The organism is Oceanisphaera avium (assembly GCF_002157875.1).
GTDB classification, from domain to species: Bacteria; Pseudomonadota; Gammaproteobacteria; order Enterobacterales; family Aeromonadaceae; genus Oceanimonas; species Oceanimonas avium.
Map to the genome: position 1 here is coordinate 1,153,429 of NZ_CP021376.1, position 57,671 is coordinate 1,211,099.

Consider the following 57,671-nt stretch of genomic DNA (forward strand, 5'->3'; position numbering starts at 1 on the left):
CCATCAGCGCCCCTACCCTTGGCCCTTACAGCGCCATGCCTGGTTAGCAGTATGCTATTGGCAAAGTCACACTGTTAACCAGCCCTATATTTGGTTTTTAAAACTCCCCTTAGATGAGCGAGGCTTATTAAATAATGGCGCTATTAAATATTTTTTGGCCAGTTTAGTAGAACAATTAGGGCAAGAGCTCAGTGCGCCCTTAACCCAAGAACAACAACAAAAATTAGCCCAAACGCCCTTTACCTTTGCGCCTTCTCAAGAAAAGCTAGCCGCTTTTCATGCTCGCTTAGGGCTTACGCTAAAAACTCCTCCTTCTCCTTATTATCAAGGGGCGCTAAATTATTTAGTTAACCCGAGTCAACAAGATTGGCAACAACTAGGACTACAAGGCTTAGCGGAGGTAGCGGCCCGACTGCATCAAGAGCCAGCGCTGAGCCAGCAGTTAGTCGCACAGTGGCCACATTTAGCTGCTGCAGTACAAACTGCGCTATGCCAGCAGTGTGAGCACCAACCTCTACCAAGGGCGGTGGAGGAGTTATTTATGAATGAAATAAGCCACCAGCTCGAGCGCCAAGAGATTGACGATGAACGTCTATCTTTATTATTACGTGCCTGTGCGGCTAATCCTACCTCCCCCCAGCGCCAGCAAAAAATAGCCACCTTGCTTAAAGTGGCCCCCAGCCAAGCGCTGATCTTATGTTTAGTGGCACGCCTTTGGCAGGACTTGACCGATGAAATGCTGTTGTTAAGTTATTTAAACCAGCTTGCTCAGCATCACGGTGATATTTTTAATAGTGTATTTAACGAGTTAGTCACCACCCCAGCACTGCGCCCGCTCATCTTAAGTAACTTGCACCACCCTCAGCTGTCAGTGGCGGCTCAGCGCGCCTTAGGACAACTTTTTTCGAGCTCCTCATGACGGAATTACTGGGGCTGGTCGGCTTATTTTTATTCGGCGCAATATATTGGCAATTTAGGCGCCAAAGCGAATTTGCGCAGCTGTGGCTGACACGGTATTGTCAACAGCAAGACTTTCAATTGCTTAGCGTTTATCGCTATCGTTTTATGTGGAAAAAAGGACGGGTACTAACGCAGTTTCGTTTTGAGTTTAGCCACGATGGCTTACAACATAACGAAGGTAAATTGTGGTTACATCATTTGCGCGTGCTTAAGGTTGAGCTGCCCATTTTACGAGAACCTGCTAACCCGTCTTTATAACACGCCAGCATTTTGCTACTGATAACGTAAAGGAGTATTTATCATGGAACATACCCATCACCCACTGAGTGAATTATTTGAACAGCTTGGCTTAGAGTCCGGTCACGATGCCATAGAACATTTTATTAGTAGTCATAGCTTGCCGGAAAATATTGAACTCGCTAATGCCCCCTTTTGGAGCCAGCCCCAAGCCAGCTTTTTAAAAGAAGAATGGCACGCCGACTCCGATTGGGCCGAAGTGATTGATCAATTAAATATTCGCCTTCGATAATGTCTCACCCGCCTATTCTAGCGGCGATAAGCCAGCTACACCGTGAAGGGAAAGCCATTACTACCGCTGCGGTGAAAGCAAAATTGACCACGGCGGTAGCACTTAGCGAGTTACTGCCCTTAATTGCGCGTTACAAATCCCAACCTGAATTATTAATAGCAGACACGCTTAAGCAGCCGCCCTCCTCATTAGCAAAAGAAGCGCTGACGCTTGATGAGCGCGTCAGCGCACTAGAAAAAGTGGTCGCTGAGCAAGCCTTAACCATACGCCAACTTGAGGCGCAGCTGCTTGGCGCAACCACACAACCCCTTTCTTTTACTGGCGTGCGGGAGTGATGGTGTAATGTGGCTATGTGAACTGCATTTTGATTGTTACCAAGAAACTGAACTGGCGGCCATAGAGCCCGCGCTTCAGCAATTTATTGATGCACTGCGCTATAACGGGCAAATTATTGGTCGTGAATTCCCCTGTGCATTGCTCACAGATGGTGTAACGACGCGCGTCGTTTGCCCCGAACCAGACAGCTTGCATGCGCGCTACCATAGCCGCCAAGTGGAACAAGCGCTGGGTGTCTTGCATCAAGCAGGCTTAACTAGCCCTAAAGTCAGCACTAAAGGCCAAGATCTTAATTCAGATACCACAGATGCCTGTAGCACCCGAGCTTGGCAAGTGCTCTACACCACTTACTTGCATTCTTGCTCGCCCGTACGCTGTGGTGAGCATCTCGCGCCTGTGCCTTTATATCAGCTGCCGGCAATAAGTAATGGCGATAATAAACAGATAATAAAATGGCAAGAAGACTGGGAGGCCTGTGATCAGTTGCAAATGAATGGCTCTATCTTAGAGCATGGCGCCCTTAGCGAATTAGGCGATACCCACAGCCGCCTTAGCCAGCGCGGTAGAAAACTGGCGCGCCAACTGGAAGCAAACAGCAAGATCCCCACTTATTATTATTTATATCGAGTGGGCGGAGAAACCGAGTTGAGTGAGCGCCAGCGCCCTTGCCCCAGCTGTGGCGGGGCTTGGCAATTACCCGCGCCGTTACATGACATCTTTGATTTTAAATGTGAGCCTTGTCGATTAGTGTCTAATGTATCTTGGGATTTTAAAAACTAGCTTGGCGCATCTGCGAGTGTAGGCGTGATATTAGCAAGGCTCCACTTGTTCTAAAAAGGCCGCTAAGCTTGGCGCTAATATGCCCACACTACCTTTTCCTAACCGCTCAAGCTGAACTGCGCCACTGGCATTATCAAGGGTGATTAGCTTTTGTTCATCTCGACAGCTGGCTAAAAACCAGCTAGCGGGTAATTTAAGTTTTTCCATCATTAACTGATGGCCAATTTGATTTTGCTGCAAGCGATCAAAATCTTGCTCATTCCAAGGCTGTAATAAGGTAAAAAATAATCCTTTAAAACAGCCGTCAATGTTACCTGCAAAGTAGTGGCCAAAAAATGCACTCACATCTTCATGTACTGCCAGCTCAAGCGCCTCACCCACATTTAAAAAAGAACTCGCTTGGGGTTTTCGCCACGCCTGCCAGCCCACTTGGCCATTAAGGGCGGGCAATAAGGTGGCGGGTGAAGGATCCTCTGCATCATAAGCAATAAGCGGTATTCCTATTATTCGCCGTTGGCGGGCAAATAACTCGCTCAATGCGCTCACTACTTGATCTTGCATGCTAAAGTCTCACAATAAAGGACGAACCTCTTATTCTACTCATTGGATCTTGAAATGACACCCGAGCAAAAATATCAAGCCAGTCAGGCATTGGACGGCCTCTCTCTGGGCAAGCAAAGCAGTTATGTATGTGAATACGACGCCAGTTTATTACAAGGCGTCCCGCGCAGCCTCAATCGTGAAGACCTAGGCTTAACGTGCGACTCCCTGCCTTTTGCCGGAGAAGATGTATGGAATTTATATGAGTTATCTTGGCTTAATCAAAAAGGGAAACCGGTTGTGGCCATGGGTGAGATCCGCGTCCCCATTACCAGTGTTAATCTTATCGAGTCAAAGTCATTTAAATTATATCTAAATAGCTTCAATCAAAGCCGCTTTGATAATTTAGAAGAAGTGAGTGCCATATTAAGCCGAGATTTAACGCTCTGCGCTCAGGCACCGGTTAAAGTGAGCTTATATGACTTAAAAAATGCCCCTAGCCAATTTGGCATGTTATCCGGTGATTGCATTGATGAGCTTGATATTACAGTCGAGCATTACCAACCTCACCAAGCATTATTAACCAATATGACCGAACAGGCATGGGTAAGCGAAACGCTGCATTCTCATTTATTAAAGTCTAACTGCTTAGTGACTGAGCAACCGGACTGGGGCAGTATTATGATCCGTTACCAAGGGCCGCTGATTAAGCGCGAAGCACTTTTGCGCTATATCGTGTCTTTTCGCCAACACAATGAATTTCATGAACAATGCGTAGAGCGCATTTTTATGGACTTGCTCACCCATTGTCAGCCGAAAGAATTAACCGTCTATGCCCGCTATACTCGCCGCGGTGGTTTAGATATTAACCCCTATCGCAGTAATGTGGCCGGTAAAGCGGCTAATGTGCGATTACAGCGCCAATAAACTTTCTTACTTAATAACCCGCAGTATCGACACTCCCCCTTAACGAGACCTTAGCTGCTGCGGGCGATAACTGATTTAGCGCTGAGTTACCCGACACTTAGCGCGGGTAAATTTTAGCGACTCGCCGCTCACGCAATTCTTCAATCGCCTCACCTTTATGCTAGACTCTCAAGCTTTTCGTCTCTTGTATCGGCGTATGTAATTGTGATCTTATCTGTTGCCGTTTTGGTGTCACATTTGGCAGGTGCACCTGTATTATCGCCTCAGCAAACTGACTCTAGTGTATTACAACAAGCACAACAGCTGATGCTTAGTGAGCCTCAAGCGTGTGTGGCACTCACTCAGCGTTTTTTACAGCGCAAAGAAATAGATCCCGCACAGCTGGTGAATTCTCGACAAGAATTTGATCACCAAGCCATGAACAAACACTACCGCTCGCGCGAGCAAAGTTTAACGGCTTGGCAAATTCAAACCTTGTGTCTTGCCAATCAAGGTCTGTTAGACACGGCGCTTACTAGCCTTGATCAAGGTATTAAACTGGCTAAGCGCTACCGCCATCTTGATAGCCAAGCCGCCAGTTTCATGATCAAAGCCAAACTGGCCCTAGAAAAGCACCAAGGCGCTGCAGCCAAGCAGTGGCTTGATAAAGCAAAAAAATTAATCAGCCCCGATTCAGATTTTTTATTACACAACGCTTGGCTACTGCTAAAGGCCAGCAGCTTGTTACAACAGCACAAATTAGAAGAGGCGCGCCAACTCTTTGAACAAGCGCGCATGCAAGCCCAAAAACAGCCACACCCTCAGCAGCAAGCTTGGGCTAATTATTTATTAGCTGACTATTATCAATTACTACAACAAGATGAATTAGCGGTATCTCACTATATTGAGACTTTAAATTTACTGGGTCAGCAGCAACATTATTATTTAAAAGCCATAGCGGCAGAAAAAACCGCCACCCTAAAAGCTGAACTTGGCCAGCATCAACAAGCCATGGATTATGCTAATTTGGCCACCAGTGAATTTGAATTACTGGATAATCGTCAGTTACTGATTGGCTCTTTATTAAATTTAGGACGGGTCACGCGTACCAGTACTCAAGATGCCAGCTTAGCGTTAGTGTATTTTTTTAATGCCCTAGATTTAGCAAAAACTCGCGGTGACAGTGAGCTATTAGCCCAACTCTATTTAGAAATAGGTCATAGCTATCGCTTACTCGATAATCGCCAAGAAGCTCATCAATATCTTATTTATGCTAAAGAGCGCTTTAAGCATCATGGCAATACACCCCAACACATTGATGCGCTACACCAACTCGGTCAGCTTTATTTAGCACAACAAGAGCAAGGCTTAGCCTTACTACAATTTGAACAAGCGCTCACACTGGCAAAACGCAGCCAAGATAGTCCTCGTTTAATTGAAAGCCATCGTCTATTAGCTCATTTATATGAGCTAAGTCACAACCCGTCTCAAGCACTGATACACCATAAAGCTTTTCACGATTACTTTGCTAAAGACAGTCAGCTAAATCAGCTACTGACGCAAAGTCTGGTACAAGATAAAGAGCAACAATTACAGCAAGAGCGAGCCGTTGCTGCTTTACAAAATAAATCTCAAAGCTTGCGCCAAGATAGGCGCGCATTATCAGTGGTGACCGCTGGCTTAGCGATTTTATTGCCGCTATTTATGGTGATGTATTGGCGAAAACGCAAACACAGTCATCATCTGGTACAGCAAAACTTTGCTCTCAGCCGCTCGTTATTATTAGAGTCTAGAACCGGGCTGCCTAATTGGCGCCAGCTCATGGTGCGCTTACCTAAAGAGATGAGTAAGAGCCAGCTGCGCTCTGAGCAATGGTATTTAGATGAGGCACAAGCACAGCCTTTTAACGATAAAATCTATTATCTGTTAATCCATGTGCCTTTTATGGTGGACTTAAATGAGCGATTAGGGCTGATTGCTGCCAGTCAGCTGCAACAAGAGCTGGGCCTGTATTTACACGGGCGTATTCACCCCCAAGCACGTTTATATGACTTACGAGAGGGGCAATTCATGTATGTTATCTCTCAGCGTCAAGTTAGCTCTTTAAGCCAAACGTTAGCGAATATTGAGCATATGTTTTTGGAGTTTCCAAGCCACTATCACTTAAACAGGCGCCTCGCCATTGGTATTATTGGTCATCCTTTCTTGCCTAAAGCCCCCGAGCATTAGATGATATGCGCATGGGGGATATTTTATATTTAGCCATGGCTGCGGCTCATCAAATAAGCCAAGTAACACACGAGCGAGCCTGGGTTGAATTATTAGCATTGGATTGTCAGCAGGCCGCATTTTTTAATGGTGATATTCGCGAGTGCTGTATTCAAGCTATTCTCAAGGGGTTGGTCAAAGTAAACTGCTCTCATAAAAAGCACGCCATCGATTGGCAAGCATTAGCTCCAAAGCGAATTACACACCATTAATTTATCTGGCGACCTATATAGGCGCTAAGGGTAATACATGAAAAACCTAGATGATCAATTGATGTTAAAAGAATTAGCATCGGTGATCGCTCGTTTAGAAGCTGTTCTCACTGGCTTAAAAAACCCCGAAGCTCCGTCGACGCTTATCGATGAGCCCGCGACTAGCGGGCTCTTAAGCCAATGGCAAAAGTTATTTTACGCCTCTAGGGCAACGTCTGATAATTCAGTGCACTATGCAGCGCATCTAAGCGATGAATTTGAACAACAGCTACTGCGCTTACAAAATAGCCACCATAAATTAACCCGTTTATATCAACACCGCCACGACAAGCTGCGTGAGGCAGCAAGCACACTTTATGAGTCCGGTGCCTGCCCAACTCAAGGCCAAGAGCTGTGCCATGCCATTCAACAAGGGGGCGCGAGTCATCAAGAACAATTAGGTAAATTACTGGACTTATACCAAACCGCCCTCGATATTCTTATTACTGAAGATAAGCAGCATGAAGCACAGCAGCTGCAATTATGCTCTCGCTTACAACAACTTGTTCAAGAGTTACATTTTTCAGGACCGGTCGGCCAAGAGCTCACCAAGATCCGCCGCCAATTGCTACACACACTGCCTAGAGAAGAGCTCCCAAAATTATGTGTGCGCTTAATTGATCTCACCATCGAGGGCATACGCTATGAGCGAAAAAATACAAAGCAGTTTTTAGCCAAGCTAGACACTCGTTTAGAAAACGCCCATCACTATGCGAAACACACCCATGATGATGGCCATACGCTCTATGAAGCACACCGCCAGCAAAGTGGCCATATCAGCCATGAGCTCAGCAATATTGAGCAACATCTAGCGGGCCAACAAGATAAAAAGTTATTAGCCACAATCGCGCAGCACACCAACAATATTAAGCAAATTTTATCGCACAATGAGCACTTAGTGGCCAATGAGCAGCGACTAGTAAGCCGCATGGCAGAAATGGCGAAACAAATAGCCGATATAAAAAAAGAAGCCAACCATTTCCAACAACAACTTCATGCCCAAAATGATAAGCTGTTTATCGACAGTTTAACGCAAATTTATAACCGAGCCGGCATGGATCAACGGCTTGAACTCGAATATCGTCAATGGCTACGCGACGGACATCCGCTGTGCATCGCCCTCTTGGATATCGACTACTTTAAGGGAATAAATGATAAATATGGACATCTGGCAGGCGATAAAGCGCTGCGCATGATTGCGAGAACCTTACAAAAAACCTTACGTGAAAGTGACTTTGTCGCCCGTTTTGGCGGCGAAGAGTTCACTGTACTATTAAAAAATATCGACCGCGATAACCTAGATACGCCATTACAAAAACTACGCGAGCAGGTAAAAAGCATCCCTTTTCGCTTTAAAGAACAAGCCGTCACTATCACTATTTCCGTGGGCGCAACGCTATTTTTAACAGGCGATAGCATTAACTCTGCCTTTGAGCGCGCCGATCAGGCGCTTTATCAAGCAAAACATGCGGGTCGCGATCAAATAGTGATAAATTGATCTTACTAACATTTAGAGAACGCTAATGATTACTCATATAAATCCGGTTGGCAGTATGAATTTACTGTCTCAAATTGAAGTGGATAACCTTAAAAAATCGGCCCGGGGCAACTTATATCAATTATTTCGTAATTGTGCGTTAGCCGTTTTAAACTCTGGCAGCCTTACCGATGACTCTAAAGAAATCCTCGACCGCTATACCGACTTTGATATTAATGTCATCCGCCGTGAGCGCGGCGTAAAGCTTGAGTTATTTAATCCACCCGGCCATGCCTTTGTGGACGGTGAAATAATTCGTGGTATTCAAGACCACCTGTTCTCTGTGCTACGCGATATTATTTATGTCGATAGCAAGCTGCAATTTGAAGCCCATTGCGATCTTAATTCTGCCCAACTAACTGACTTAGTGTTCTCCATTTTACGTAACGCGGCTACCGTTCACCCCGGTGCCGAGCCTAACTTAGCGGTGTGCTGGGGCGGGCATTCAATCTCGGCCGTTGAATATCAATATACCCGTCAAGTAGGCAATGAGCTGGGTCTTCGCGATATGAACATTTGCACTGGCTGTGGGCCAGGCGCCATGGAAGGCCCAATGAAAGGGGCAGCGGTGGGCCATGCAAAACAAAGAGCCACTGGCAGCCGTTATATTGGCTTAACCGAGCCCTCCATTATTGCCGCCGAGCCGCCGAATCCGATTGTTAATGAGCTGGTGATCTTGCCCGATATTGAAAAACGTTTAGAAGCCTTTGTGCGCATCGGCCACGGCATTATTGTGTTTCCAGGCGGCGTGGGCACGGCCGAAGAAATTTTATATATCTTAGGCATTATGTTACATCCTGAAAATCGTAATCAGCCAATGCCTATTATTTTTACTGGCCCTAAAGAAAGTGAAGATTACTTTCGAAGCTTAGATGATTTTATTGGCAGCACCTTAGGCGTCGATGCCCAGGCTTTGTATCAAATTATTATCGATAACCCCGCCGAAGTGGCGCGGCGAGTCAAAAGTGCCATGCCGCTGGTTCGGGATTATCGCAAGTCCATAGGTGATGCTTACTCTTTTAACTGGTCTTTACATATTGAGCCCGAGTTTCAACTGCCGTTTGTGCCTGATCACACTAATATGGCCAACCTTAATCTAAACCGTGAGCAACCTCCCCAGCAATTAGCCGCCAATTTACGCCGTGCTTTTTCTGGCATAGTGGCAGGTAACGTAAAAGAAAGTGGCGTTAAGGCGATTGAACAGTTTGGTCCTTTCTTGCTCAATGGTGAGCCAGAAATGATGCACATGATGGATAAATTGCTCCAACAGTTTGTTGAGCAAGGGCGCATGAAGTTACCCGGCACCACTTACGTACCTTGCTATCGCATTAATCGCTAAGCCCGCGTGCCATGCAACTGTTGATTTTAGATGCGCTCAATTTAATTCGCCGCCTGTATGCGGTACATGAGCAACGCCATACCGATAGTCAAGCCGCCCTGGCCGCCACCAGTGCGTCCTTAATTCATGCGGCTCGCCGTTTGTTACACCAGTTTAAACCCAGCCATGTAGTGGCGGTATTTGATGGGGCACCGCAAGGGTTTAGGCATCATCTTTATCCCGAATACAAAGCCAACCGTAGCCCCATGCCCGAGCCTCTTGCGAATTATTTAACGCAACTGCAGCAGGATTTATGGGGCTTAGGAATTGATGCCCTACTTTCGGATACCGATGAAGCAGACGATCTGATTGCCACCTTAGCCTATACCTTAAGCCAACATAATAAACCCAGTGTGATCGTCTCCACTGACCAAGGGTTTTGCCAATTACTTAACACCAATATTCAGTTATGGGATCACTTTAAACAGCAAGCGCTCACTCAGCCTTTAGCAGAGCAGCGTTTTCAGTTATCGGTATCTCAGTTAGTAGACTACTGGGCGCTCACGGGCGTGTCGGGCAGTAATATTAAAGGCGTACCCGGTATTGGTGCCAAGCGCGCCTTAGCGCTATTACACCAAGCAGGCAGCCTAGATGCCCTACTTAGCGCTCATCCGGCCTCGTTAAGCAAAGCGCACCAAGCGGTTCTTGTCCATCGCGAGCAAGCTTTGCTAGCAAGACAATTAGTAAAACTTGCCACTGACGTTGAGCTGGGTTTTAACTTACAAGATCTGCGCTATCACACTTCGACTAACCGCTCATAGCTCAGCCTTAACTAAGCTGCTATAACAACTGCGTATTTACCTTACTCTCTCAGACGGAGCTCTCACATGACGCAACGCAGCATTACCGTGCTACCTGGGGATGGTATTGGCCCCAGCATAGTCGCGGCCGCCATTAAAATTTTAGATGCCGCAGGCTGCCAGTTTCAATATGACTACGCCGATGCTGGCTTAAGCGCCCTAGAAAAATACGGCGAGTTACTTCCTCAAACAACGCTAGATTTAATTGCTAAAAATAAAGTCGCCCTAAAAGGCCCGCTCACCACCCCTATCGGTGGCGGTTTTACTTCAATTAATGTGACGTTGCGCAAGCACTTTAACCTATATGCCAATCTGCGCCCTGTGGTGTCTTTTGCTGGCACACAAAGTCGTTTTGAAAATATCGACATTATCACCATTCGCGAGAATACCGAGGGCATGTACTCTGGTGCCGGCCAAACGCGCGCCCTTGATAACAGCAGCGCCGAAGCCATGAGTATCATTACCCATGAAGGGGCTGAGCGCATTAGCGAATTTGCTTATCAGTTAGCAGTAAAAGAGGGACGAAAAAAAGTCACTATCGTTCACAAAGCCAACATCCTAAAGTCCACTTCGGGTCTATTTTTAGAAGTGGCGCGCGAAGTTGCGCTACGTTATCCCCAGATTGAAACCAATGAGATGATAGTGGATGCAGTGTGCATGAACTTGGTCATGTATCCAGAGCGCTTTGATATTATTGTGACCACCAACTTATTTGGCGATATTATCTCCGACTTATGTGCCGGCTTAATTGGCGGTTTAGGCATGGCGCCAGGCGCCAATATTGGTAAAGAAGTGGCTATTTTTGAAGCCGTACACGGCTCGGCACCCGATATTGCCGGACAAAATATTGCCAATCCTTGCTCGGTAATTTTAGCCGCTATCCAACTGCTTGAGCATCTTAATATGCAAGACCAAGCCGAGCTTATTCGCGCTGCTATTAAAAAAACACTGGCTCAGGGTAAAACCATAACTCAAGACTTAAGCGGCAGTGCCAGTACTACTGAGTTTACCGACGCCATTATTGCCAATCTTTAGCGCCTAATGGCTTATTTTATGAGGGTCGAAAGGCCCTTTTGCCTATAAAAAATACTGCTTAGTTCAGCCTTTACTTCTTTCAAGCCCGACTATAGTTAGTGAGCAATGTCATGGCGATGTTTGTCATCTGCAAGCGACTCACATTAAAGAGGTAGGCTATGGACAGTCGAAAGGTTGGGCAAGTATTAATACTATTAAGCAGTGTGAGTAGCGCAAGCTATGGCTTTGAAGAGTCTGTCCAAACTAATAGCCATCTATCGGAGCCGGCGCGCTCAGTTTCCAGCCCGCCAGCTGACACACCAGCTTTAAGTCGCCCTGCTTTTTGGTCATTTACGCCAAAAAGCCTCACCTTCACCCACAGCAACTTACTGACTCGCTTATCTGATCGCTATCAACTTAATCTAGAATTTAGCCCCAGCGAAGTAAACGCCAAGCCTAATTTTAACGCCTATCCAAGTTACCAACTAAGTAGCCAAAGCTCGCTAGGCTTTTCGTTTAATCATTTTCGCCCGCGCTTTAATTTTGAGCGCGCAGGCCTACAAACCTCGCTCCACTTTCGCGGTGATGGCGTTAAACTAAATTTTCGCCCCACCGCTATTAGCAAACAATTAGAGTTTGATGTAAAAATTAGCGATGACGAATCACGACTAGATTTAACCTATCGTTACTAAAGCGACGCGCTATCACTTAAAAAAGCACCGAGCCTATTAACAGCTCGGTGCTTGAGTGACCACTGAATACGGCGAAACTAGTCCTTAGGGATCAGTTTCGCTACTTTAAAGGGGCGATAGACATGGACGGTAATTTCTTCGCGGTCGTGATACAGCTGCTTAGCTTGAATATGAAAACCACCCAGCACGGCTAACTTAGTTTTGAGTTGTTCCAAATTGTGCAAGGCTTCGGCGTAGCGTTTTTTCATTGGCAATTTAAGATTAAAAATAGCCTCTTGGCAATTTTCTTCTACTAACCATGCCGCCATAATGGACACCACCCGAGCGGGTTTTTCTACCATGTCCGACACCAGCCAGTAAGTGTTTTGTCGCGCCGGACGCCAGCTAAAGGCATCATCTTTATAATGTTTCACTTGGCCGGTATCCATTAATTTGGCATCCATGGCATTGTGATCTACGGCCGTTACCATCATATCGCGACTCACTAGCTGATGGGTCCAGCCACCGGGAGCGGCGCATAAGTCCACGGCGCGCATGCCAGAGGTTAAGCGTAATTCCCATTCATGGCGCGGAATAAACACATGAAAAGCCTCTTCTAACTTTAGGCTTGAGCGACTCGGTGAGTCAGAGGCAAAACGCAGTCGCGGTATCCCCATATGAAAGGGTGAATTATTAAAAGAATAAGAATAACCTAACAAGGCATGGTTATTAGCTAAGAAGAACAAATGCAGCACTGGGCGGTTATTCATTTCTTGGCGGGTTAACAAACCTTTAGCGCGCAGCGCTTGGCGCATAGGTACAGTAAATTTACGACAAAAACGAGACAGCTCTTTGCCATCATTAGTGTCTGGCGTTTCTACCCGAATATCTCCACATAACTCCATGCCCGCAGCCGCTTCTAATAAAGGAGCAATACGGTCATCGAGCGGTAAGTCTTGCACTTGTGCATGCACCACTAACATTTGGCGGGCAAAAATCAGCTCACGAAATAATAATTTTCGCGCTATCAGATCCGCATCGTCTTCGCCAAAACACTCATAGATCACATAGCCGCTATCGTCCTTGGCACGAGCAAAACCTGGGCAGCCCATTTGGCTCGCCTTGTCTTGAATTTCCGCTGCCGCCTCTTTTTCAAACCCAGGACGGCAATATATTAGTAACTGTTTCATCAAGACCTCAACCAAGTGCGACCGGCCAGCAATAGGCTAAACCATCCCGCCATAAAACACCCACCCCCAGTGGCGTGAGCCATGCTAATCCTTTAGTGCCCAATAACACCAAGGCATAAATACTGCCGCTAAATAACAGCGTACCCAGTATAAAAAATATCACTGTCCAGTGCAGTGCTGTTACCGGTTTAATTCGCAGCGCCAATACCACTACTAATAAGGCGAGAGCATGAATAAATTGGTATTGCACTCCAGTATTAAAAGCCGATACCAAGGCAGGCTCTACGCCGCTGGCACTGAGGCCATGAGCACCATAGGCTCCCAAAGCGGTGGCTGTTAAACCAAACAGCGCCGCCAGATAAAACGCAAAATTAGTGAGCAAGAATAAAATTCCTCATAGCGTGAATAATGGCATTTAAATTATTATCCAAGGTGGTACCCGATTTTTTACGCGGGTTAAAGCTGTGATCGCCATCGGTTACCCACAGCACTTCAATGGCAGGCGATAAAGGGTAATTGGCCACTGCTGCTTTATTACCAAAGGCATCTCGTTCGCCCTGAACCAACAAAGAAGGCGTGTTGAGATGAGCTAAATGCTCACCGCGAAATAGATGGGGCTTATTGGGCGGGCTAAAAGGAAAGCCCAACATAATCAGTCCTAAAGGGCTTAACTCATTCATTGTTAGCTCATCCACTAACAATGAAGCTATGCGCCCACCTAATGACTTACCCGCTAAGAATAAGCGCGGATGAGAAAATTCCTCTAGCATCTTGCGCCAACAAGCTAATAATGTCGGCGCTCTATCGGGTGGCCGCCGACGACCATCGAGTCGGGTTTTTTGCATAAAAGGAAATTCAAATCGCACCACTTGGATCTGCTCATCGCCTAAGCCTTGTGCCAAGTAAGCCATCACTTCATGTTCCATGCCGGCACCGGCTCCGTGGGCGAGCAGCACTCGATTAGGTGCCTCAGGCGCGCCATTGATTAATACCTGTGTCATCACAGCGAATTTCTTTTATTTAAGAGAAAGACATAATTGGCGCGATTATAAATAAGGCGGCGCTCACAAGCCAGCATCGCCCTGCTCTTTTAATTTAACTCACTGTGGCGAAGACGATGCTAAGTATTCAAATTTAGGCGATGGCTCTGCTACACTGCGCGCCAAGCTTTCTCTTATCGGTTAGGTGTAACATGATCACTTTCCCTCCCGTCTCCTTGCTCGACTGGCTTATTTTCTTAGTCGTCGCCGCAGGCTCATTAATGGTATTGATTAGCGTCTTAAAATTTATTTGGCGCCCTGCCCCAAGCCACCGTTTCAGCAAAAGCCGCTCTTTAGCGCCCAGCAATTATCAGCTTTAAAATTAATCGACGAAGCCATGGGGGGCCAAGTACGAGTGTTTGCCAATGTAAGCGTGGCACAGTTAATGACTCTAAACCCTAAGCTATCTAAGTCACAGCGTGAGCTCGCCTCCCAGCAACTCTATGGTGAGGCACTCGACTTTATCTTGTGCTCACCCCATGATTTAAAAGTGCGCGCCACTGTACTCCTAGCTGAGTCTGGCTTAAGTAAAAAAGAGCAGCGTAAGCAACAACAGTTTTGGCATGCCTTGCGCGCCGCCGGCTTGCCGGTAATTGAGCTCTGTGCTCGTAACTGGCCAAGCCCCAGCGAATTGCGTAGCGAAATTTTAACGGCTTGCAAAGCGCCAAGCCCAGCTCCCCAAGCCAGCACTCGATTAGGCACAGCTCGGGTAGAGCCGGTATTTAGCCCATTGGATAACGAGCCAAGCATTGAAGATAATGAGCCGGTAATTAAGATTTCTGCCAACGACTAACTTACTACTAAGCACTCACCGTCTTTACTAGATGAGTCATCGACCTTAATGTTTGATACCCATTAAGTAAGCCGTCGCTGCCTGAAAAGACTGGTGCATTTGTTGAGCATACAAGTAATTTGGCTCTATTATTTTTTGTCCTAGGGCGCGTTCAAATTCCAACTGGCTTTGGCTAATGCAGCGCATGGCTGTCTCTGTATCCAGTACTAAGCTATTCGCTCTATCTGATGGTGGAATAAAAGTGTGACTCGCTAAATTAGACTGAAAAATTCCCGCTGCACTGACCGGTAAAAAATCTTCATAAATAATAGGTGTAATACTTAACAGCCCTTCATTCACTAAGGTCTGTGCATCGGGTAGCGTATCTGGGGTATAGCGACCTTGGGCGGCTTGCCCTGTGGAAGTGAGGTGATAATAAAAAAAAGCTAATTGCTGAGCGTGTAATTGTTGCCAAGTATCAGGAAAAGCCGAAAACACTGCCCTTAAATGGTCTTGATATGCGTCAGTGCTCCTCTCTTGAATATCCTCACCCGCTTTCACTAACAAAGCATCATATAAAGCCCGTCCTTTGGTGGTGAGCGCCGCCCCTCGTTGTTCTATTTCGCCAAAGCGCGCACTATGAACACCTTCATGGCCATCGGCAAAACGAATGGTTTCTGCTTGTGCCTTAAAACTAGTTTGGCGCAATAATATAGGACAATGGCGTGTCGGCGGCCCCTCAATGTGCGCTTTAGTATCCATGCCCGACTTGATCATTTGCTGCTGCGCTGCGTCTATATCTAGGGTGCGTGGCGTTAAGTGATTAATGTGCGGTCCTTGAAAACACACCACATCGGCAATTAACGGATGCGCTTGGTGCAATGCCTGATAGGTTGCTAAATCTACATTGGCCAACGCGTGCCAGCGAAAGGTGTGCAGCGCCTCGCCCACAAAGTCGTGGGCCTGAGCGTGAGTGAGCCCGCTTTGTTGCTCACAAAGGGTAATTAGCTCTCGCAGTCGCTCCGTAAAAATATCCCGCTTCGCTAATATCTGTTTTGCTTGCTCGCGCAGCGCTACGTCGCTAATTAATTCTAGGCGTAATAATGAAGTAAATATGCGAAACGGATTACTAGCTAGCGCCGCCTCGCTAATGGGGCGAAATGCAGTGGAATGCACCGGTACTCCTGCGGTCGTTAAGTCATAATAGCCCACCGCTTGCATGCCCATTATCACAAATAAGCGCGTGAATAACGCCAACTCCTCTGGCGTACCTACTCGAATAGCCCCGTGGCGCTCCACACTTAAGCGTGCCTGTTCGCTAATATCAGTGAGTTGTTCCTTAGCCTTTTGTTCATTGATAGAGGCTACCAGCGTGAGTAAATCGCCATATAAAGGTACCTCGGCTTGATACATGCTCGACATGCCACGAGAGAACAAATCACGAATATGATCAGGATCCATATATTTATCATCTGCCACTGTTTTTACTCCCATTCATACACTGACCTCTTAACCATAATGCAAAATCGTGAGGGCGGGACCGGATTGGCATTCAAAAATAATTCACCATTATAAAAAACAAAAAGCCTCACTGAGTGAGGCTTTATTAACTTAGCTTAATCTGAATAGACTAGCCGTTACTGTGCTTAGCTAACACTGCATCAATATCTGTTGCACTGTGACGCTCGGCTAAACTTGGGCCCGCTTGGGCTTCGGTACGATTTACAATGCGCCCTCTTTGTACTGCGGGTCGCTGTGCTATTTTATTCGCCCAGCGCTGCACATGCTCATAAGAGTTAGCATCTAAAAATTCTGCTGCATCATAGGCTTGTCCTAAGACTAAGCAGCCATACCAAGTCCAAATGGCAATATCGACAATACTGTAGTCCTCACCACCAATATAGGGCTGCTTAGCTAACTGCTTATCTAGCACATCTAATTGGCGCTTCGCTTCCATGGTAAAGCGATTAATAGCGTACTCAATTTTCTCTGGCGCATAATGATAAAAGTGACCAAAACCGCCACCTAAATAAGGAGCAGAGCCTTGTAGCCAAAATAGCCAGTTTAATACTTCGGTGCGTTGTGCTAACTCTGTGGGTAACAGCTGGCCAAATTTTTCCGCCAAATACAGTAAAATATTTCCTGACTCAAAGACTCGCAGTGGTGTCTCAGTCGAATAATCCACTAAGGCAGGAATTTTAGAGTTGGGATTAATATCGACAAAGCCGCTAGAAAATTGCTCACCTTCCCCAATATTAATTAAATGCGCATCATACTCGGCGCCCTGCTCGCCTAGCGCAAGCAGCTCTTCCAGCATAATGCTCACTTTCATGCCATTAGGCGTGCCTAATGAATAGAGCTGTAGCGGATGTTGCCCTCGAGGGAGGGTTTGCTCGTAGCGTGCACCTGAGTCGGGGCGATTTATTTGCGACCATTTACCGGCATCTTTTTCGGGTAAGGTCCACACTTTAGGTACTTGATATTCCTTACTCATGTTCAAGGCTCCTTAGTAATGGCAAAGGGAGAAAACTCCCTAGGATTAAGGTTATCCAAGTGGGGCTTGGCTTGCTAGCGCACAACCCATTTTTGCTCTGGCTGTTATGGGTCTGCAGGCGGTGTCACTGGCTAATGGCTTAAGACGAAAGCCCTCTTTTCCTGTTAGCCGCACTTGATATAAATATTGGTATTCTTCTTCTTTTGCTCCATGGCGATAAGGCGCCATCGCTAATTTATTGGCTCCACAGCGTGCAATAAGCACTTTTGTATTGCGCTCTTCTAGCACACTAACCACAGTGGTGCGAATTCGCTCACACGCCGTTTGGCTCACTGCCTCCGTCACCGATAAGCGCGGCTCACCCGCACCATTTAGGCTAATAATCATTAACGCTATCTTTAACACCGCTCACCCCTTAACTTACCGCTACGGCCTGCAGCTAAAGCTTATCAGCGACATAAGCCAATATCTATAATCAACTTTGTTAATAGCGTTACTTTTGAATAATACAGATGCTAATCTATTAATAAAAAAGGAGCGCTAAGCACTCCTTTTTCTAATTAAATTACATCACAATGTCTTTATTGATATATTAAAATCATTAATGATTTTTTTGTCGCTCCTATTATTACTACCTAGCTTATCAAACACAGACAAGCTCACCGGATTTTTAGGATCTGCCACTATATGAAAGCCTTTTTCTTGTGAGAACCAAGTCCCTATTAATGCTGAACAGGCTTTTTTATAGTCGTTATATATCTCAGATATATTCTTTTCGCAATCAACTATCGCTACTTTAGAGCGCTCTATCGCTAGAGTTTTACGTTGTTTTTCCACATCTCCTTTTGAAGGCAATACTGGTAGGTTATAGCGCCCCTCTAATGTATTAATTCTTTCTAGATAACCCTGATCTTTAAACTTAACAGCTAGATACTTGACCTTAACCCTCTCAAAATTTTGTGCAGCTTGAGTATCATAGCGATCTCGTCCGCTAGACATATCGGGGATCATACTAAAAGTAGGATGCATATATTTTGCTTGAGATAAACTTGCTATATCAGCTACGTTTTCAAATTCGGCTTCAAACTCAGCGTCGGTGATATCAGGTGCATTGGCTTTAACACCAAACTTTAAGCTTTTATCTTTCGCCAAATAGTGCCAATGTAATTGTAAGTCATAAGGGGTAATAGCTTTTCCTTCATTGACGGCTTTCACCATGCCAAAAATTTCATTGTGGTAATACTGTCCAAACTCATTTTCGTCATCAATTGGCTGTATCTTACTGAGTAAAATGTTAGCGCTATTATTATGGTTATCGTCATTAAAATCTTTAATGACCACTTTATTAATCAGCAACTCGACAGGCAGTAAGTTCTCGTTCTCTACTTTCACTTTATTAATAGTGACAGTAGCGCCTAACGGGCTAGCAGACACCGACTTCCAGCTGATAGAGTCCTCCAAATTATTTTCAGTAATAAAAGTCGTTAATCGCTCCTCTGCCTGAGTGCTAGCGTAACTGGACAGTCCTAAGTAGCTAATGACTATTACGGCGAGCGTAGCGGGGACTATCACTTTAATATTCTTACTATTCTTAATGCTCATGGGTTGCCTCTTGCGCCGCGAGTACATCTTGCTCGGCTTGTTTTACTGTCCAATTGGGATCCTTAATCTCTAAGCGAACCAAGTTTAACGGCGTAAAAAAATCTTCACAGCCGGTATCACTACATTGGTATGCCGTATCGGCCACCACTGTAGTTAAATAAAACTTCTGTTCGTCTTTACGCTCAGTATCCAAGCTTTGTTTACCCGAGATAAAGTACCAACCTTTTTGTAATTCTGTATCCGCTTGGCCTTGTTTGATAGCCGCTTGATAAGGATAGTCAGTCCAAAACTCGCCATCTTTCTCTTTAGTAATATGTACCACTTGCTGATAACTCACATTGTCCCCGGCAATCACGGCTTGGTATTCACGAGTGTTAGCTTTACTAAACTCTAATCCCACCAGATAGGAGGACAAGACGCGGTCAAAGTCTCTATCCGCTTCCACATAAGACTGATATAAGTTTAACTGGTTGTTGGCCGTTCTGGCTTTGTTCTCTAGTTCGATTTTTTTCTCATAGGCCAAACGCTCAGCTGCTCTTTTTTCTTGCTGGTCTTTGAGTTGGGCTTGGCGCTGTTCTTCTTCGGCTTCACGCTGGGCTATGCGTTTTTGCTCTTCAGCCTGACGCGCTTCACGCTCAAATAAATAATTAGTCGCTCGATTAGGGTCAAAAGTCCAATTACCTTTCCGGTCTTTATTAACATGGGCTTTATATATAAAGTGATCTCTTTTTTCTTCAAAAACACCCTCTTTTATGCTGTCAACGGCGAGCACCTCAAAGCCAGTATTACGTTCATATAGTTTTACTATTTCGTTTATCGGTGTTTTTACTGCCCTGCGAATAATCTCAGCTTGACGAAAATCATCTTCATTTTCAGTTAATAAGTAAACTTTGTTTCTATTTAGAACCCAGTTAACTTTATCCCGCCCCATAGACCAAGTGCGGCTATAATTTCGACTAGCTTTAAGCAAGTAGTAATATTTATTTTTATGATCAGTATCGAGCAGGAATAATAATTCCCCCTCTTGATTACTGTCTACTAATGTAAGATCTTGCTCTTCATCAAAGGGCACTCCTTCTACAAAGAAGTACTCATTATTGTGTAATACTTTACCATCGGAGCGCACAAACTTTACTGTTGCCTTACCTTGGGCATAGCCTTGGTCATTACACTTGGCATCACTGGTAAATTCATAGGGCTGCAGGCCAAGATCAAAATGCTGACTAAAGCGAAATTTACAGCCATTACTGTCAGTTAATTCTTGAAATGCTTTTTCTGCCGCAAATACATCATCACTCGCTTTAGGCTGCCAGTCATTAACACTAAAGACGGCGTTAGCCTCAGTAACCACTTTATCCGCTTCAGCTTTAGCAGTAGCGGCTTGTTCAGCACTCACTTTATCCGCTTCAGCTTTAGCAGTAGCGGCTTGCTCAGCAGCCATTTTATCCGCTTCAGCTTTAGCAGTAGCGGCTTGCTCAGCAGCCATTTTATCCGCTTCAGCTTTAGCAGTAGCGGCTTGCTCAGCAGCCACTTTATCCGCTTCAGCTTTAGCAGCAGCGGCTTGTTCAGCAGCCACTTTATCCGCTTCAGCTTTAGCAGCAGCGGCTTGTTCAGCAGCCACTTTATCCGCTTCAGCTTTAGCAGTAGCGGCTTGTTCAGCAGCCACTTTATCCGCTTCAGCTTTAGCAACAGCGGCTTGTTCAGCAGCCACTTTATCGGCAGATTCGTTAACCAAGGCTTGTTTATCTGCAGCAGTTGTAGTCGCTTTCCCCTCTGCAGCTGGCTTATCAGCAGCTTTATCAGCAGCAGGGTTATTAACGACTGCTTGCCAAGCACCGGCTTTATCGGCCACGCCGGTGGCAGCTTGCTTAGCGTCGTTATTCACTGCTTGCCATTTAATACTCTCAGCAGCCGGACACTGAGAGTCCAATAATACGCCTAGCTTGGGTAATAAAGACCTCACTGCAGCTACGTCTGCTAACGGAGAACCAAAAGCAAAGCGCATCGTTAAAGATGGGCTGCACCATTGACTATCAAGGGCATGGTCTACAAACACTTCTACATTTTCTGCTTTAGAAAACGCCAAGCGATGACTTTGTGTTTCAGCTGCAACGACTTGGCTGACATAACTTTGACTTGCAATAGCAAGTAGCGATAAAGAAAATAAGGACGTTTTTTTCATAGTGGTTTCTTAGATAAGCTCCCATGCGCCATCAGCGGATTGGCAAGCTTCTACTTGCTCGCTATTACTCTTTCCTTTGGCGGTCACTTTATATTCCAGTGTTTTGCATGAGGTTTGCGCACTGATTTGGCTTTCTTGGATGCTATCTAAATCAAAACCTTGTTGCTTAGCCACCACATCATCCATAGCATCTAAGTCGGTAGCTACATCAGCAACCTGAGTCACTTGGGTAACGGCTGCAGGCTTAGGTCCCACTAACGGTGCGTAGACATAACCTACGGTAACGCCTTTTCTACCTACCATAATCCAATCATTATCGGTGCGCCCAATGGCAGTAAAAGAACTGCCTAAGGCTAAGCCACCCACTTTGCTAGCGGTATTATTAGGAGCATTACGCACATTTGCGGATTTTTTAGCGATGTAGGTTTGGTTAATCAGCTTCATATTTGCTACGGTTTGCACAGCTTCTGTACGCTGCACTTTTACCGTCTCATTTTTAATAGTGCTCTTAACGGGAGTAATGGTCGCTTGTGCGTCAGAATGATCAGATTGCCAAGAAACAGCGTGATTTGCGCCCTGATTTAACATTTGCTGGGTACGAAGGGCTAATGCTTGTTGGTCCCGCTCATCTAGATTTTTACCGATCATTTTACCCAAAGCCCCGCCTGCTACTCCCCCTAAGATCATAGCCACGGTACGGCCTGAGCCACCTCCAACTTGACTGCCGATAGCCACTCCCGCGACTGCGCCGAGTAAAGACCCCATATTTTCTTGATTAAAATACTGGTTTTCTGACATACCAGCACAACCCGTCGTGCTTAAAATAGCGGCAGTAATTGCGCCCACAGTAAAGCGTCTCATCCTTGTCATTGCTTCTTCCTCATCAAGTTATTTGTATAAAAGTAGTAGGCACACTGGAAATATATTGTTTCCATTATATTAATAAGCCAAGTTAAAACGGAAACATCTATTTTTCATTAAATAATATTTATATCAGATATTACTTAAAAAAATATGATTAATAAACTGTTTGGTTAATAAAATAGACACTAATTTTCAAGTTTATAAAAAGCAAGCCTATTCAATGAATGAGGCTCATAAAACTTATCATATAAAAAATTTTTATAAACATAAAAATCTTGTCGTTCGTATTTACCTCTCACTTCTTAGTTCACTAAAAACTAATGAGGGGAGTTAGTATATTTGTTTTTTAGGTGTTTAAACACACTTTTAGAGAGTCGTTTACTGGATTTAGCCACTCTATGGCCTTGCTCGCGAAAGCTCATTCTTTTATCAATGGCTCGCTTGCGCTTGCGATTAAGTTGTACGTTATAAGATTTCAATAATTGCTCATTAAGTAACAGCTTTAAATCTTCTACCCCAAAATGCGGCTTATTTTCGCTAATAGAAAGGGCCAATGTAAAATCCGGCGCTAATATTTCTTTGTTATATTCTAGCGCTTGGCTAATCGTTTGTGCTTTCGCGTTATGCGGGGCTTTTAAGTCATAAGGCGGCTGCCAGTCATTCACTGGATTTAACTTATCTACCTGATTCACAATGCAAATGACGGTTGGCGCTTGGCGTGACATGTTTTTGGCTTGCCCATAATAGGTATCGACGGCGTGTTTAAATTCTCGGTCTAGGGCGCGCGCCGGTTGATTCGCCCTAACTAGCCACAGCACTAAGTCAGAGTTTACATACTCATGAAGTAATAATTCTTGTGTAGCACTGCTGCCATCTAAGCCTGGCAAGTCAATAAACTTTACTGCTACCTCTCCTAACATGGCTTCACACACCGTCATCTCTGCGGTGGTTGGCAATACTCCCACTTCTACCGAAAATTGCTCTTTTAAGACATTGGTTAAGGACGACTTACCGGCACTCACTTGACCGATAATTGCAATGCGAATCGGCTCGAGTTCAGGCGCTAAATGTTCTTGGTCTGACAGTAAAGTAGGCGAGGCACTTAAGTCTTGCTCGGCTATGCTAAAGCGTTGGCTATAAAGATTAATGGCCACTGCTGCCACTTCATCCAATAAGGCTGCTTTCGCTTTTAGTTGTATTTCTGTAACGACATCTTGAGTTAAATTGTCAGAAAATTGCTGGCAAATAAAGTCAGAAGCCGCCTTACCCGGATTAATCACTAAGTTTTTGGCATAGTTTGCGCCTTTTAAGGCACGCCATAATACCGGACCTAACTCACCATACTGCTCATAAAACTCATACCCTGATTTAACATGCGATACCTTAATCAGCTCTATTGCAGGAATATGCTCTTTTAAGACCAAACGATAGCGATGGCTAATTTCTTCTAGCAGCTTTAATCCCTCATAAATTGAAAAATTAAGGGGCTTTTTATTATATTTCTGCGCAATGAACTCAAACAGTAATAAGGCATGTTGATCCATATGCGACCAATCACTGTCTTGCTCAAGTAACTCTCTTGAGTAGTGTTTTGCTTGCTGCCAAATATCCAACTCTTGCTGTGACCAATCTGAAGAAGCTGAAACCAGCTCGCTTTGGGCATTGATTAGTGCCGGTTCAGCGGCCTTTTGCTTAGCAGCCCAGTATTTAGCTAGCAGCAAGCTAATTACCACCACCGCCACACTGGCACTCATTACCAAAGAAAGGAGTAATAAGTAGCCATATTTAAACGCTAAGCCCACACCAAAACCCATCATGATGAGCACGGGTAAAATGCTCACTAGTACTAAGCTGGCCCCTTTATCACCCGCTAACAAAGCGAGAGTGTGATATAAACGCTTAGTTTTTTTCATGAGGGTAGGCCTCTTTACCTTTGTTAAGAGCCGCTTTATAAAGGGCTTGCATGTTTTGCGCAGACACTGGCTCATTTTTACTTTTCTGATAAAAATAATAACTTGCGGCGCGGCCTAAACCATAAGTAGTGCCAAAACTCATGGCCGCCGCTGCTAGTGCACCCACAGTTTGGCCATAGCCTGGTATAATTTTAACCACTTGCCGACTGGCTAATTTGACAGAATATTGCCAAGCAAAACTGCTACCTAAGGTACTCAATAAACTGGTAAAGGCTTTTTTATCCCATTGCACGCCATATTGGTTCGCTAAGCTGTGCAGCATTTTTGCTTGTACCCCTGGCACTGAGACTAAGCCCATCACCGGAATAAGATCGCAGGCCGCAGCGCTACCGGCATACCACAGCACTTCTTTTTCTACCGATTTAAAGTTTTGCTCTTCTCTATCACTATGCTCATTTTTTTGCGCCAGTAAGCCGATTACAGGTAATAAATCTGCAAGGGCATTAAGCAGTGGCTCAAAATGGTAAATGTCACCTTCTGGTGGAAAAAAATCTACGGCTACCGAGCGTATATTAGGCCCCCAAATTGCGGTTACTTTTTGCTCGTTAGCATATATCGCCTGCTCCCGATCTTTAGTGTCCAAGCTCAGCACAGCCGTGTGTACTAATAATAAGTGTTTAATATTGGACTGTTTACGAATCTTCTTTAAGGCCAACTCGAGTGCCGATTGTTCTTGTTCCTCCGCTTTCATTAATACCACCAAGCCATGCCCTACTTTCGCCAACTCTGCTAAGTCGGCACTGGGATCATAATCTGCTTCGCCTAAACCTCGAGTATCTAAAAAGCGGATTAAAGGTAAGTCATCAGGAAAGTCATAATGCATAGCGGTCAGCGTACAAGGTTGAAAACCGTTACCAATTTCAATGGCAGAATTACCGGTGAGTGTTTGCAGCAAACTCGACTTGCCCGCACCGGTTTTGCCAAGCAACCAAAGCGTGGGCAAATGCTGGCGCTGAAAGGATTCAAGGGGAGTCAGATCAGGGTTTTTACTGGGATTAATAAAGGCTTTTATTTTATCTAAATTAAATTTTGCCATAATTACTTATCCCTTAAATGTGGACTTCAGCTTGGCCAAAAGCTACAACAGATTAGAGCTTACATCGGCGTTTAACCGGTGAGTAAATTAAGTAATAATTACAGCTTAGCGTTTAATTAAGTTATTGTTCAAGGGCTTAGCTAGATCGCTGCTACATTGAGCTATAAAAAAGCGGCGTGTTAAATAAATAACACACCGCTTAGGTCAAATAAGGCTTAATTGTAAATTTAAAGCCACCAAGGGCTAGAAAGTGTAACTGGCAAAAACATTAACGTTACGCCCCGCGGCACGCATTTCTTCTTGAGCTGGGCGGTATTCTTTATTAAGTAAATTATTCAGCTCTAGCCCAAAGCGAAATTTATCAAGGTCTGTGACATTATAGCGCACATTAAATACGCCGTAGCCGGCACTGTATAAATCACCACGGCGATCATCAGTAATATCTTTACCGGCGCTGGCTGCGTGTACATGAAAGTCCACTTCGCCTTGCCAATTATGTAGGTCGTGTTGGTGCTTAATGCCTAGCTGACCAAACACGGTAGGCGTACCCGTGTCATAAGTAGTGTAATCAGAGGTAGTAATTTCTCGGCGCATCACAGTACCGTTAACATAAGGCGTCAGGCTCAGATCTGTTAACTCTTTTTCTAGCTGCAGCTCAAGCCCAAAGCTGTTGGCTCTGTCCATATTTTTATTAATTTCATTTCTGCTGCCCGCACTTTTAGGCACTGACTTAATATAATTTTTAGCGCGACTATAAAATAAATTGGCATCCAGCAGCCAGCCGGCATCTTGGTAGCGAGCACCAGTTTCATAAGTAGTGGAGGTTTCTGGCATCAGCTCAGGGTTACCCTCTACTTGAGTACCGCCTGAGATAGTATTTAAAAACAACTGGCCCAAGGTGGGGTAAACATAGCCTTGTGAAGCATTAGCGCGAAACACCCAAGCGTCGGCGGGTTGCCACACTAAGCTTGCCGCCCCCACCGTATGGCTATCCGAATTATCCAGCAAGGCATTGGCTTTGCCATCAGTAGAAGACTGTTGTTGTTTGGCTTTTACTCGATAATGGCGAGCCCCCAGCGTTGCCGTGACTTCTTCATTTAATGGAATAGCATGTTGCAAATACGCCGATTGGGTATCAATACTGGCTTCATCTAGATCCACATGGGGCATCACTCTTGGACCAAAACTAATAACGTTATCTTTTCTACTATTGAGCGTATCGTGCTCATACTCTAAGCCTAGCACTGTGTCGTGATCTTTAAGCAACTCCAGCTCAGATAATACATTAATACCGCGGGTACGCTGCTGATCATCCGAAGTAGCCACAATATTAAGCCCCGGCATAGGGGTAATATCATTGTAAAGCTCGCGATCAATATCTTGCTGGAAAAAATCGACTTTTACTTTTTTTACTTGCTCACTCAGATCATCTCCTTGGTAAAAAAAGGCCACTTTACTAAGCTCTCTTTTCGGTAAATCAATACTAATATCTAAGTCATAATCTTCAGTAAAAGGCTTAGCGGCAATATCATATTGCAGCGCCTTTACGGCAAAGCTGTGGTTGCCGCTGGTGTAACCCAAGTGGGCGGAATAGCTTTTATCATCACTGTTACTGGGTACTAAACGCTGATGGGCACTCTCTCGGTCGCCAAACTCGGCACGAGAAAAGCCAAAACGATAATCAAAGCCATTTTGGCTACCCGCTAGGCTGCTTGAGGTGCGATAACCGCGAGTCGCAGAAAAATAGCCTGCCGATGTGCTCACAGATAAAGGCGAGTCAGCCCCCTTTTTAGTAATAATATTCACCACACCACTGATGGCTCTGCTGCCAGAGATCACCGACGAGGAGCCGCGCAGTACTTCAATGCGCTCAATGCTTGCGGGATCGATCAGCAGCGGTTGACCATAGCCACTGTGATCCGATAATTTTTGACCATCAATAGCAATCGCCATACGGCTAGAGTCTTCTCCTCGAATGGAAATGCGCTCAACCCCTTGCTCATTAATTTGCACACCTGGAATGCTGCGCAAAAAGCTGGCCACTGATTGGGGAGCCACTTTTTGCATCTCTTCTTGGCTCACTACACTTACCGAAGCGGGGTTATAAAACACTTCCGCCTCTTTAGCACTACCCAGCACAGTCACTTGCTCAAATTGATACACACCTGGTTTATCTTTTTCCGCCGCTTGCACACTGCCCCAGGCACTTCCTAATAAACACCACATCAATAATTGAGCAGTACTGTGCTTAGTCATGTAACCATCCTAAGAGTAACGTTGAATTAAATACAATTTAACAAGCCGAGAATGATATAGCTTGTAATTAGGGCTAGCAACTTCGCAAGGATTAGCTGGGTGCTTGCTATTTAATTAAGCTGCCATTTAACGTTATTTTTATAGCGTTTAAACTAAAAAAACTCGCAAATAGCTGGCATAAAGCGCTGACGTAATCTTTTCATGAAGATACGCCGTGCATCATGTTTAAGCTTCAGTTTATCATTTCCGGTAACGCTAATAGTTATCAGTATTATTTGCAAGCTATTCGGTTAGTTTTATATTTGTTTGTGCCATACGCAGTGCTGCAGGGATAGAAGCAGAACGGACACTGCCATGATGGTGGGAAAAGTAGTCATGGTATTGCACATTGAGTTCAGGCAATGTGCTCAAACGCTTCGCAAGTTGTCGCAAGCTATCTTCCGCTAGCACACTGCCCTCTCGTCGTGAAGCACTGCTTTGCACTAACAAGTTAATGACAGGGCGTTGCTCTCGGTGAATAAAGGCAGACTCAGCCGTTAATATTTGCCCCTGCTGCCACCATAAAGAAGGATCGACAGCGATATAGTTTTTAAAACTTGTCGGATGATTAAATAAGGTGTGCAGTACAAACAAGCCACCAAAAGAGTGTCCCCATAAGGATTGGCGCTCTTTATCTATTTGCACTCGCTTGGCTACGTTGGGCTTTATCCTGTGCTCAATAAACTGCCAGAAAAGCTCAGCTCCCCCGTAGTTTGCACCGCCATAGCTTTTAGTTGCTAAGCGCTGTTCAGCCATAGACTCTCTACCACGGCCTGTAAATTGCGAAATGTCGGGCGCTGATGACGGGTTGAGTGGTGAGGGTGTGTAGTCATACACCCGCGCCACTTGTCGGTCTATTTCATAACTTAAGGTCACTATCACCGGCCAATCGCTGCCTTGAAGAGCAGCAAACATTTCATTTGTTAGCGCGGGCAAAACGGCATTGCCATCCAACATATATAACACCGGATAGCCATGCTTGGGTGCGGGTGCCTGAGGTGTCGCCACTGTTATTCGATAGTGGCGTTCTTGATCGATTGAGCTTAAGGAAAAGCTTTGAAAATCATAAAATTCTGCACCACCTTGAGTGGAAGATATCGGCTTAATTAACGATTTTTTAATCACATTTGAGTCTGCTACTACTTCGGTAGCGACCCAAAGGCAGCAACAGATAATAAAAATTTTTTTCATTTTTTCTCAGTATTTTCAAAAGCTTAAAATTAGCCAGTTGATTTGTATCAATTTTTTCTCAACTACATAACAAATAATAATGATAGCTAGTCTCATTTAGGATAGCATTCGTCTCTAAATTTAGTAGTAAGTTCATTAATTTTTAAAGGATTAGAGAAATGCAGAGATATTTATGGCTGCTCGGTAGCTGTGTCGTGGCGGTATCGGCTCACGCAAATGAGGTAAACGAACAGACCTATACGCTGGGTGAAGTAGTGGTAACAGCAGAAGAAATTCTTAAGCAGGCACCGGGTGTGTCTATTATTACCGCCGAAGACTTAGCCAAGCGACCGGTCAGCAATGATCTCTCTGAAGTGATCCGCACCATGCCCGGTGTTAACTTAACGGGCAACAGCACCAGTGGCCAGCGCGGTAATAATCGCCAAATTGATATTCGCGGCATGGGCCCAGAAAACACCCTGATATTAATTGATGGCAAGCCAGTAAATAGCCGCAAAGCGGTGCGTTATGGCTGGCGTGGCGAGCGTGATACCCGTGGCGATACCAACTGGGTCCCCGCAGACACGGTTGAGCGTATTGAAGTATTGCGTGGCCCTGCCGCCGCCCGTTATGGCAACGGCGCTGCGGGTGGCGTGGTTAATATTATTACTAAAGCCATTCCCGAGCAGTTTTCCGGCTCAGCCACGGTTTATACCGACCAACCCGAAGCTTCAAAAGACGGCGCCACTAAGCGCACCGACTTCAATTTAGCCGGCCCCTTATCCGATAAAGTAGGCTTGCGCATCTCCGGTAATATCGCCAAAACCGACTCCGATGCTTGGGATATCAACGAAGGCCACGCATCTTGGCGTGGGGTCGCTACTCACCCCAAAACGGGAGATGTTACTGCTGATTACCGCGGCACTTTTCCTGCGGGTCGTGAAGGCGTGCGCAATAAAGACTTAGCAATGCGCTTAACTATGCAGCCGGTTGATGCCCATCAATTTGATCTTGATGCCAGCTTTAGCCGTCAAGGCAATATCTATGCTGGTGACACTCAAAACACCAACAACAATACCGTCGATAAAAATGGTAAACCCGTTAAGACCTCCATTTTGGTCAATGATAACTTGGGTGCTGAAACCAATATTATCTACCGCAATAGCTATGCGCTTACTCATAAGGGGGAGTTTGATGCCGGTAATTTTCTGACGTATGTGCAGTATGAGCAAACTCGAAATCATCGCCTTAATGAAGGACTAGCCGGTGGAACAGAAGGCTTACCTGCTGGGGGTATGGCTACCGCTAAACTTGACCAATTAACGGTGCACAGTGAGTTTAATATGCCGACTCAGCTAGCTGGATTAGATCAAGTATTAACCGTGGGTGGCGAATGGACGCAAAGTAAATTCACCGACAGCAACTCTGTGGGCCAAGATACTTCTAAAATAGGCAGCGTGGCGGGCATTGCTGACAAAGACCGAGACCCTAAAGCGCAAGATCATATTGCATCTCTCTTTGTCGAAGATAATATCAATCTTAGCGACAGCACTATCCTCACCCCGGGTTTGCGTTATGACAAGCACAGTGTCACAGGTGATAACTGGAGCCCAGCATTGAACGCCACCCACTATTTGGATGATGCCTGGACATTAAAAGCCGGTATTGCTCGCGCTTATAAGGCACCTAATCTGTATCAAACCAACCCCAACTACTTACTCTATAGCCGCGGCAATGGTTGCTTCGGTGCGGGTGGCGCCTGTTTCTTGCAAGGTAATGAAGATCTAAAAGCCGAAACCAGCATTAATAAAGAGCTGGGCATCGAATATGCTCAAGATGCCATAGTGGCCGGCGTTACTTACTTCCGTAACGATTATCGCAACAAAGTAGAAGCCGGCTTACAACCCGTCGGCAACGCCGTAGGCGGTGGGGGTGCTTTTGTTAACCCAAATATTTTTGTGTGGGATAACGTGCCAAAAGCGCTTATCGAAGGCCTAGAGGGTACCTTTAATGTGGCGCTAACCGCTGATCTCGAATGGTCAAATAACATGACCTATATGCTGCAAAGCAAGAATAAGAGTACAGGGGAGTCGCTCTCGATTATTCCTGAATACACTTTGAATTCGCGCCTAGATTGGCAGGTTAATGATCAACTGGCCTTAAATACCAATATGGTGTGGTACGGTAAACAAGTGCCGAATGAGTTGGATTTTAACGGTATAAAGATGGAAGGCGAAGAGCAAAATCAACTATCCCCCTATGCCATCTTTGGCTTAGGTGCGCGTTATGCATTCAACGACTCACTTTCGTTTAATGCCGGCGTGAAGAACCTATTTGATAAGCGTTTATATCGCCGTGGTAATGCAGTAGGTGTAGGCGACCCACGTACTATTAACGGTGCTGGTGCCGAAACTTACAACGAACCCGGCCGTAGCTTCTACGCCTCGGCGACCTATAGCTTCTAATAAGTTGCCATAGAACAGTAAAGTAGAAAACCATTAACTAAAAACAGCGCTGAGGCGCTGTTTTTTATTGCCTTGCTGTTAATTACAATCAACACCAAATAATAGCCATCAGCACCGAATAAGATCGCTAAGAGATACTAAGGCAAGCTCGGTATAACGGCATAAAACAAAAGCGGTGTTTATCTTTATGCCGTCAATCTAGCGCAGATCAGGATCTCGCGTTAGATGTGAGTGACTAAAAACTATTTGCCACGCAAGGCATAGAAAAATAAAAAACAATCACCTCTAACAAAATTAACATGACCTTTTAAAGAGTAAGCACGGCTTCTAATGAACAGTTTCTGCTCACCCTGCGACATTTTGTCGCATTCCTAATGCATATTTTATTTCTTACTATTGAGCCTTGTTCTCGCCGAGCCATTCGGCCTTACTCTGCTTAAGGAAAGGAATATGTCTAAAAGAAATCTGCTGTTAGCGGCACTGGTCGCCTTGGCACCGCAGTTAGCCAGCGCTCACGTTACCCTTGATACCACTGAGGCCGTAGCCGGCAGTTATCAAAAAATAGTGCTGCGCGTCCCTCATGGTTGCGCGGGCTCTCCTACCACAGGTATCCGAGTACAAATTCCAGAAGGCGCCATCGCTATTAAACCCCAGCCTAAGCCCGGTTGGCAGCTTAGCACCAAACAAGGCGATTATGCCCACCACTATGAACTGCACAACACACCGATTAAATCCGGCGTTAAAGAAGTGCAATGGAGCGGTGGCTCGCTGGCCGACGAGCACTATGATGAGTTTGTGCTGCGCGCCTATTTGGCCGCTGACTTATCCACCACAGAGCCACTGCGTTTTCCGGTGATCCAAGAATGCGAAACTGGCATTGAGCGCTGGATTGATCAAGATGAAAACGCCGCCCACCCCGCTCCAGCGCTACGCATCTTGCCTAAGGAATAAACCATGTTAAGCCGACGAATAAGCGTAGCCGCCACACGGATCACGCACTTTTTGCTACCTTGTTTACTCTTGCTCGTCGGCGTGGGGTTCTCGATTAATCTGGCCCATGGTCATGCCGCCTTAGTGGCCTCAAACCCTACTGAGCAAGCAACGCTTAGCAACCCTCCCACCCAAGCCACCCTCACCTTTAACGAGCCGGTCTCGGCGCTGCGCATGCAGTTATTCGCCCCCAAAGGAAGGGCATATCCGTTGGAAAGTCGAGCAGAAGATAGCCTTATACAACTGGCTTTACCCACTCTTACTGAGCAGGGCTCTTATGTGTTGAGTTGGCGAGTGATGTCAACCGACGGTCATCCGGTGGGCGGCAGTTTGCTATTTGCGTACGGCCAATCCAGTACACCATCTGACGCCATTAACACTCAAGGGTCGGCGTCGAAAAATCGCACGACGGCCATTTGGCTAACGCGACTGCTTATCTACTGCACCTTATTTTTTGGCCTCGCCAGCCAAGTATTTAATGCTTGGCAATTTCCAGCTGCCAGTCGCTCCACTGGGATTAAAGCTCGCCTTGCACTCTCGAGCAGCCGCTATTTGGCGCTGCTCTATATAGGCATGGCCGCCACGCTAGTCTATTTAGCCTTGTTTGGTTTAGATGCACTCGATCTGCCGCTAAGTGGCGTATTAGAGCCGCATCTGTGGCACACGGCGCTGTATTCCAGTGTGGGCGTGGCCAGCCTTATGCTGTTGAGCGCCTTTGCGCTGGGCAGCTACCAAGCTAAATCAAAACGCTTAGCCTTGTGTCTGGCGGCGCTGGCTCTGGCGGCAGCTTCATTGGCGGTGACCGGCCACGCCAGCATGGCACCGCCCCAGTGGTTATCGCGCCCGGCGGTTTGGCTGCACACCGTGGCAGTGATGGCCTGGATGGGCGCACTGCTGCCCTTGTTATATGGCTTGCAAGCGCCAGCAGGCGCTCCCTATGGGGTTGGCGATATACATAACCCACACGCTAATAATGGCCCGCTGGTGATATTTAGTCGCTACATACCGCTAGCAATCCTAGCATTGCTGCTTAGCGGCGCCGTGTTGGCCTACTTGCCACTGACGGCTTGGTCTTCATTTATTAACAGCCGCTACGGGCAAATACTGCTGGCTAAGCTAATGCTGGTGGCGCTGCTTTTGCTGCTTGGGGCGTATAACCGCTACCGATTAACGGCGGCAGTATTGCGCCAAGAGGCCACTGCCCGCCTGCGGCTAAAGCGCGTTATTTATGCGGAGCTAGTACTGATGGTATTGGTGCTGGCGTTAGTGGCGTTGTGGCGGTTTACGCCACCGTCACGCAATACCGTAAACGCTCAAGCTTCCGCCGCAGCGCCCACCGCCATTTACAGGTTTAAAAAACATCAAGTACAAGCCGAGCTCAAGCTAGAGTCCCAGCAACTGCAGATCGCACTGTATCAGCCAGATCACCGCCCCTTAAGGGCACAAGCGGTAGAGGTGCGTTTTTCTGATCCCAGTACCAATATGGAACCGCTGCACTTTCAAGCACACCGCGTTCGCGGGCAAGAGCAAGCCGAAAATCAATGGTTGCTGGCGACCTTGCCATTAACACCTGGCTCTCACTGGCACGTTGATATTGTGGTCTTGGTATCTGACTTTGAGCGCGTCACGCTGCAAGGTGAATTAACGCTACTTGAGCTTGATGTTCACCCACATTCGCACTCTCACCAGCACACCCATTAGCTGTAATCTTCAACCTAAGGATCTAAATTAACTATGATGGATTATTCTCGCTCTTTTATGGCCCTACTCGGGCCACTGACGCTGGGTCCACTCTTGTTGGGCAGCCATGCTATGGCACAAGCGGTGGAGCCCACTCAATTGGCACCAGTCAAGGTGGAAGCACAGCGCGACGCCTCGTTAATTACCCCCGATGTAGACAGTGCCCGCCAGCAAATTCAGCGCATTGCCGGTGGCGTGGCCGTGGTAGACAGCGAGCAATGGCAAGCCAGCCCCGCCGCTACCGTCAAAGACGTGCTCGACTATACGCCGGGCGTATTTGTGCAGCCCAAATGGGGTGGCGACTCACGCTTATCTATTCGTGGCTCTGGCTTATCTCGCTATTATCATTTGCGGGGCATCAACTTGTATCAAGATGGCATGCCGCTCAATAATGCGGATGGCAGCGGCAGCTTTCAGTGGTTAGATCCCAGCGCCTATCGCTTTATTGAAGTTTATAAAGGTGCCAACGGCTTGCGCTATGGCGGAGGCACCTTAGGCGGCGCCATTAATTTTGTGACGCCCAGCGGCTACACCGCTGCCCCCTTCTCGGTACGCCTTGATGGTGGCAGCCATGGTTGGCGACGGCTACAAATGAGTGCTGCTGGTAATCAAGGCGCCCTAGACGGTTTTATTAGTGCCTCTACCCAGCAACAAGATGGTTTTCGTCAAAACAGCAAGGGCGACATTCAGCATCTGAACGCCAATGTGGGCTGGCAATTTGCTGAGCAGGCCGAAACCCGATTTTACGTATTAGGGGTGCACGAACGCCAAGAAATTCCCGGCACAGTGAGTCGCGACACCGCACTCAACCAGCCCAAGCAGGCGGCGGCCAATAACCTTACCAACCATTGGCAGCACAATTTAGACGGTGCCAGACTGGCCAATCGCACCTTATGGCTTGTGGACACCACCGAATATGAGGTGGGCGCTTGGTATGGCCAAAGCCAACTTGATCACCCTATTTATGAGGTGATAGATCATAACAGCACAGATTACGGCGCTTATTCCCGGCTCAATCATTATGGCCAATTCGGCCAGCGTGACAATGAAGTTACCCTAGGGCTAACTTGGAGTGCCGGCCACATTAATGGCCAGCAGTTTGTAAACACAGGCGGCAACCGAGGCGCACAAACCGCACACGCCCGCAACAGCGCTCGTAACCTGATAGCCTACGGCGAAAACCGCTTAGAACTGATGCCCGACCTGTTTTTGCATACCGGCTTGCAATACCAATACTCCGAGCGTAAACAGCAAAATAAATTTGGCGCAACCCCCTATACCGGTGAAAAAAATTACAGCTTATGGAATCCAGCGGTGGGCGTGATCTGGCACCCAGACGAGCAGACGCAGCTATATGGTAATGTGTCGCGCAGCAGCGAAGCGCCCACTTATGGTGATCTAAAATTTGATGATCCCACAGCACTAGACCGCCTCAAGCCGCAAACCGCTACCACCCTTGAGCTAGGCACCCGTGGCCAACGCCCGCAGCTCGCTTGGGATCTGTCTGTGTATCACGCTCGGCTGCACGACGAATTTCAGTGCTTATCCAGCCCGTGGAATATTTGTGATAGCACTTCCAACCTAGACACCACGATTCACCAAGGGATTGAAGCCGGTTTAGACTGGACACTGTGGCAACAACCGCTGCAGCAACCCGGTGCCGTTAACCTCAACACAGCTTACACCTTCAATGACTTTCGTTTTCACGACGATGCGCGCTGGGGTAATAATCGCCTGCCTGGCACGCCGCGCCATTATCTGCGCAGCCAACTGCTCTATACACACCCTAGCGGCGCCTTTATTGGTCCTAACGTAGAATGGGTGCCCGAAGCGTTTTATGTGGATAATGCCAACAGCTTACAAAGCAAACCTTATACGTTGCTGGGCGCAAAGGCGGGTTGGAAGCACGGCCAATATTCGTGGTTTGTGGAAGCGCGCAATCTGACGGATCAAAAATACATTGCCAGCGCCAGCATCACAGACGTGGCCGCACCTAACGCCGCCGTATTTGAACCCGGCAGTGGCCGCAGCATTTACGCGGGCCTACAAATTAATTATTAATCGCTAACATCAGACTCCGCCTGCTTTGCCTCTCACAACAGGCGGTTTAAGAAAATATCAGCCCCAGAATACTAGTGAAGTGTGACCGCTCAGGCGTATCTGCAATTTTTGGGGGGGAACGGGGTTTAAATCCATATACGTCATACAAGCCAACACGGCGGCATCGTAGAAGAGCGCTTGGGATTTAAAAAGACAGCTCCACTGAACTTAACAGGCCAGCCAGAACACCCCCGAACTGCCCTTTTGCTCCGGACTTCAGTTACAAAAAAACCTGCTAACTGCCTCCACAACTAGCCGACTAGATACTCATAACGCCGCCGACACAGGCGAGCGTAGCGAGTCCACACAGCTTGCTGGCGCTTGTGATTGGCCTTGTAAGTCGTCCCGAACTAACGTTTGTACACACAGAACAAATTGGATGCTCTTATGGATACTAGAATTCAGTTTCGAGTCGATGAAGAAACCAAGCGCCTAGCCCAACAAATGGCTGAAAGCCAAGGCCGTACTCTTAGTGATGCTTGCAGAGAACTTACCGAGAATTGGCTGATCAACAACGTAAAGCCTTCTCTCAAGATGTTTGGCTAAGTGAGCAAGTAGATTTAGCTTTTGAAAAATTAGATGCCGGCAAGTCTACTTTTATTGAACATAATCAAGCCAAATCCATAATGGCTGCACGCAAAGCTAAAATTCGCAGCCGGAGCGTTAATTCGTGACCCTATAGGAAGAAGAATCTCTGAACGACTGTGAAAAAATTTTGAATTTCTTTATGACTTTAATCCTGCTGCTGCAGAAAAAACAGATAAGGTCATTGAAGAAAAGATAGAAAATTTACTTCAGCACCCATTAATGGACGTGCAACGAGATGGGATAAAAGGTCGATTACTTATCATCTCTGATGATATCAATGATAGTTTTCTATTCAGTTGATAATTCAGTCATTCGTTTCATGAGAGTACTGCACCAGAACAAAAATTTCCGACGTAGTAGCAACTAACGCCGCATTAAGGTGTGAGCGGCACTTGCCTATACTTTGAGCGAAGCGAAAACGGCAAGCGTTGCGAATCACTCTTAAATAATTTGTTATGAACCGGTTTCTTCCGACATTATCTGGGATACTTCGGCTGCAATATCACTTGCACTCGGAGCATTGTAAGCATAGACAATACTAACAACACCAATTACTAAACTGACTAAAGTTGCTAGGTACGCTCTATTAGTTTTAACCTTACTAGCTGTTTGCTCTTCGAGTAATTCATTATATTTAGTCAAGATATTAGTTACTGGCGTTAATACATGCTTATCGCTTTCCTCACCAGACTGAGTCAATAAATATGCCATTCGCAACAATGAAGACTTAACTTCATCTGGCATGGTGTCAAAAGGCTCTTCCTTTTCAACCTCAGAAACCAAAGCTTTCAATTTTTTAAATTCTTCAGGCTCTTTTACATCCTGATATACACGATATAAAGCAGTGCGGGAGTTTGCCGGAGACAAGAAATGTGCTCGCCCTAACAACACGATATCTTTTGGGTCTAGTTCAATACTTGCGTTTATTTTTTCTTTTAAATCCGCCTGTAGCTGAACCATTTTTTTTGAATTATGTCGCTCACTCCAAACCCAAACACTGATAAAAATAGTAATCATGATCACAATCAAAGCGGACATATACCCACCTAACATTTACACATTTCCTTTAACTAAAATTTTACTGAAAACCTATATACTAATAACATTTTGATTATAAATTAATTTTTCTCTTTTAATCCAACTACCCTATGCTCAAATGAGCATTTTCACTATTTGCACGGCTTTGCTCGTTATCTACATCATAACAAGGCAAGCTCACCCATTCTGGCTTCAACACCTTGCATCCGTTTAGTGCTACGGGTATTAACCTAAATAAGCAAAGCCCTGCTTATTCAAAGAATTGCCGTAGGCTGCGCTGTATGCCAATCATTACCACAGAGCTGTGATCTTCTTCGGCAAAGCAGCGATAGCGTACCTGTGCTGCGCCTAAACGCTGGGCTAACAGTTCAGCAGCGGCGGCGGCGTGCTCCAGCATGGCGCGGGGCGCGCGTCTGGTGATCAACGCGCTACGCTCAGGCTCGGCTATCCAGGGGGCGGGGTGCCCTTCCCATTCGCCGGTGGCAATTAACACTCGGGCGCTAACTGCAGAGTCAAGCCGTTGTAAGCGCTCAGTTAATGCCGCTGGCTGCCACCATACCGAGGGGCTAATAGCGGCATAATGGCAAAAGGTGTGAGGCCGAGTGGCTAGCGCATTCAGTACAAAGTAGCCGGCTAGGGAGTGGCCGAATAAGGATTGGTGATTAGGGTTAAGGGAGAATTCGGTGGCGAGTTCGGGGGCGAGTTGATCAACGATAAAGCTAAGAAACGCTGCGCCGCCGGCCTTGTCTGCAGAATCAGTTGACTCAATAAGAGAGGATGGCTCAAAGGTATAATCCCGATAGCGGTGCTCGGTGGCAAATAAGCGCTCACCGCCGTGGGCTATGCCCACTACCGCCGCCATGCCAATACCTGTGGCATCGGGGCGGCGACCACTGCGCTGAATACATTCCACAAAGGTGGCAAACATGGCCTTGGCATCCAGCACATACACCACCGGCCAGCCGCCAGTTGGCGGCTCTCCTGCCGGCGTCCAAATACTGATGTGGTACGCCGCCCCGCTGCTGTCGGCTATGTATTCCCGTGTTAGGCAATCCTGCATATCTCTCTTCTTTTATTTACTGAGCCTAAAAACCTAGAGCAAAAGCTATTTTTGCCACGGAATACACGGAAAAATTAAGATGGGGTAAGATCGACAAGTGACAAGAGCTTAATAAATTTAATAGTAAGAGCTCCCTCGTTTATGCTGGGATGTTTAGCTCTTACCATTAATAGTCATTTTCAGATCTTATCTCTATTGTTCCGTGTATTCCGTGGCAAATAATCTTTAAGCTTTTTCTTTAGCTAGGCGCTGTTTATAGCTCGTCGTCGATCATGACTTGCATGTGGCCTTGTTCGCAGTGGCCGACGCGGGCTTGTACGCCATAGACTTGGCCAAGGGTGGCGGGGGTAATCGCCTCAGCGGGGCTGCCAGTGGCGACGACTGCCCCTTTAGCCAGCATCATTATGCCGTCGGACCAACGAGCGGCCACGCTTAAGTCGTGCAGTACCACCAGCACTATCATACTGCGCTCTCGCGCTAGCTCTTGTACTAGGCGCATTACCCGAAATTGATGCTTTAAGTCCAAGGCGCTGATCGGTTCATCAAGCAGCAAGACTTTGGGATTACGAGCCAGCACTTGGGCTAAAGACACCAGTTGGCGTTGACCGCCGGACAAGTGGCCAAGGTTGCGCAGTGCTAAATCCACTATGCCCACTCGCTCTAGTACGCTGACCGCGTACTGCTTAATGTCTTGGCTGCTTAAGTCACCTTCCATGGGTGAGGCGCGCAGCGCACTGACAACACTTTCAAGCACATTGAGCGACACGCCTTGGGGCAAGGTTTGCGGCATATAGGTAACGCGGCGCGCCCAATCCGCTAACGGCTTACCGATTAGCTCAAAGCCATTTAAGCTCACCGAGCCTTTAGCAGACTGTAAACCTGCCAGTGCGCGCATTAGCGTACTCTTGCCGGCGGCATTGGGGCCAATTAGCGAATAGACGCCGCCGGCTTCTAGCGGCGGCAGGCTGATATGTTGAATAATATTGCGTTTGCGATAGCCGGTAGACAAGCCGCTGATCACTAATCCCTGTTCAGTATTAATTTGGCTCATGCGCGTCCTCCTGGCTTCCAGAAGATCAGCAGCAAGAATACCGGCACACCCACAATAGAGGTGACTATGCCTACCGGCAGCAAGACGCCGGGGATCAAGACTTTACTGGTGGCCGAGGCCAATGCCATGATCAGCGCGCCGGTTAAGATACTGCCGGGCAATAAGAAGCGGTGATCTTCGCCCAGCATCAAGCGCGCAATGTGCGGGCCTACCAAGCCGATAAAACCGATAGTGCCGACAAAGGCCACCGAGGTTGCGGCTAATAAGCTGACTCGTAACAGCGCCATAAACCGTAAGCTGCCCACATTAATGCCAAAGCTGCGGGCACGGTCTTCCCCTAAACGCAGCGCGGTTAGTTTGCCCGCCGATAACAAAGAAAACGGCACCACTAATAACAGCACCAAGGCTAACACGCCGACATTGCTCCAAGTGGCGCGAGACAATGAGCCCATACTCCAAAACACCAATTGCTGCAGTGCCGCTTGGGAAGAGGCAAATTGCACGAAGGCCACCAGCGCATTAAATACAAACACCAAGGCAATACCCAGTAGCACCATGGTTTCCACACTGCTACTGCGCAATCTCGTCATAATTTGCAATAAGAGCACTGAGCCCAGCGCAAAGATAAAGGCGTTTAATGACACCATCCACTCGGTGGGCACAAAGGGCAAACTGATGCCGAGCACTATGGCCAGCGCCGCACCAAAGGAGGCCGCCGACGATACGCCGAGCGTAAAGGGGCTGGCTAGCGGGTTATTTAAAATAGCCTGCATTTCGGCACCGGCTAATGACAGCGCCGCCCCCACTAGCATGGCCATTAAGGCGTAAGGCAGGCGCACATTCCAGATAATGGTGCGCTGGGCATTGCTGACGCTACTTGGGTCTAACAGTCCGCCCCATACTTGGGCGGCGCTTAAGGAGGAAGGGCCCGTGATCACGTCCAGCACTAAGGCGCCGATGCACATTAATACTAAGAGCGCCAAGATTGCCAGCCGCCAGCGTACCTTGCCTTGATAGGCACTCAAGATGGCGGCGCTGGTGCTAGGTGCGGTTTGCGCAGTCGCAGTTATCGTGTTCAAAAAAGTTACCTATTCCATATACATATAATTAGATATAACAATCAAATTATCAGCTATAAGCTAAAGAACAAACGCCGTTATTTTCAGAAATACTAAAGACCAAGCCATGGGTATTTTACTGACAGCTTACGGCTTACAGCTTCAAGCTGCCCGAAGGGCCTAAGGCAAATCTATCCAGTTGGTACCCAAGTAAGGCACAGCTAAAAAGTCATCGTTAATGGTTTGCAGCGTCTGTGCGGGATCTAAGTCCGCAAACAGTTCGGGATGTACCCATTTCGCCATTACTTCTACTGCGACTATGTCCAGCGGCGAATTTAGTAACTGATGGGCTAGGCCATGCACTCGGCCTTGGTTAACCGCCGATAAATCTGCAATGCCGTGGCGACTGGCCACTTTAGTCAGTGCCGCTTGGGCCACGGCTTCGCTATAGCCCGCGCCCAATACCAAGCCGCCGTTTTTCTCTAATGCCGGACCACCGGTCGCAATGTAAAGCTGGGGGTCGCTGGCAATAATGTATTCCAAATTCAACTTGCCCGAGGCCTTAGCTAGCACGTCGGCACCGATATTATGGCCGCCGACAAACTCGATGTAATCCCCTACCCCACCCGTGCCCGGTGAAAAACAGCAGTCTTGGCTAATGCCGGCGTGGGCTTCCATAAATACCGTGGGACTAGTCTCATTTTTATGTTCAGCTAAGCGCGTGGAAATCTCTGCTAAGTGTTGCTCGCGCAGTGCCAAATAGTCGGTGGCTTGTTGCTCGTTACCGGTCAATTTGGCCAGCAGCTCAAGGCTTGGGGCTTGATGCTTAAAGGGATCAATAAAAAAGTCGATAAATATCACCGGAATGCCCGAGGCTTCCAGCAGTGCCACTTGGGCATCGGTAGGACCACGGCTCAAGGACACCACGGCTACATCGGGCTCGGCGGCCAGCATGGACTCCATATCGAAGCTTTCAGCTGAGCTACTGACCAAGGGCAAATCGTCGATGGCCGGAAAAGCTTTGGCGAGTCCTTGGTAATAGGCATCGCCTAAGCGGTTAATGTCTTTTGGCCAAGCAGCCAAATGACTGATGGGGTTTTTATCCAGCAAAGACAGCGCCAGCAAGAAGCGGCTATCGTCGATGGCAATGCTGTTTATTTGGTCGGGTACTTCAACGGTACGGCCCCGCAAGTCGGTGAGCGTTTGCGCCGCACTCGCCGTTAGCGGCACTGCGCTCAAGCACAAGGCGGCAGCCAGCGTAAACATAGCCATAGCTAAGGACTTTTTAGGCGAAAAATTGCGTTTCATGCACATTCCTTTAATAAATTATTTAGCAGAGCCAAAAAGCCCTGCGGGCCGCTATAAGCCGTACGCTTTGCTAGCTCTATGCCGTCATACCGGTACCGGATCAAGTCCGGCATGACGTAGCCCCGGTATCTCGCACTTATCCTTGATGATTTAAAACCTTAAACCGAGATCCTGAAACAAGTTCAGGATGACGGCATCAAAATAAAAACCAAGATCCTGATTTTCATCAGGATGACGGCATAAACATAACCACCGCACTTGTTTTATGCCGTCATACGGGGCTCGCCCCGGTATCTCGCTCTTATCCTTGATGATTTAAAACCTTAAACCCAGATCCTGAAACTTCGTCATGCCGGGCTACGAACCGATATCAGGATGACGGCATAACTTTGTGTAGCTTTAGTGCCGGGCGCTGTATTTAAATCGTTCCGTCTGCGGCGAAATGCGAGAACAAGCGTTCGCTTACAAAAAATCAAACACGTCACACCGGGTCTTTAACGGACAGCGTACGGCGTAAAACGTACAGCAGCCCGCAGTGCCTAAGCTCTTAACGTGGCGCCGCCGTCTACGTAGAGATCGTCCATAACTATGTGGCCGGCTTGATCGGACAATAAAAACATCACCGCATTGGCCACATCTTCTGGACGGGCCATTTTACCTAACGGAATGCCGGTTTTATATACCTCGGGCAAACCCTCTATCACTCGTTGTTCGCCCGTCTCATCCGCCCACATGCCGGTTTGCATGGGGGTAAGGGTCGAGCCTGGCGCCACGCTATTGCACCGAATGCCCAGTGGTGCCAATTCTAAACCAAGGCAGCGCATAAACATGGCGCTGGCGGCCTTAGAGGCACCGTATGCGGCCATGGCGTGGCGCGGGATGCCGGCGGCGTTTGAACCCACCGTTACCATAACACCTTGGCGACGGGGGCTCATCACTCTGGCCAAGGCGCGGCACACGTAAAACACGCCATCACAATTTACCGCAAAGGTGCGCCGCCAACTGTCATCATCGATAGTGTCCACGGTACCAAATTGCAGTATACCGGCCACGTTGATGCCAAAGCCGATGGGGCCAATGTCTTGCTCTACCTTGGCCACCAAGGCATCCACGGCCTTGGCGTCAGTAACATCCAGCGCCAGGGTATAAACCGGCGTGCGCTGCTCGCTGTTCGGCTCAAAGACGGGTGCACTAATATCCGTGGCCACCACTGTGCAGCCGCTGTCTCGCAGTTGCTTGACTAAGGCCGCGCCTATGCCGCCACCGGCACCGGTGACCAAGGCGACAGTGCCGTTAAATCCTGTTAGCTGCATGAGGTTTCCTGTAATTGTGCTGTGTGGTGAGTGTTGATGGCCGCTGGCTCAAATTGGGCCATGCGCGCTGCTAACAGCGGTGCAATACGCGCGCTGGCATCTCGACTGGTCATTTCGGCGTGTAAGTAAGGCAATGCTATGGCTTCAATGTTGGCTGCATACTCATTCCATAAACTCGATTGCAGCTGAGGCTTAGAAACATGATCTAGCGCGGCGCGCAGGTGCATCAGGGTGCCATCGAAACGGCCATGATAATGACCGCGCACCAACAAATTAGTGCTGGTTACGGCGCGCACTACGCCGTCTAAGGCGGCTTCGGGCAGATTGCCTAAGGTGCTGTCGCCTTGGCGCAAAAAAGCCACTATTTTTTCACGGCTATCCAGCTCTAAGTGACGCTCGGGATCGTAACCGGCAATGGCCAATAAAGCACGCAACGCCGCCACTGGGCTAGGCTCCGGCTCGGCGCGCCAGCACTCGGCAGGATAAGCATCCAGTAGCGCTAAGACGCCCACTTCTCGGCCTTGCTGGCGTAAACAAATGGCCATGGCATGGGCAATAATGCCACCCACCGACCAGCCCACTAAATGCACGGGACCGCTGGGATATAAGGTGGTGAGCGTGGCCACATAACGGGCGCCCAGCGCATCTATGCTTTCTTCCATGGCCGGTTGATTTAGCGCTTGTTGTGTAGGTAATTGTTGTGCAGATAATTGCAGCGCCGGTGATTGCAAACCATAAACGGTGCGCTTGGGCGCAAGGGTCTGCGCCAATTCTCGGTAGTTCCAGGCAATGCCACCGGCGGGATGTATGGTAAATAACGGCGCTAAGCTCGCATCACCTTCGCTTAAACGCACATAGGCGCCTAAGCCGTCATCGGCTTGGTCTTGAGGCGCATCTATCAGTGCGGCGAGTCCCGCCACAGTGGGATTGGCAAACAAGGCACCAAAGCCCGGATCCCAGTGCCAACGGGCTTGAATGGCCAACAGTAAGTGCACCGCCGAGAGTGAGTCGCCACCGAGGGCAAAGAAGTCATCCTCACTACCTATGGCCTGTTCAATATGTAATTGCTCGGCAAAAAGCTGCGCTAATGCACGTTCGGTGTCGCTATTAAGCTCGCCACCCGCAGACTGGGCAATGTTAGGCTCGGGCAAGGCTTTACGGTTCAGCTTGCCGTTGGCCGATAACGGCCAGTCATGTACCGTGACAAAGACACTCGGCACCATGTATTCCGGCAATTTTCCTGCCAGATGGGCGCGCAGCACTTGCGCTTCTAATTGCGTAGTTTGAGCGCTCGCTGTGGGCTCAATGTAGGCAACCAGTTTGGGCTCGGCGCCGTTCACCGTTCGCAATACGTCTCTTTGTAGTAAGACATGTGCCCTGGCGATACTGGGCGCTTGGCTTAGGGCATGATTAATATCCCCAAGCTCGATGCGCAGGCCTCTTAGCTTGACTTGATCGTCGCTGCGGCCCAAATATTCTACCGCGCCGTCGCGGCGAAAACGCGCCACATCGCCACTCTTATAGAGTCGTTCACCTTTAACGAAGGGATGGTCAATAAAGGTGGCGGCAGTGAGCTCCGGCTGGCCCAAGTAGCCGCGCGCTAATTGCACGCCGCCCAAGTAAAGATCACCGGCCACGCCCGGTGGCAAAGGCCGCAGTTGGCTATCTAATACATAAAGCTGGGTATTCCACACCGGCACCCCAATCGGCACCGAGCTACTGGTATCGGCACTGCTGGCTTCCCAGACGCTAACATCCACCGCCGCTTCGGTGGGGCCATAGAGATTGAACAGTTGCGCGTTTAAACTCTGATGAAAGCGATCGCGCAAGCTGGCACTGAGCGCCTCGCCGCTGACGATCACCCGCTTAGGTTTAAGATCACTGATGCTAGGCGTGGCTAAAAACGCCGCCAACATGGAGGGCACAAAATGCAGCGTGGTAATATCGTATTCGCGGATAAGATCGGCAATGAGGCGCGGATCTTGATGGGCATCGGGCGGCGCTATCACCAATTGGGCACCGCTGATTAGCGGTAAAAAGAACTCCCATACCGACACATCGAAGGTGGCCGGAGTTTTTTGTAAGATGTGCTCCTTGGCATCTATGGCAAAGTAATCTTGCATCCATAATAAGCGATTAACGATGGCTTGGTGTTCAATGACCACGCCTTTGGGCTCGCCGGTGGAGCCCGAGGTATAAATCACATAAGCTGCGGTATTAGGCGCCACCGCTACGGCTAATGATTGTGTGCTGTTGGCCTGCCAGTCTTGGGGCGCTAATACGGCTTGGGCTAAATTGCGAAAGCGTGCCGTCTCTTGGCTTAACACACACACCGGTTTGGCGGAGTTTAAAATGCGCGTTAAGCGCTCATCGGGTTGCGCCGCATCTAGCGGTAAATAAGCACCACCCGCGCGCTGAATGGCCACCAATGCTATCACTAGCTCAAATGAACGGGGCAAGGCCACCGCCACTAACGAATCGGCGCTAACGCCCTGCTCTATTAGCTGAAGCGCTAAGGCACGAGTGCGAATTTCTAACTCTGAGTAAGTGAGGCGTACGCCGTTAAATACCAAGGCGCTGGCCTCGGGCGTGGCCGCCATTTGCGCCTCATACAAGGCCACTAAGCTGGTGCTGGGCACGCTATGCTCGGTGGCATTTACCTCAGTCACATAACGCTTGGCCTCGCCAGCTGTGGCAAGTTGAATATCTTGCAACTGACCGTTAGCCTGATAAACGGCGAAGGCGGAGCGTAAAAATGCCGGTAAGCGCGCCGCGTGATCATTAACATCAGCTTGGCTATATAAGGCGGCACTGGCTTCAATTTCTAAATCGAGCGCGGCTTTAGCATCACCACGAAAGCCCAGCGTCATATCGTCCACCGGGCCGGTAGAAAGAATATCTAATTGAGTAGTGAGCGCAGGCCAAAGCAGTGGGCTATAAAAGGGCTGCACATTAATCAGCGGGCCATAGAGGCGGCGTTGGCCACCCATTAGCCCTAAATCACGACGTATTTGTTCACCGCGATATCGGCCATGGCGGCGGCCACGCGTTAGCTCGCGAGCCGTGTATTGCAAGAAATAGCTTAAGCAGCGGACTTGCTCAGCTTCCTCACCTTGGGCTACTTGCTTGCTCTGGGCTGTTTGCTCATCGTGTAAAGAGAGATCCCGCAGCGCCAGCGGCAAGACGTTCATCACCATGGCCGGCAGTCGTGCCGATTTGCTGCCCAAGCGACCCATAAAGGGCACGCCGACTATGGCCTCATTGATGCCCTCGCTATCCGTATGGCGACGGCAATATTCACCAGTAAAGGCAGTTAAAACATCAGGCCAGGGCAGCTGTTCGCGCTCGGCAACCTGCTGCAGCTCTGCCATCAGTGCCGAGTCTAGCGCCACGGTTTTACGGTGACACTGATAGCCGGAGCCCATACCGGACTCGCCTGCCAAACTGGCTGGAGGTGGCAGCTCACGCAAGGCTTGTTGCCAATAGGCGGCATCTTTAGTGCGCCGCGCTGAGTCTTGGTACGCCGCGTCTTCCGCAAGTACTGGCTCAAGGGGCGCAAACTCACGGCTGGTATGATCACCGTGATAGAGGGCATGCACGCGCTCGGCCAGCAAAGCTATGCCATAGCCGTCGTTCACCAGATGATGCACTCGCATATACCAAGCAAAGTGCTGCTCGCCGTCGTGCTGGCTTAAAATGAATAACTGCTGCTTGGCCAGTCGGTCGCGGGTGGGATCTAGCGGCGTTAAATAATCTGCCTGCATCTGAGCTTGGGCTGCGGCCTTGGCGGCAGCAAACGTTTGATATTGGTCACTCAAGTCCACCACTTCCAATAAAGGGGTGGCACTGGTATCCCGCCATTGTTGAGGAGAACCCTCGCTATAAGCAAAACGCAGGCTTAGGCTTTCGGCCTCGGTGACCGCTTGATTAGCAGCGGCCATAAAGGCCGCAATATTGAGATCGCCCGCCAGCCACAGCACGTGGGCGGTGTTAAACGCCGGATTAAGAGGTGCCAAGCGCTGCGCAAACCACAGGCCCGTCTGGGCTTCGGTTAAAGGCAAAGCTTCTGTTAAAAGCAGCGCTGCGGTTAAAGGCTGGCGAGCGTGTTCCATACTAGCGTGCGCCTCCTGCCGCATTGGCCATGGCTAATAAGTCTTTGCCCGCGGCCAGGTCGCGCTGTTGGCGTTGCACAATTTCCCACCAGCCGTCTAAGGTAGGCGTTTCTGCTAAGTCGGCAAAACGCAGCTCTAGGCCGGTCTTATTCCATTCCACCGACACATTAAAGATGCGCATCGAGTCTAGGCCCCAGTCGAGCAAGTTATCGTCTAGCTCGAGCTCTTCCGGTGCTTCATTTACAAGTCGCGCAATGTCGATGCGCATCTGCTCGAGGGTCAGCGGGGCTTGAGTTTCGGCTTGGGTTTCGGCTTGAATGTTAACGTGAGTGGTCATTATACGATGGCCTCTAATAATTGGTCGGTAGTCAGCGCCACGCCACAGGTGCGGGCAATCCAGCGCAGTGCATAAAGGTGATCTTCTCGGCTAAAATCGGCCCCCGCATCGGCAATAATAAAAGGCTCTATGTCTAACTGAAACGCCTCAGCCACGGTCGCGGTACAACCGATATGAGTGTACACGCCGGTCACCAATAACTGGTCACGACCTTTAGCACGCATCAGTGCCGCCAAGTTGCTGCGCTGAAAGGCGCTGTATCTGTGCTTATGCAACACCTGCTCACCCAGTTTTGGCGCCAGCTCATCAATAATAGCTTCGTGCTCGGCAATGGCACGCATGCCTGGACCCCATAAGTCTGCTTGTAGACCACGGCCGCCACGCTGTTGATTGCCTTTTTGTGCCGTATAAAAAATGGGTATTTGTAGCGCGCGGCACTGGCTAATAATGCGCGCCATATTGGCGATAGCCGGCGCCAGTGGTGAGGCATCTTTGGCAAAGGGTGCTAAAAAATACTGCTGCATATCGTGCACTAAGAGCGCACAGCGCGAGGCCGAAGGTGTCCAAGGGGCGCGCGGCGTTGGCAGCTCGGCGGCACTCGGCAGCGCATACTCTTCTATGGTAGGCAGAGCCATTCGTATTGCTCCTATTTAAAGGCAGAAAGGCTTAATACCATTCTGTAAAATTAACTGATTAAAGCTTTTTGCAACGGAACCCACGGAAAAATATTAATCAGATCTGACAATGAGGATTAATGGTAAGAGCCACACTTCTAGCCTGAGTAAGGGGACTCTTATCTTAAGGAATTCTTATCCCAGTGTCGTTTGTGACCTTTCCGTGGGTTCAGTGCTTCTCGTAGCAAGGAGGCGTTGCAAAATAGTCATTGGTGTTTTACTTAGATGGCTCTGCAGCCGCATCATCTAAGAAGCGCTGGCGCAATTGGGCGCGCAGCTCGCGGCGGCTAACTTTACCCACCGCCGTGGTATCAAAGGCCTCGGCAAACACGATTTGGTCTGGCACCTTAAAGTCCGCTAAGCCTTGCTCGCGCATCCACTTTTTTAGCTCCACGGCGCGGGGCTTATCGCCACGGGCAATAATAAAAGCACAGCTGCGCTCGCCCAAATAATCATCAGGGATAGACACCACGGCCGCATCAAACACCGAGGGATGACCGAGTAGGTGATCTTCTATTTCTTCGGCAGAAATTTTTTCACCGGCGCGATTAATATGATCGTTAGCCCGACCCTGTACTACTAGGTAACCTTCTGCGGTGCGCTTGACTATGTCGCCAGTGCAGTAATAACCATCACTGGTAAAGCTGTTGGCATTGGCCGCCTCATCGTTGTGATAACCACGAATAGTGTAAGGGCCTTGCACTTGCAAGTTGCCGGCTTCGCCTTCAGCCACCAACTGACCATGATCGTCCACGATGCGGATTTCATCATCCGCACTAATGGGACAGCCTTGAGTATTGAGAATAAGCTCGTCGTTATCCTCTAAACGGGTGTAGTTGACCAAGCCTTCGGCCATGCCAAATACCTGCTGTAACTGACAGCCGACGACGTTTAAGCCTTTCATTAAGCGCTTAGCCGCCTCCGGCACTAGCTTGGCGCCACCCACCTGCATCACTCTTAAACTGGAAATATCGTAGGGAGTATCTGCCGCGGCATCGGCCCATAACAGTGCCAAGGGCGGCACTAAGCCCACGCAGGTCACCCGCTCTTGCTCAATTAAGGCAAAGGCGGCACCGGGCTCGACACTGGGACTAAGCACCACACGGCCACCGGCATAAAGCGCGCCCAGCCAACCCGGCGAGCTCATGGGGAAGTTATGGGCGGCGGGCAGCGCCGTCATATAAACGCTGTCTTGGGTGATGCCGCACAGCGCATTACTGGCGCGAAACGAGTAAATATAATCATCGTGAGTGCGCGGAATAAGCTTAGATAAACCGGTACTGCCGCCAGACAGTTGTAAAAAAGCCACCGCTTGCGGATCAAAATCTTGAGGCAAACTGGCCACATCACCCTGTAGTGACGACAGCGGTGTGAACTCGCTAGCATCACCGGCGATCACCACCTGTGCCACCTGGGGAACCGCCGCCACTAAGTCGCGGGCCAAGGTGCGATAATCAAAACCGCCATAACTTTGGCCGGCAATATAGGCACTGGCCTCGGCCTTGCGTGCAAAGTGTGTCACTTCCGTAATGCGATGGGCCGGCAGCGCATATACGGGGATTAAGCCCGCATAAAATAAACCACAGACCAGGGGAATAAATTCCAACACATTGCCAAACTGCACTATTACTCGATCGCCAGGCGTAAGGCCTTGGGCCAATAAACCGGCGCCGATGCGCTCGGCTTCTTTATCTAATTCTGCATAGGTATAACGGCCGGTGTCCGCGACCACGGCAATTTGGTCACAAAAATCTCGCGCACGTTCGCGCAAGAAAGCGGGAAAGGTTTCACCGCGCCAATGACCGGCACCACGATAACGCTCAACTAACGACTCGGGCCAGATTTGGCTCAATGGCAGGCGGTCTTGGCTCGCTAAAGATGTCATATCAATGTCTCACTTACTTAATGCATGAAGGTGGGTATCATCCACGCCCAGCGCATCTAATAGCGCCCTAAATTTGGCGGCGGTTTCGGCCACTTCTAGCTCGGGAACCGAGTCTGCGACTATGCCAGCACCGGCAAATAGCCTAAGCCTATCGGCCTGCACATGAGCACAACGAATCGCCACATACCAATCACCGTCGCCTTTATCATCTACCCAGCCCACGGCACCGGCGTAAAAACCGCGGTCTACCGGCTCAAGCTGATGAATGGTGTCTAGCGCTAATTGGCGGGGCGTGCCGCACACGGCAGGCGTGGGATGGAGTAAACCGGCTAGGCTTGCCGCTGAAATATCGTCATCTTTAAGCGTGCCGACAATTTCAGTGCCCAAGTGCCACATGGTGTCTGTGGTATATAACGAGGGCCGACTCGGTGCATCCAGCTCACTGCATAAGGGAGCTAATGCTGCCACAATCGCATCCACTACAAATTTATGTTCATCTAAGTCTTTACTGGAGGCAGACAAAGCTGCGGCGGCCTTAGCATCGGCGTGAGGGTCTGCGAGACGACGGGCCGAACCGGCTAAGGGATGAGATTTAACCGTGCGCCCGCGTACCGAAATCAGTAATTCTGGGCTGGCTCCCACTAGCCAAGCCGGTGCTTCGTCTATTGCTTGCGGCAGCGGTAACACATAAGTAGTCACGCTGTTATCGCGCTCTAATCGTTTAGCCAGCACCAAGGGGTTAATGGTGTGCTCTGCTTGCAATAATAAACTGCGCGCTAGCACTGCCTTGCCCAAGTGGGCTTCTTGGTCGGCCGCTTGTTTTCTGGTAGAGAGTTTGCTGGTGGAGAACTTGCTGGAGATAGCAGCCACACAGCGCGCCACCATATCACCGTAATAATTGGGCGCAGGCTCCGCCTGTGATTGGCCAATGAGCGCGGGCAACTTGGCGCCGCCCGACACCTGTAGGGCTGTAGGCAAGGACAGCGCTGCCGGTTGATAAAGCGCATCGAGTGCGTGAGGATCAAAGGGCAGTGCACCCACCAAGACTTTAGGGCCGTCTTGGGCATTGGCAAAAAAATCCTTCACTCGCTGGCCTAAGGTGGTGGTATTGCCGCTGGGCAAATGGGCGATGCAACCTCGTGTTTCTAGTGTGTACTGGGGGCCGCGTAATACAAATAGCGGCGACTGACGCGCTTCGTCGGCATTCACGTCCACCTGAGTTGTCGCGGATAACGGCTGCGCAATCATGAAATAACTCCTGTATTACGGTGACTAACTTCACGGGCGTGATGCCGCCAAACCGCCACGGCCAACAGCAATAACAGCCCCACCACTAATGAATAAGGGGCTGCAGGAGACACTCGATATAACAGCGTGCCCGCCAGCGGTCCCACTATCATGGCGAAGCCCTGCATAGAGGCCACGGTGCCGGCGGCGGCACCTTGTTCATGGGCTTCTACGCAATCCGCCGTTAATGCCTGTACTGCGGGGCGCACTAAACCCATGCCCATGCCGGCTAACACAAAGGCACTAAGCATTGGCCATACAGAAGGCGACCAAGCTGCCCCTAACACCGTCGCCCAAGGCAATACTACGGCGCCAAAGCCGGCACTGGCCAAGAAGCAGCCAATCAATAACCAGCGCGTCGGCGACCACTGAATCCGCATCATCAGAGATTGAGAAAAAATCAGGCCACCACCAATGGCAGTTAAGGCATAACCGGCGGTTTTAGCGCCCTCGCTTAAAGACAAACTAAAGCGGTCAATCACCAAAAAGCCCACGGTGGCTTGAGTAATGGCCACCGCTACCAATGCTACAAACACCGCCGCTAACGGCAGTCGTAATCGGGAGTCAAAAATATCCACCTTGGCAATTTTCGCCGCAGGTTTAGTGGGAGTGAGCGTGTTGGGAGCTTGGGCGGCGGCTAAGAGCGTCGGTTTGGTTTCTGGTAATTTCCAGGCAATCATTATCATTGCCAACACCGGCATGGCGGTGGCCACATAGAGCGCCAGCGCCATATCAAACATGGCAATCCAACCTGCCAGCATAGGGCCCGCCACTAAGCCTATCGCATTGGCGGTGCCTAACTTGGCCATGGCCGAGGCGCGCTTACCCGGTGCCACTTGGTCTGCTACGGCGGCGGCGGTAATGGTGGGCACGGCGGCATAAAACAAGCCCACCAAGGCACGCGTGCCCACTAAAATAGCTAACGACACCGCAATCGCTGGCGGGCTAGTTAGAGCAAAATCAACAGATACCGCTAGCACTAAATAGGTGATTGCGTAAGCCGCCAAAGAGATTAGCAATACCCGCTTGCGCCCTACTTTATCGCTGAGTTTTCCCCAACGACGGGCCGACAACATCCATAACACGCCGCCGGCGGTCAGTGCCAAGCCCGCATGCCAATCCGCTAAACCGAGTAAGCGCGCTACCGGCCCCACCACCGCCACAAAAGACATAATGGCCATGGTGCCGACCAAGGCTACAAAATTAAGTACCCACAACTGCGGCTTTGGCTTAAGGTCTTGCTTAAGCTGGGGATTATTTTCAAGAGCTGCCATTGCTAATATCAACCTAACTAAATAAATGAGCCTAAAAGGAGAGGGTTAGCAACGCTATTACTGCACAAAGACCAATACTCCTTTAGAGGGTGAGCAAGGTAAAATAATTTAGCCCTAAAGGCAAATGATATTGACTTGCATTACCAATGCAAAACCAGCAAGCTCTGACTCCTTATATTTATTGCCCTCTTTTATATTGATTATTAGGAGTTAGTTGCATGGCTTTGCTTACTTTAAATTCTGCGGCGGCGTTACGCCCAAGCGCGCAGCGTGGTTTTTTTAAGCTCACCTTATTAAGTGCCGCGTTAATGGCCAGTGTCGGCGTTGTGCAGGCGGCACCAGAAGTGGCTAACTCGGTAAAAGTAGATGAAAACGTCTACGAAATTGCCTTTAATTCCGGTGATCAGGCGGTATATGTCGCTATTACTGGCGAGCGAGTTAAAGAGGGTGAAAGTAAGGAAGGTAAGGTAAAAGCAGGCATAGTGGTGCTAGATGGGGACACCTTAAAGCAAGTAAATAAAATTGCTACGGGTCAAGTCACGCCCTTTGGTTTAGCCATTAATAATCAAAGCCAAAAGCTCTACGCCATAGATACACCTAAGGGCCAAGTGGCTGTGTATGATATGGAGTCAGGCAAAGAGCTAGCGCTGATTGAAAGCACAGGTGATGAGTCTAAGCACTTGCGCCAAGCGGTCATCGATGAGAAAAACAATAAAATTTATGTCAGTGCCGTAGGTGGCATGGAGCGCGACGGTAAAGTAGGCCCTAAGAGTGCGGTTTGGGTAATAGATGGCGCCAACGATAAGCTGGAGTCTGTGATTATCGCCCCCGTCACTACTGCCGCAGGCTTGGCATTAGACTTAGAGCAACAGCGCTTGTATGTATCAGATTTAAGCAAAAATGAAATTGCCGAAGTGGATCTGAACACTCAAAAAGTGTTGCGCACTTTCGTCTCAGCAGAGCCAAGCAAAGATGGCAGTGCCGACGCCTCTAACACCATTAACCTAGAGCTCGACGCTAAGAATCAGATCTTGTACGCCATTAACCAAAAATCAGGTGGTGTGGCCTTAATTGATTTAAAAGACGGCAATATCTTAAAAACAGTAAAAACCGGCAGTGGTGCTTTGAGTGCAGCACTTAACCCTAAGAGTGGCGATCTGTATGTGGCTAACCGCGGTGATGGTACTGTGTCCGTGATTGATGGCAAAACTCACTTTGTGACGGCTCACCTGTCTACCGGCATACACCCACAAACTGTGACCGTGGATCCAAAGACCGGTAAGGTATATGTGAGTAACAAGGCTAAAGGTAAAGGCCGCGGTGCCGGCCCAGAAGTGCCGACGCCTGTGGAAGCTACCGGCAATACCGTAACTTTAATTACGCCTTAAAGGCAGCCCTACGGACAGCGGTAAGCTAAATAACAAGATTAAAGACTAGAGATTTATTTGCCACGGAATACACGGAAAATTAAGATTAAATAAGAGTGAAAGTGACGAAGTAAATTGTAATAGCTAACCATTAGCAGGCTTGGTGTTTGGCTCTTAACAATTGTAGCTTTGTCTTTCAGATCTTATTACTATTTTTTCGTGTTTATCGTAAACAGAAAGTAGCGGGTTTCGTTGCAAAATAACCTAGCGCTTAGTTGTTAGATTTTTAAACTAAGCGCTATTACTTACTTATTACCATCTTATCTTGAGGCGGTTTTTTATGTCAGACACTACTTATTTCTAACTATGCCTAATTATGCTTAACTCCCCTGCTCGCTTTACCCTTAACGAACAAGCATGGCCTTGGCCACAGCATCTGCCAGAGCTGCAGTTGGTTAGCACCCGCTTTGCGCCCCCCCCTTAAGCGAGCAGGATTTCGCCCATTATGGCATTGCCCTGCCGCCCAGCCTGCACAAGGCTGCCCCTAAACGGCGAGCCGAATATCTAGCAGGGCGAGTATGCGCACAGCGTGCGTTACTAAGGTTAACTCACCAAACACACAGCCCTGAGCTTAATGCAGATAGATCACCAAGTTGGCCGCAGCATTGTGTGGGCGCTATTACCCATAGTGATAGCTGGGCCGCCGCTATCGTGGCTAAACAAGCACATTATTTAGGATTAGGGCTAGATATAGAACGCAGCTTAAGCCCCACTGATGCCGAAAAACTAGCACCTGCGCTGCTTACCCCTGCAGAGTTAGCTCGCCTGCAAGAACTCTCGCCCCAGCAGTTCGCCTTTATGGTAACGGTTAGCTTTTCACTGAAAGAAAGTCTGTTTAAGGCGCTCTATCCTTTGGTGAAAAAGCACTTTTATTTCGAAGATGCAGAATTAATGGAGTGGGATATACCGGCTGGTAGCGCCCGCCTACGGCTCCTAAGCACACTCAGCTCTAACTGGCCAAAAGGCCGTGAACTAGCCGCACAGTTTTGCTTATATGACGATCATATTTGGAGCTTGGTGGCTATTCCCAACAAAGGAACAAGGGGTGAGAATAAACAAGACCAACTAACCGAAAAACCAGATCTTGATTTGCATCAGGATGACAGCTAAACGTAAATCCAGCCGTTATACATTAGGCTCGGCACTGTTCTAAAAAACCTTACGCCCCAAGCCGGCGAAGAGGACTTAGCCGCGGTTTGGAATGTTATTTACGTAAGGCGGATTACGTAAAGCGTACAGCTGCTGGACTTTAGGGGAGCTTAGCGCTTTCTTTATCTTGTTGTTTAATCCCTTTATGACCATCTTCAGTTACACCCTGCTTCCAATAGCTACTAAAGTAACAATCACTGCGTGCTACTTGATGTAAGTCGGTTACATAGTGGCGAATGGCTTTCATATCGCTAAACTCACAGGCGCACCACACGCTTGGTTGGCCGTCTAACCAGCTAAGTTGTTGCACCGTCTCAGCTAACGACGCTCCTTGGCCGCGCAAACAGAGAGTTAACGTTAAGTCTTTTGGTAAGTCCATGGCGCTTAACCATGGCACCATATCAAGATGAGAAGCCAGCTCTACTACCAAATGACCTCGGGCATTGCTCGGCACTTGCTTAAGCACTTGGCTTAGGGCGGCAATAGCGGTCATGTCTGCTATTAATAACAGCCACTCACGATGCAAATCAATAGCTTGAATGGTGCCAGGGCCACGTACAAAAATCACTTCGCCCACAGCTGCATGCTCGGCAAAATAATGACCGTGACCACCGCTTGCTCGGCTCAGTTGCAAAGACTCATCGGTGTATAAATGGGCGCCTCCAGAGTGCTTAACAAAGTCGATAGTGAGCCGTTTATTACCTAGATCCACCGCGCTTAGGGTATAAGTGCGCAGCACCGGCTGCTCATCTATCTTAAGCAAAGCGAGATCCGTGTCGCCCGCAGGCGTAAACATCAGCTTCACATATTGGCCGGCACTCTCATGGCTAAAGTAGTGCATCTCATCGGTACTAAACTCAATACGCTGCATGGTGGAGCTTAGCGGATAACTCGCCTCTACTGTGAGGCGCTTTTTACGCTTTTTATCAATCATTATATTTTCCAGGTAGCGAAATAAAATAAGCTCTGCCATATAAATTTAGCCAGCGTTTGCTAAGCTAATCACAGTTTAGCGACTTAAATGCTTAAAAAATGCGCTTTTTATTGAACTATTTCAAACCTCGCACTAGCGACGTACTTCGTCGCTTTCGTGTTATCAGGCGCGCTAAAATCGATTAATTTAAGCTGCTTCATCGCATGCCGCGCATAATCTTTGTAAGTTAATAGCTTGGTTCAACACTAAGTTTGGGGTTGAAATATGAAAAATAAAATTTGCTTTGCTGGTTTATTATCTGAGTCCAATTTGGGTGATAGGGTCATTTTAAAATCCACTTGGGGGCTTTATCAACAGGCAGCAAAGAGCTACCCCGATACTGACTTTTGTCTGCTAAACCTTCAATTTGAAAAACTCACTATTCCTCAGCGAGCCTTTCGTAAAGTACGGTATTTAACAGGTACTTATTTACAAGCCAAGTCTTATGAAGAAATAGAGCGCAATGAATTAAGGCTTCACTATAAGCGACAGTTAGCTAATGTAAATTTGATTGTATTAGTGGGTGGCGGCCTAATAAAATATAAACATCAGAATATGTATCAATATTTAACCGCTATTATTAACACCGCTGAAGAGCTTGATATTCCACTGGTTATTAATGGCGCTGGCGTCGAGGGCTATAGTAGTAGCGACGCACGCTGCCAGCTGTTAAAAACATCGCTTAATAAAGAGATAGTAAAAAGTATTACCACGCGTGATGATTTTGATACGTTAACTCAGTGCTATATCAACCAAGGTAATGATAAACATCTCGCCAAAGTCGCAGACTCGGCCGTGTTTGCAAACGAAGTGTATGATATACAAGCGCAAAGCGGCAAAGTGTTCGGCATTGGCTTAGTGCGCGGAAATATTTTTGATGATTATGAAAAAAGTTTCAGCTTTGCCCAAAGCGCCGAGCTGTATGCGCAAATTATTAGCGAAGTAGAACGCAGAGGCCATAGTTATCAACTATTTACTAATGGCTACCCAGGGGACAGTGACTTATTGGCGCTGATTAAAGAAAAGCTTAACCGCCCCATATTGAGCGTGATTGAGCCACAGCACGACAAAGAGTTAGTCAACACCTTAGCGCAGTTTTCGAGCGTTATTGCCGCTCGTTTGCATGCCAATATTATTTCTTACTCCTTAAATATTCCCACAATAGGCTTAGTCTGGAACGATAAACTCAAGATGTTTGGTAAGGAAATTGGTCATCCTGAGCGCTTTTTAAGTTGTGAAGAATTTGATGCTAAG

Annotated in this window: 49 protein-coding genes and 2 pseudogenes (2 of these 51 only partly in view); 24 read left to right on the forward strand and 27 right to left on the reverse strand. The window is 48.1% G+C overall.

From position 1 onward, the window contains the following. The 5 genes in view from CBP12_RS05285 to CBP12_RS05305 are tightly spaced (at most 43 nt apart) and all read left to right on the forward strand, a layout consistent with a single transcriptional unit that may run on beyond the window. Positions 1-919: the 3' portion of a DUF3549 family protein gene (locus CBP12_RS05285; protein WP_086963508.1), read on the forward strand. 116 nt of this gene lie to the left of the window's left edge; the window shows 919 of its 1,035 coding nt (coding positions 117-1,035); the start codon falls outside the window, past its left edge; it ends in the stop codon at positions 917-919. Further along, a complete protein-coding gene (locus CBP12_RS05290; protein WP_086963509.1) occupies positions 916-1,218 on the forward strand; it encodes a DUF3301 domain-containing protein in 303 nt (100 codons plus the stop codon). Before CBP12_RS05285 ends, CBP12_RS05290 begins: the two co-directional genes overlap by 4 nt. A gap of 43 nt (positions 1,219-1,261) precedes the next feature. Then, the gene (locus CBP12_RS05295) at positions 1,262-1,489 is read left to right on the forward strand and encodes a DUF2789 domain-containing protein (protein ID WP_086963510.1); all 228 of its coding nucleotides are present in this window, start codon (positions 1,262-1,264) and stop codon (positions 1,487-1,489) included. Next, positions 1,489-1,824 (forward strand): hypothetical protein, encoded by a 336-nt coding sequence (locus CBP12_RS05300; RefSeq protein ID WP_086963511.1) that lies wholly within the window; start codon positions 1,489-1,491, stop codon positions 1,822-1,824. Before CBP12_RS05295 ends, CBP12_RS05300 begins: the two co-directional genes overlap by 1 nt. A 7-nt stretch (positions 1,825-1,831) precedes the next feature. Then, on the forward strand, positions 1,832-2,605 hold the full coding sequence (locus CBP12_RS05305; RefSeq protein WP_086963512.1) for a Zn-ribbon-containing protein: 774 nt from the start codon (positions 1,832-1,834) through the stop codon (positions 2,603-2,605). A 30-nt stretch (positions 2,606-2,635) separates the two neighbouring features. Here CBP12_RS05305 and CBP12_RS05310 read toward each other — a convergent pair whose 3' ends face one another. Then, positions 2,636-3,166 (reverse strand): SecY-interacting protein Syd, encoded by a 531-nt coding sequence (locus tag CBP12_RS05310; protein WP_086963513.1) that lies wholly within the window; start codon positions 3,164-3,166, stop codon positions 2,636-2,638. Between the two features lie 54 nt (positions 3,167-3,220). Here CBP12_RS05310 and queF point away from each other — a divergent pair, with 54 nt between their 5' ends. The 8 genes from queF to CBP12_RS05345 all read left to right on the forward strand — a co-directional run bounded on the left by queF (position 3,221) and on the right by CBP12_RS05345 (position 11,991). Continuing rightward, positions 3,221-4,072: an NADPH-dependent 7-cyano-7-deazaguanine reductase QueF gene (gene queF, locus CBP12_RS05315; protein ID WP_086963514.1), complete on the forward strand. Its 852-nt coding sequence runs from the start codon at positions 3,221-3,223 to the stop codon at positions 4,070-4,072. 237 nt (positions 4,073-4,309) lie between these two features. Further along, complete coding sequence (locus CBP12_RS05320) at positions 4,310-6,280, forward strand: tetratricopeptide repeat protein (protein WP_232455155.1); 1,971 nt, start codon at positions 4,310-4,312, stop codon at positions 6,278-6,280. An 11-nt stretch (positions 6,281-6,291) separates the two neighbouring features. Beyond that, complete coding sequence (locus CBP12_RS13705) at positions 6,292-6,531, forward strand: hypothetical protein (protein WP_232455156.1); 240 nt, start codon at positions 6,292-6,294, stop codon at positions 6,529-6,531. Positions 6,532-6,568: 37 nt separating this feature from the next. Further along, a complete protein-coding gene (locus CBP12_RS05325; protein ID WP_086963515.1) occupies positions 6,569-8,068 on the forward strand; it encodes a GGDEF domain-containing protein in 1,500 nt (499 codons plus the stop codon). A gap of 25 nt (positions 8,069-8,093) precedes the next feature. Continuing rightward, complete coding sequence (gene ppnN, locus CBP12_RS05330) at positions 8,094-9,446, forward strand: nucleotide 5'-monophosphate nucleosidase PpnN (protein WP_086963516.1); 1,353 nt, start codon at positions 8,094-8,096, stop codon at positions 9,444-9,446. Positions 9,447-9,457: 11 nt separating this feature from the next. Continuing rightward, positions 9,458-10,246 (forward strand): flap endonuclease Xni, encoded by a 789-nt coding sequence (gene xni / locus CBP12_RS05335; RefSeq protein WP_086963517.1) that lies wholly within the window; start codon positions 9,458-9,460, stop codon positions 10,244-10,246. A gap of 66 nt (positions 10,247-10,312) precedes the next feature. Continuing rightward, entirely contained in the window at positions 10,313-11,320 is a 1,008-nt protein-coding gene (locus CBP12_RS05340; RefSeq protein WP_086963518.1) for an isocitrate dehydrogenase, read from the forward strand. Between the two features lie 158 nt (positions 11,321-11,478). After that, complete coding sequence (locus tag CBP12_RS05345; RefSeq protein ID WP_086963519.1) at positions 11,479-11,991, forward strand: hypothetical protein; 513 nt, start codon at positions 11,479-11,481, stop codon at positions 11,989-11,991. Between the two features lie 77 nt (positions 11,992-12,068). Here the strand turns inward: CBP12_RS05345 and rlmM are convergent, their stop codons facing one another. From rlmM to CBP12_RS05360, 3 genes and pseudogenes are all read right to left on the reverse strand, one after another. Continuing rightward, complete coding sequence (rlmM, locus tag CBP12_RS05350) at positions 12,069-13,160, reverse strand: 23S rRNA (cytidine(2498)-2'-O)-methyltransferase RlmM (protein ID WP_086963520.1); 1,092 nt, start codon at positions 13,158-13,160, stop codon at positions 12,069-12,071. Then, a pseudogene (locus tag CBP12_RS05355) lies at positions 13,160-13,542 on the reverse strand (DUF423 domain-containing protein). Before CBP12_RS05355 ends, rlmM begins: the two are co-directional and overlap by 1 nt. Then, on the reverse strand, positions 13,532-14,161 hold the full coding sequence (locus CBP12_RS05360) for an alpha/beta family hydrolase (protein WP_086963521.1): 630 nt from the start codon (positions 14,159-14,161) through the stop codon (positions 13,532-13,534). The pseudogene CBP12_RS05355 and the gene CBP12_RS05360 overlap by 11 nt, the downstream one beginning before the upstream one ends. Before the next feature lie 191 nt (positions 14,162-14,352). On the opposite strand from CBP12_RS05360, the gene CBP12_RS13525 reads away from it, so the two are divergent. Together CBP12_RS13525 and CBP12_RS05365 are read left to right on the forward strand one after the other, a co-directional pair. Then, complete coding sequence (locus CBP12_RS13525) at positions 14,353-14,520, forward strand: hypothetical protein (RefSeq protein WP_198341913.1); 168 nt, start codon at positions 14,353-14,355, stop codon at positions 14,518-14,520. A 17-nt stretch (positions 14,521-14,537) separates the two neighbouring features. Continuing rightward, positions 14,538-14,993 carry a DUF2726 domain-containing protein gene (locus CBP12_RS05365; RefSeq protein ID WP_232455157.1) on the forward strand — a complete coding sequence of 152 codons (456 nt, stop codon included), beginning with the start codon at positions 14,538-14,540 and terminating at the stop codon, positions 14,991-14,993. A 45-nt stretch (positions 14,994-15,038) separates the two neighbouring features. Here the strand turns inward: CBP12_RS05365 and hglS are convergent, their stop codons facing one another. From hglS to CBP12_RS05415, 10 genes are all read right to left on the reverse strand, one after another. Further along, positions 15,039-16,451: a 2-oxoadipate dioxygenase/decarboxylase HglS gene (gene hglS / locus CBP12_RS05370; protein WP_198341863.1), complete on the reverse strand. Its 1,413-nt coding sequence runs from the start codon at positions 16,449-16,451 to the stop codon at positions 15,039-15,041. A 151-nt stretch (positions 16,452-16,602) separates the two neighbouring features. Beyond that, positions 16,603-17,466, reverse strand: coding sequence for a glutathione-dependent disulfide-bond oxidoreductase (yghU, locus tag CBP12_RS05375; RefSeq protein ID WP_086963524.1), 864 nt, complete (start codon positions 17,464-17,466; stop codon positions 16,603-16,605). A 51-nt stretch (positions 17,467-17,517) separates the two neighbouring features. Continuing rightward, a complete protein-coding gene (locus CBP12_RS05380) occupies positions 17,518-17,853 on the reverse strand; it encodes a hypothetical protein (RefSeq protein ID WP_086963525.1) in 336 nt (111 codons plus the stop codon). A 183-nt stretch (positions 17,854-18,036) separates the two neighbouring features. Then, entirely contained in the window at positions 18,037-19,068 is a 1,032-nt protein-coding gene (locus CBP12_RS05385) for a hypothetical protein (RefSeq protein WP_086963526.1), read from the reverse strand. Next, a complete protein-coding gene (locus CBP12_RS05390) occupies positions 19,058-21,250 on the reverse strand; it encodes a hypothetical protein (protein WP_086963527.1) in 2,193 nt (730 codons plus the stop codon). The genes CBP12_RS05385 and CBP12_RS05390 overlap by 11 nt, the downstream gene beginning before the upstream one ends. A 9-nt stretch (positions 21,251-21,259) precedes the next feature. Further along, positions 21,260-22,120 carry a glycine zipper domain-containing protein gene (locus tag CBP12_RS05395; RefSeq protein WP_086963528.1) on the reverse strand — a complete coding sequence of 287 codons (861 nt, stop codon included), beginning with the start codon at positions 22,118-22,120 and terminating at the stop codon, positions 21,260-21,262. Positions 22,121-22,431: 311 nt separating this feature from the next. Further along, positions 22,432-24,027, reverse strand: coding sequence for a GTPase family protein (locus tag CBP12_RS05400; RefSeq protein WP_157420049.1), 1,596 nt, complete (start codon positions 24,025-24,027; stop codon positions 22,432-22,434). Beyond that, positions 24,014-25,123: a YcjF family protein gene (locus CBP12_RS05405; protein WP_086963530.1), complete on the reverse strand. Its 1,110-nt coding sequence runs from the start codon at positions 25,121-25,123 to the stop codon at positions 24,014-24,016. Before CBP12_RS05405 ends, CBP12_RS05400 begins: the two co-directional genes overlap by 14 nt. Positions 25,124-25,366: 243 nt before the next feature. Further along, positions 25,367-27,379, reverse strand: coding sequence for a TonB-dependent receptor plug domain-containing protein (locus CBP12_RS05410; protein WP_086963531.1), 2,013 nt, complete (start codon positions 27,377-27,379; stop codon positions 25,367-25,369). A gap of 282 nt (positions 27,380-27,661) precedes the next feature. Continuing rightward, the gene (locus CBP12_RS05415) at positions 27,662-28,609 is read right to left on the reverse strand and encodes an alpha/beta hydrolase (protein WP_086963532.1); all 948 of its coding nucleotides are present in this window, start codon (positions 28,607-28,609) and stop codon (positions 27,662-27,664) included. Between the two features lie 158 nt (positions 28,610-28,767). On the opposite strand from CBP12_RS05415, the gene CBP12_RS05420 reads away from it, so the two are divergent. From CBP12_RS05420 to CBP12_RS13885, 5 genes are all read left to right on the forward strand, one after another. After that, on the forward strand, positions 28,768-31,053 hold the full coding sequence (locus CBP12_RS05420; RefSeq protein WP_086963533.1) for a TonB-dependent siderophore receptor: 2,286 nt from the start codon (positions 28,768-28,770) through the stop codon (positions 31,051-31,053). 450 nt (positions 31,054-31,503) lie between these two features. Next, the gene (locus CBP12_RS05425) at positions 31,504-32,004 is read left to right on the forward strand and encodes a YcnI family copper-binding membrane protein (RefSeq protein WP_086963534.1); all 501 of its coding nucleotides are present in this window, start codon (positions 31,504-31,506) and stop codon (positions 32,002-32,004) included. A gap of 3 nt (positions 32,005-32,007) precedes the next feature. Next, on the forward strand, positions 32,008-33,744 hold the full coding sequence (locus CBP12_RS05430) for a copper resistance CopC/CopD family protein (protein WP_086963535.1): 1,737 nt from the start codon (positions 32,008-32,010) through the stop codon (positions 33,742-33,744). A gap of 33 nt (positions 33,745-33,777) precedes the next feature. Then, complete coding sequence (locus CBP12_RS05435) at positions 33,778-35,844, forward strand: TonB-dependent receptor family protein (protein WP_086963536.1); 2,067 nt, start codon at positions 33,778-33,780, stop codon at positions 35,842-35,844. Positions 35,845-36,270: 426 nt separating this feature from the next. Beyond that, entirely contained in the window at positions 36,271-36,429 is a 159-nt protein-coding gene (locus CBP12_RS13885; protein WP_198341864.1) for a type II toxin-antitoxin system TacA family antitoxin, read from the forward strand. A gap of 495 nt (positions 36,430-36,924) precedes the next feature. On the opposite strand, the gene CBP12_RS05450 is transcribed toward CBP12_RS13885, so the two are convergent. From CBP12_RS05450 to CBP12_RS05505, 12 genes are all read right to left on the reverse strand, one after another. After that, positions 36,925-37,509 (reverse strand): hypothetical protein, encoded by a 585-nt coding sequence (locus tag CBP12_RS05450; protein WP_157420051.1) that lies wholly within the window; start codon positions 37,507-37,509, stop codon positions 36,925-36,927. A 250-nt stretch (positions 37,510-37,759) separates the two neighbouring features. Beyond that, complete coding sequence (locus tag CBP12_RS05455; protein WP_086963538.1) at positions 37,760-38,569, reverse strand: alpha/beta hydrolase; 810 nt, start codon at positions 38,567-38,569, stop codon at positions 37,760-37,762. Positions 38,570-38,822: 253 nt separating this feature from the next. After that, on the reverse strand, positions 38,823-39,620 hold the full coding sequence (locus tag CBP12_RS05460) for an ABC transporter ATP-binding protein (RefSeq protein ID WP_086963539.1): 798 nt from the start codon (positions 39,618-39,620) through the stop codon (positions 38,823-38,825). Next, positions 39,617-40,699, reverse strand: coding sequence for a FecCD family ABC transporter permease (locus tag CBP12_RS05465; protein ID WP_232455158.1), 1,083 nt, complete (start codon positions 40,697-40,699; stop codon positions 39,617-39,619). The genes CBP12_RS05460 and CBP12_RS05465 overlap by 4 nt, the downstream gene beginning before the upstream one ends. 159 nt (positions 40,700-40,858) lie before the next feature. Continuing rightward, positions 40,859-41,986, reverse strand: a complete 1,128-nt coding sequence (locus CBP12_RS05470) for an ABC transporter substrate-binding protein (protein WP_232455159.1) — start codon at positions 41,984-41,986, stop codon at positions 40,859-40,861. Between the two features lie 539 nt (positions 41,987-42,525). Beyond that, positions 42,526-43,299 carry a 2,3-dihydro-2,3-dihydroxybenzoate dehydrogenase gene (locus tag CBP12_RS05475; RefSeq protein WP_086963540.1) on the reverse strand — a complete coding sequence of 258 codons (774 nt, stop codon included), beginning with the start codon at positions 43,297-43,299 and terminating at the stop codon, positions 42,526-42,528. Beyond that, on the reverse strand, positions 43,290-47,411 hold the full coding sequence (locus tag CBP12_RS05480) for a non-ribosomal peptide synthetase (RefSeq protein ID WP_086963541.1): 4,122 nt from the start codon (positions 47,409-47,411) through the stop codon (positions 43,290-43,292). The genes CBP12_RS05475 and CBP12_RS05480 overlap by 10 nt, the downstream gene beginning before the upstream one ends. Position 47,412: 1 nt before the next feature. After that, the gene (locus CBP12_RS05485) at positions 47,413-47,748 is read right to left on the reverse strand and encodes a phosphopantetheine-binding protein (protein WP_086963542.1); all 336 of its coding nucleotides are present in this window, start codon (positions 47,746-47,748) and stop codon (positions 47,413-47,415) included. Next, positions 47,748-48,383 (reverse strand): isochorismatase family protein, encoded by a 636-nt coding sequence (locus tag CBP12_RS05490; protein WP_086963543.1) that lies wholly within the window; start codon positions 48,381-48,383, stop codon positions 47,748-47,750. Before CBP12_RS05490 ends, CBP12_RS05485 begins: the two co-directional genes overlap by 1 nt. 256 nt (positions 48,384-48,639) lie before the next feature. Beyond that, on the reverse strand, positions 48,640-50,307 hold the full coding sequence (locus CBP12_RS05495; protein WP_086963544.1) for a (2,3-dihydroxybenzoyl)adenylate synthase: 1,668 nt from the start codon (positions 50,305-50,307) through the stop codon (positions 48,640-48,642). A 9-nt stretch (positions 50,308-50,316) separates the two neighbouring features. Then, entirely contained in the window at positions 50,317-51,555 is a 1,239-nt protein-coding gene (locus CBP12_RS05500; protein ID WP_086963545.1) for an isochorismate synthase, read from the reverse strand. Next, a complete protein-coding gene (locus CBP12_RS05505; RefSeq protein WP_086963546.1) occupies positions 51,552-52,868 on the reverse strand; it encodes an MFS transporter in 1,317 nt (438 codons plus the stop codon). Before CBP12_RS05505 ends, CBP12_RS05500 begins: the two co-directional genes overlap by 4 nt. A gap of 218 nt (positions 52,869-53,086) precedes the next feature. On the opposite strand from CBP12_RS05505, the gene CBP12_RS05510 reads away from it, so the two are divergent. The 3 genes and pseudogenes from CBP12_RS05510 (at position 53,087) to CBP12_RS13540 (ending at position 55,405) form a co-directional block, all read left to right on the forward strand. Beyond that, complete coding sequence (locus CBP12_RS05510; RefSeq protein ID WP_086963547.1) at positions 53,087-54,256, forward strand: YncE family protein; 1,170 nt, start codon at positions 53,087-53,089, stop codon at positions 54,254-54,256. 507 nt (positions 54,257-54,763) lie between these two features. After that, positions 54,764-54,892, forward strand: a pseudogene (locus CBP12_RS13890) (phosphopantetheinyl transferase); the annotation flags it as partial. 12 nt (positions 54,893-54,904) lie between these two features. Further along, positions 54,905-55,405 carry a 4'-phosphopantetheinyl transferase family protein gene (locus CBP12_RS13540; protein ID WP_198341865.1) on the forward strand — a complete coding sequence of 167 codons (501 nt, stop codon included), beginning with the start codon at positions 54,905-54,907 and terminating at the stop codon, positions 55,403-55,405. A gap of 139 nt (positions 55,406-55,544) precedes the next feature. Here the strand turns inward: CBP12_RS13540 and CBP12_RS05520 are convergent, their stop codons facing one another. Then, entirely contained in the window at positions 55,545-56,378 is an 834-nt protein-coding gene (locus tag CBP12_RS05520) for a siderophore-interacting protein (RefSeq protein WP_198341866.1), read from the reverse strand. Positions 56,379-56,642: 264 nt separating this feature from the next. Between CBP12_RS05520 and CBP12_RS05525 the strand changes: the two genes are divergently transcribed. After that, a protein-coding gene (locus CBP12_RS05525) for a polysaccharide pyruvyl transferase family protein (RefSeq protein ID WP_086963549.1) crosses the window boundary here: on the forward strand, positions 56,643-57,671 show its 5' portion. Its footprint extends 129 nt past the window's final position; only the first 1,029 of its 1,158 coding nucleotides appear in the window; the start codon lies at positions 56,643-56,645; its stop codon lies off the right edge, out of view.

Bases quoted from the DNA above. Each gene is read 5' to 3' on its own strand.
- CBP12_RS05495 (WP_086963544.1), bottom strand. From the start codon at position 50,307: ATGACATCTTTAGCGAGCCAAGACCGCCTGCCATTGAGCCAAATCTGG.
- ppnN (WP_086963516.1), top strand. From the start codon at position 8,094: ATGATTACTCATATAAATCCGGTTGGCAGTATGAATTTACTGTCTCAA.
- CBP12_RS05510 (WP_086963547.1), top strand. From the start codon at position 53,087: ATGGCTTTGCTTACTTTAAATTCTGCGGCGGCGTTACGCCCAAGCGCG.
- CBP12_RS05365 (WP_232455157.1), top strand. From the start codon at position 14,538: ATGGGGGGCCAAGTACGAGTGTTTGCCAATGTAAGCGTGGCACAGTTA.
- CBP12_RS05400 (WP_157420049.1), bottom strand. From the start codon at position 24,027: ATGAAAAAAACTAAGCGTTTATATCACACTCTCGCTTTGTTAGCGGGT.
- CBP12_RS05290 (WP_086963509.1), top strand. From the start codon at position 916: ATGACGGAATTACTGGGGCTGGTCGGCTTATTTTTATTCGGCGCAATA.
- CBP12_RS05340 (WP_086963518.1), top strand. From the start codon at position 10,313: ATGACGCAACGCAGCATTACCGTGCTACCTGGGGATGGTATTGGCCCC.
- xni (WP_086963517.1), top strand. From the start codon at position 9,458: ATGCAACTGTTGATTTTAGATGCGCTCAATTTAATTCGCCGCCTGTAT.
- CBP12_RS05435 (WP_086963536.1), top strand. From the start codon at position 33,778: ATGATGGATTATTCTCGCTCTTTTATGGCCCTACTCGGGCCACTGACG.
- CBP12_RS13885 (WP_198341864.1), top strand. From the start codon at position 36,271: ATGGATACTAGAATTCAGTTTCGAGTCGATGAAGAAACCAAGCGCCTA.
- CBP12_RS05460 (WP_086963539.1), bottom strand. From the start codon at position 39,620: ATGAGCCAAATTAATACTGAACAGGGATTAGTGATCAGCGGCTTGTCT.
- CBP12_RS05425 (WP_086963534.1), top strand. From the start codon at position 31,504: ATGTCTAAAAGAAATCTGCTGTTAGCGGCACTGGTCGCCTTGGCACCG.
- CBP12_RS05485 (WP_086963542.1), bottom strand. From the start codon at position 47,748: ATGACCACTCACGTTAACATTCAAGCCGAAACCCAAGCCGAAACTCAA.
- CBP12_RS05500 (WP_086963545.1), bottom strand. From the start codon at position 51,555: ATGATTGCGCAGCCGTTATCCGCGACAACTCAGGTGGACGTGAATGCC.
- CBP12_RS05380 (WP_086963525.1), bottom strand. From the start codon at position 17,853: ATGATTATTAGCCTAAATGGTGCGGGTGAGCCGCGCTTATCGGTGACG.
- CBP12_RS05430 (WP_086963535.1), top strand. From the start codon at position 32,008: ATGTTAAGCCGACGAATAAGCGTAGCCGCCACACGGATCACGCACTTT.
- CBP12_RS05475 (WP_086963540.1), bottom strand. From the start codon at position 43,299: ATGCAGCTAACAGGATTTAACGGCACTGTCGCCTTGGTCACCGGTGCC.
- CBP12_RS05410 (WP_086963531.1), bottom strand. From the start codon at position 27,379: ATGACTAAGCACAGTACTGCTCAATTATTGATGTGGTGTTTATTAGGA.
- CBP12_RS05520 (WP_198341866.1), bottom strand. From the start codon at position 56,378: ATGATTGATAAAAAGCGTAAAAAGCGCCTCACAGTAGAGGCGAGTTAT.
- CBP12_RS05415 (WP_086963532.1), bottom strand. From the start codon at position 28,609: ATGAAAAAAATTTTTATTATCTGTTGCTGCCTTTGGGTCGCTACCGAA.
- CBP12_RS05300 (WP_086963511.1), top strand. From the start codon at position 1,489: ATGTCTCACCCGCCTATTCTAGCGGCGATAAGCCAGCTACACCGTGAA.
- CBP12_RS05310 (WP_086963513.1), bottom strand. From the start codon at position 3,166: ATGCAAGATCAAGTAGTGAGCGCATTGAGCGAGTTATTTGCCCGCCAA.
- CBP12_RS05405 (WP_086963530.1), bottom strand. From the start codon at position 25,123: ATGGCAAAATTTAATTTAGATAAAATAAAAGCCTTTATTAATCCCAGT.
- CBP12_RS05480 (WP_086963541.1), bottom strand. From the start codon at position 47,411: ATGGAACACGCTCGCCAGCCTTTAACCGCAGCGCTGCTTTTAACAGAA.
- yghU (WP_086963524.1), bottom strand. From the start codon at position 17,466: ATGAGTAAGGAATATCAAGTACCTAAAGTGTGGACCTTACCCGAAAAA.
- queF (WP_086963514.1), top strand. From the start codon at position 3,221: ATGACACCCGAGCAAAAATATCAAGCCAGTCAGGCATTGGACGGCCTC.
- CBP12_RS05345 (WP_086963519.1), top strand. From the start codon at position 11,479: ATGGACAGTCGAAAGGTTGGGCAAGTATTAATACTATTAAGCAGTGTG.
- CBP12_RS05450 (WP_157420051.1), bottom strand. From the start codon at position 37,509: ATGTCCGCTTTGATTGTGATCATGATTACTATTTTTATCAGTGTTTGG.
- rlmM (WP_086963520.1), bottom strand. From the start codon at position 13,160: ATGAAACAGTTACTAATATATTGCCGTCCTGGGTTTGAAAAAGAGGCG.
- CBP12_RS13705 (WP_232455156.1), top strand. From the start codon at position 6,292: ATGGGGGATATTTTATATTTAGCCATGGCTGCGGCTCATCAAATAAGC.
- CBP12_RS13525 (WP_198341913.1), top strand. From the start codon at position 14,353: ATGATCACTTTCCCTCCCGTCTCCTTGCTCGACTGGCTTATTTTCTTA.
- CBP12_RS05385 (WP_086963526.1), bottom strand. From the start codon at position 19,068: ATGAGCATTAAGAATAGTAAGAATATTAAAGTGATAGTCCCCGCTACG.
- CBP12_RS05455 (WP_086963538.1), bottom strand. From the start codon at position 38,569: ATGCAGGATTGCCTAACACGGGAATACATAGCCGACAGCAGCGGGGCG.
- CBP12_RS05395 (WP_086963528.1), bottom strand. From the start codon at position 22,120: ATGACAAGGATGAGACGCTTTACTGTGGGCGCAATTACTGCCGCTATT.
- CBP12_RS05295 (WP_086963510.1), top strand. From the start codon at position 1,262: ATGGAACATACCCATCACCCACTGAGTGAATTATTTGAACAGCTTGGC.
- CBP12_RS05490 (WP_086963543.1), bottom strand. From the start codon at position 48,383: ATGGCTCTGCCTACCATAGAAGAGTATGCGCTGCCGAGTGCCGCCGAG.
- CBP12_RS05390 (WP_086963527.1), bottom strand. From the start codon at position 21,250: ATGAAAAAAACGTCCTTATTTTCTTTATCGCTACTTGCTATTGCAAGT.
- CBP12_RS05505 (WP_086963546.1), bottom strand. From the start codon at position 52,868: ATGGCAGCTCTTGAAAATAATCCCCAGCTTAAGCAAGACCTTAAGCCA.
- CBP12_RS05325 (WP_086963515.1), top strand. From the start codon at position 6,569: ATGAAAAACCTAGATGATCAATTGATGTTAAAAGAATTAGCATCGGTG.
- CBP12_RS05420 (WP_086963533.1), top strand. From the start codon at position 28,768: ATGCAGAGATATTTATGGCTGCTCGGTAGCTGTGTCGTGGCGGTATCG.
- CBP12_RS05305 (WP_086963512.1), top strand. From the start codon at position 1,832: ATGTGGCTATGTGAACTGCATTTTGATTGTTACCAAGAAACTGAACTG.
- CBP12_RS05360 (WP_086963521.1), bottom strand. From the start codon at position 14,161: ATGACACAGGTATTAATCAATGGCGCGCCTGAGGCACCTAATCGAGTG.
- CBP12_RS05470 (WP_232455159.1), bottom strand. From the start codon at position 41,986: ATGAAACGCAATTTTTCGCCTAAAAAGTCCTTAGCTATGGCTATGTTT.